The organism is Priestia megaterium, from assembly GCF_023824195.1.
GTDB classification, from domain to species: Bacteria; Bacillota; Bacilli; order Bacillales; family Bacillaceae_H; genus Priestia; species Priestia megaterium_D.
Window position 1 is genome coordinate 2,024,245 of record NZ_CP085442.1, and the last position, 57,671, is coordinate 2,081,915.

The window sequence follows — 57,671 nt, forward strand, 5'->3', positions numbered from 1 at the left end:
TATTTCTTTGATAAATTGATCTTCTACATTATGCTTTGGAGAAAAATAAGCTTCACAATATTGCTGAATCTTTAGAGTCTGATTTAACTTTTTCGTAAAGTAATGACCGGGTTGCAACTTCTTAATATTAACATCCATTGTTTCGGGTTCCGGAACATATTGATAGCTAAGGTAATGCTGCAAGGATGTTGGAGAAATTATAGGCATTGTCTTTGTTTCCAAGAGGCTCTTTTTCTCTGAGCTAAAGAACAATTTGTCATCTCTCTCAAGATAATAAAAAGGCTTGATTCCAAATGGATCTCTTGCCCCAAACAAAAGTTGTTCGCGCTTATCCCAAATTACAAATGAAAACATTCCTCTCAGGTGTTTTAAAGCCTTTTCTTTTTGGTCCTTATATAAAGCTAATAAAACTTCAGTATCTGAAGAAGTTTGAAACTCATATCCTTTTCCAATTAAGTGTTCTTTAATTTCTACATAGTTGTATATTTCACCGTTAAATACGATCCAGTAATTTTCATCGTCATAAGAAAGAGGTTGGTTACCCTGTTCTAAATCAATAATACTTAATCGACTAAATCCAAAATACACATAGTCATCTTTATAATAACCTTGGTTGTCAGGACCTCGGTGGTAAATCATTGAATTTAGTTGTTTTATATTTACGTTATGTGAAATCTTCTTAAATGATGGAGAAGAAGTTAATACATATCCAACATATCCACACATTTGGCTCACCTACTTTTATAAAATTTCATATAAGGTGGGATTTGAAGATGTACCACCTTATATGAAATTTAACAATTAAATTTGTAGAATGTATGGAGTAGAGAAAAATCATAATATTAAAATTCTTTGCATAGACAAACAGACTAAAAAGAAGTTTGTACACATATACATGAATAAACTTCTTTTTAGTCTGAGGTGAAAATAGTGAATATATCATTTTATATCATGATAATAATTGTTATCTTATTAGCCGGATATACCTCTTTTCTAAGCAATAGGCACAAACATACTATAGAGAAAATGACAAGTATGACTCTTGGAATGAGCATAGGAATGATAGCTAGTCTCTTAATTGGGACACTTCTAGGCGTTATTTTAAAAGGGAATTTATTTATGTCTACCATTCTAAGTATGGGAATAAGCATTGTGTTTATTTATATCATAACGGGATCTTTAGGAATACTTACTATGATAGAAAGTATTATGTCAGCAATGATGGGTGGAATGATGGGAGCTATGCTTGGTGATATGGTAGCGACTCAATATGCAGACTCACTCATTAAAATTATGTTTACACTATATGTCTTTACCATTAGTATCGTCGTATGTTATGTTTTTCATCTAAAGTCAAAGAGAATACGTTATCTTCAAAATCCCTTGATTTATGCAATAATTATGGCCAGTTTCTTTATTGCATTTCACCAGTTGGGTCCCATAGTTAGTTTAGAAAATGATAACTCAAATAACAGCCATCAATTACATCAAAATCAGATCAGTAATTCTAATGCAATGGTTATATCAACCGCAGAGTATCAGTATACCCCATATAATTTATCCATTAAAAAAGGACAAACTGTTACTCTGCGATTAGAAAACAACGGAAAAATCGAGCACGATTTGGAATTTAAACGTGCAAAAGGAATTAAAATTCAGAATGGAAATGTTCATCAACATGAAGGTAATAATGCCCTGCACCTCCATGCAACACCAGGTAAAACAAGCCAAATAACTGTAACTTTTACTCAAGATGGAACTTACGACTTCTATTGCACCTTACCAAGTCATGAACAATTAGGTATGAAAGGGACCATAACAGTGGACTCTTGAATCCATTGTTATAGAAGCATCTTTAGCGAAAGTAATTCTAACTTCTATGTTGGATTAAATTTAAACTGTAAAAAATTTCAAATCTCCTTATTTCCTCCATACTTTTGTAAAACATTCTTAACCATCAAATCCTGTCGAATGGTGGTATGATAACAATAGTTTAAGAGGAAGAATATTCAGGAGGTTCCATATAGATGAAAAAAATCATAGCAACTATGACTGTCGCAAGCGCCTTGTTTGCAAGTCCAATGGTAAGTAATGCAGCTTTTGGTGATCAAACCCTAAGAAGTGGAATGAAAAACAACGATGTAAAACAGTTACAACAAGTATTAAAACAAAAAGGTTATTTTAAAAATAACACAACAACAACTTATTTTGGATCTATTACAAAACAGTCTGTTGTTAACTTTCAAAAAGCCAATAGATTAGCAGTAGACGGTGTAGTTGGACCAGCTACTTTTAAGTCGTTAAAGGTAGCTGGTAGTAATCAAAGTTCAAATACAGCTACTGCTGGTAGTAAAGTATTAAAGCAAGGAATGACAGGTTCCGATGTTCAAAAATTACAGCAAATCTTAAAACAAAAAGGCTATTTTAAAAATAGTGCAACAACAACTTATTTTGGATCAGCTACAAAACAAGCTGTTGTTAACTTTCAAAAAGCCAATAGATTAGTAGCAGATGGGATTGTAGGTCCAGCTACGTGGAAAGCACTTGGAAACTCGGATTCAGCTTCTACTACATCTAAGCCTTCATCAAGCACTAATACTGCATCTAGCGCTTCAAAATTAATTAATACAGGTAAGAAATACTTAGGTGTAAAATATGTTTGGGGAGGAACTACACCAAGTGGTTTTGATTGTAGTGGATTCCTTGATTATGTATATAAAGAGGCCCTTGGAGTTAAACTTCCACGTACAGTAGCAGATATTTATAAGGTTGGAGTATCTGTTAAATCTCCAAGTGTTGGAGATCTTGTGTTTTTTGAAACATATAAGCCAGGAGCATCACACGCCGGTATCTATCTGGGCAACGGAAAGTTCTTACATAGCTCCTCTTCAAAAGGGGTAGGAATTAGTGAAATGAGCAATAGCTATTGGTCACAGAGATATCTAGGTGCTAAAAAAATTAATTATTAATTTTAAAAAGGAGCCTATTAGCTCCTTTTTAAGTGGCTTACTTTAACCTGCTTTTAAAATATCAAATATTATTTTGAATTAAAATAACAAAGAATTCAAAACAGAAATACCACTCATATGAGTGGTATTTTTGTTTAAAGGATAATCGTTATTTCTTATTCATTCACATCTTCGAAAAGAAAAAGCATTAATTTATCATAAATTTCATAAAAACTGCACAGAATCTGCACAAACTTTATTTATGCTAGAGAAACAATGTGAAAGATGAGCTTTTTATAAAAATTAGTTAACTATATTGGATATAAATTAATGAATGTAAGGGGAATGTAAGAAAAGATAAATAAAATCCATATATTTTTCTTTTAGCCTTACATTTGCCAATGTATATCTTTATTAAAGAGCAAATTCTGTTGCTCAGAAAGAGGGATGAAGATGAAAATGAAAAAGCAACTTTTTATTCTTGGTGTAGCTACAATTATAGGACTAAGTGGATGTGGAAATAATTCTAGTGGTAATGATTCAGATTCTAAAAAGGAGTCAAATCAGTCTGAAATGGATCATTCTAATATGAATAAATCTGAAATGGACCACTCGAAAATGAACCATTCTACTACAGGTGAAGTTCCCGAAGGCTTGCAAGAAGCTAAGGATCCAAAATATAAAGTGGGAAGCCAAGCGATTATTAAAGCAGATCATATGGAGGGTATGAATGGCGCGGAAGCAACAATTATTGGAGCTTACGATACGACAGTTTATACAGTTTCTTATACACCAACGACTGGTGGAGAAAAGGTAACAAATCATAAATGGGTCATTAAAGAGGAAATTAAGGATGCAGATGATAAAGCGTTTAAATCAGGAGATGAAGTTACTCTAGAAGCAGATCATATGGAAGGTATGAAAGGTGCAAAGGCCACTATTGATTCAGCTGAAAAGACTACTGTTTATATGGTTGATTATACGCCAACAACTGGTGGAGAAAAAGTAACAAATCATCAGTGGGTCACAGAAAGTGAACTTTCAGATAAATAAATTTAAGCAAATAAAAAAAGAGCAAACTATAGTTTGCTCTTTTTTATCTATTTTAAGCAGTTAACTTCCTGCACTCTTCTGCACATTTTAAGCAAGCATCTGCACAATTTTGACAGTGATCGTGATTATGTTTTTTACACTCATTTCCACATCTTTCGCAAATTTCAGCACACACTTGAGCCAATTCAGCAACAAAAGGTGTTCCTCGTCCTAAAGCTTGTTCCAAATATGCACAAATATCTGCGCATTCACGATCTAGACGTATACAATCAACCATCATTTTAACATCCTCTTCTTTTAAACAAGCATCATAACAATGATTACATGCAGTCATACATTCATGTAATGTGTTGATAACTGATTGATAATTTTCATGTGACATAAAAATCCTCCTTTATGTTTGCTTCCTTTATTACAATAGACTAACCTTCCTCTTTTTAAACATACTCATGTATATCAGTCCTCTGAAAGCTACCTTAATCATACTTTCTACATATTTTTTAGTTATGCTTGTATTAAGCAAGGTTCCTGTAAGAGCTATTATGGTGCGACAAGAAGTCGCTTTTATATAGTGTGGCTTACGCCACTGGTTTAGACGCAAAAACTATCCCCGTCCAAAATTGCGGGCCTGGTAACGGGCTCGTGGGTTGCATGCGGAAATGCGGAAACAGAGAGTCAGTGCACGACTCGGAACACTGCTAGGGGAAGATGAGTATGGTGAACATTAGTGAAGGTTTGTAAGCTTCGTAACTCTTAGCTCAAGATAGTGCACAGATTTGCTTGGGTATTGGCAAGAGGAAAAGCAGAATCATAATGCTGCTGTGACGCGTCCCGCATCTTGCCCGGAGTAAAGAACCCACCTAACCTCGTCGTATCTATAAGATGCGGAACTTGGTAAGCCCTTTGTCATCTGTGCAAACAGTAGGATGGTTGTAAAGTCAAACGATGTGGCAGAGGGTAAAGGATACGAGAGAAAGCGAATGCCGTTATCTCGAAAGAGAACAGGAAAGCAGGAAACTGTATAACTGAACGGATACTATCGTCCTTACGGACAAAGCCATAATAGGCCCGAAAGGGAGCTGACTTCTCGTTGGTCTCTCGTAGGCACATAAGGTTGTGGCTATCTTCTGACGAAAGAAACGTACCGTTATGTATACCTCCATTTGGAGCGTCGGCGTACGTTTTACTCACTGTTATGGTGTGTGATGAAGATACGACAGCAAATGGACCTGCAATGGGAGGCTTGAGCCGATGTGTCTTGAAAGGGACTCGCACGGTTCTTAGGGGAGGCAGGGGCAGTGATGCCCCTAACTTACCCGACTTAACTAAATATGTATAACACACATTAGAAAAAAGTAAAAAACTACCTTTTTATTATACAGATAGTTTTTTATAATGATCCTCTATTCTTTTGTTAAGCTTATAACCTTTCTAGCTGTCTCCACCAATTATTGATAAGCCCATGCCAATTATAAAAAAGCGTGCTTCGTGGAGCTCTTGAAATTCGACCAAAATCACTTTCATTAAAGACTTCACTACCTATCACATGAATGGCATCATGAAGAGAAGAAGTTTGTAAAAAGCGTCCTAACTCATCGGACGAATTGAAGGATGACAAGTTTCTAACAATTCGATTTTCAGCATTTTGAAGTTCTCTGGTCCATCCAGGATGTCTTTTTATTGCGGTAGGAATTGAACGCCAAGGTTCTACTAATCTCGGGTTTAACCCTTCAGTATCATACCATTCTAAAGCTTCTTGTATAAAATTACGGTGAAATGAAAGAAATTCTACTCCATCACCTGAACGCAATTGACCCATGTTCATATGTTGCCTATGCCATCTATCATGTTCAATGAGCAAACTTTGAGGGAAGTTCTGAATTCTAGCCATTGTTATCTCCTTTATATAATAATTTTCTATATAATATGCAATTTTTATATAAAAGTTTGGATTGTTGTCTTAACAGGGAGAACAAATCATATCTTCCTATTTAAATTTTCGGATCAACTTCTACAGATGGTTTTTATTCTGTCTAAAGAAATAAATTGTTTATACAATTAGAATTTAAATAAAGACAATAAAGATTGTTCTGTTTAAGTCTAACCGTTCGCAAAAGTGTATTAATTAAAAAAGACGTTCGTAATTAAAATTAAAACCTAAACGAACGACAAAATTGATAGATTTCATATTCGAAAGGAAAGTCCGTAAACGTATACTTTTATGGACAATATATTTAAATCTATTACAAGATGTTAAAGTAATTATTATCGTTAACAAAATAAAAAGCCACCCAGTATGAACTGAACCCAAAAAGTTAGACCCTTTATCTAAGCAGCGAATTGGAGATGGTACGATAAACTGGACACTAAATTAAGAGAAAAAGGTGATTCAGTTTATGGGTAGAAAAGTTTATGATCGTCAATTTAAAATGGCTGCAGTTCAGTTGGTGCTAGAAGAGAACCTATTTGTAAAAGAGGTTGCGAAAGAATTATCTATTCATCCTAATACGCTATATCGTTGGATAAGTGAATATGAAGAATATGGGGAAAGTGCGTTTCCAGGCCGTGGGAGCGCACTTTATAATTCCCAGTATGAAATGAAAAAGCTCAAGCGTGAGAATGAAGAACTTAGAAAAGAGCTTGATTTATTAAAAAAGTTCCGGGTCTTCTTGAAGAAAAAGAATGTGTAAGGTTTCAATTCTTAAAAGAAAATAAACACAACTATAACATCAAGAAGGCTTGTAAAACATTAAACATCTCACGATCAGGTTACTATGAATATTTACAGAGAAAACCTTCTAAAAGGGCTTTAGAGAATGAAGTGTTACGTGCGGAAATACAGGAGATATTTAAGGAACATAAGGGCTGGTATGGATCCTTAAGAATTACAAAGGTTCTTGAGAAGAAGGGAATCAAGGTAAATCGAAAAAGAGTAGGAAAACTGATGCGTCAAATGAACCTGTATGCGAAAGGAAGTCGGTATCGCTATAAACGTTATAATAAAAAATCACCTTCTATAGAAAGACCCAACCTCTTAAATCAAGTTTTTCATACAGACGAACGAAATAAAATATGGGTCGGTGACATTACCTATATCCCTACTCAAAAGGGCACTTTATACCTTGCGGTATTTGTAGATATGTACTCGAGAAAAGTGAGTGGCTGGTCTATGAGTACACGGATGAAAGATTCTCTTGTGATAGACGCTTTTTTACAAGGGTATAAGAAAGAACATCCTCCAACAGGATTAATTATCCATACAGACCAGGGTTCCCAATATACAGGTAGTAATTTTCAGGCCATACTGAAAAAGTATGGTGCTGTCTCAAGTGTCAGTAGAAAAGGAAATCCTTATGATAATGCGTTAATGGAATCTTTTTATAAGACCATAAAAAGAGAGCTCATTCATGGTGCAAAATTTACGACACCAGAACAAGCTCGAAAAGAAGTATTTAAATATATAGAGCTCTATTACAATACCAAAAGAATGCATTCTTCTCTGCATTATCTCTCCCCTATTGAATATGAAAAAGCCTATTCATCATAGTAGCCTAACTTAGTGTCCAGTAAATATTGACAAGTCCAGAATCATTAGAGTTTCTTTGTCTAACAATTGGGGTGCAGTTCAATTAGCAAAGGTAGTTTTTCCGATAAGAATTGAGATTTTATAAGGGATACTTTTCAGCATCTTAAGTAGCTTGCTCAAATAGTTGGATGCTATTCAACATGGAGAATTTACTTAATTAACGTTCAATTGCTGGTGATTCTGTTTTCTTTGTTTTTCTATTACTCTTAAAATTGCACGTATTCATAAAGATACCAGCGCATATCAAAAATGATCCAATCACAATACTAATCGTTATGTTTTCTCCAAGTTGTAGCCATCCAAATATAATACCCAGTATGGGAACAAACATTAATGCCATAGAGGCTTTCGAAGCGTTGATTTTTTTAAGTACCCAAAACCAAACTACAAATGTAAAGGCTGTCGAAAACAAACCATTAAACAATAATGATAACAGTGCTTTATTAGACCACTCGATTGAATAGTTTGGTTCTAATATCAAAGAGAGAATAAATAAAAATAATGCTCCTATAATAAGTTGCCAAGCATTCATATGAATAACATCTATATTTTTAAATCTAATTTTGCTAAAAACATTGGCTAATCCCCAACTAAGGGCTGAAAATAAAATTAATAATTCTCCGAATATCACTTTTGTATCAGGATTAGTAATTTCTAGTCCTAAAATAAATAAAAGACCTAGTAGGCCAAAAATTAATCCCACCATTTTATAAATATTAATTTTCTCACCTAATTTGAAGTGACTAAGGATTGTGACAAATATAGGCATTGTATATACTAAAACAGACGTTTTTCCTGAATCTACAAATTGCATACCATAAGTAAGAATAGCCATATATCCTAATGACATTAATAAACTCATTATGAGATATCTCTTGAAATTTTCTTTATCTACAAAGAGTCTTTTTCTTTGAATAATTAAAATGATAAATAAAGGAATTGCCCCTATTAATAAACGTAAAGATGAAAATAAAAACGGGGGGATGTCGCTAATTGCTATTTTCATTGTAACCCATGTATATCCCCAAATAAGAGTAACAGAGATGATTCCTAAAAAAACTTTAAACATAATATGTTCTCCTTTCTTTTATATGTAATTACATAGTATGGTACAATTTCATATAACTCTAATACATTATTTTTAATAAGGTGATAACTAAATGGTTATGAACATGAACAATCTAGAATTATTTATGAAAGTCGCAGAAAAAATGAGTATTACAGAAGCTTCTAAAGAACTATTTATTTCACAACCAGCAGTAAGTAAAGCAGTAAAGAGTTTAGAAACAGACTTAAATGTCAAATTATTTATCAGGGATAAAAAAAATGGATTAATGCTTACTGAAGTAGGAAAAGAAATTTTGGTATTGGCTAGACAAATGAAAGGTATTGAGAACAAAATATATCAAGTCGCTAATCAGGAAAATAAACTTCTTAGTGGGAAAATTAAAGTGGGTTCTTTTCCAGCTGCATCAACAAACATGTTACCTAAAACTTTTGCATTATTTAGGGCAAAATATCCACTTGTAAATATAGAATTAATAGAAGGGACTTCTAATCAAATTAAAAAATGGGTAGGGGACCGAACTATTGATATGGGGATAGTTGCATCTCCTTTTGAACCATATGAATACAAAATACTAAACAAAGATCATATGGTTGCAATAATTCCTGATAACCATAGCTTAAATCAAGAAAAAAGTGTTAATTTGAGAAAACATCAGGACGATATCATTTTTTGTAAAGGAGGACACGAGATTGCTATTTCAGAAGCATTCGAAACAAATAATATTAAGTTTAAAGAAAGCTTAACAGTTCAAAGTGCTGAAACTTTAATTAGTATGGTTAAAAATAATTTAGGTATAGGGATTATTTCAAACTTCACACTCTCTTCTGTATCTCATAATTTAATCATAAAAGAGATTAGTCCAAGAATAACTCGCCATATTGGTATAATTACACACTCTTTTAATGAAGTAACACCTGCAACCAAGGAATTCATTAACATTATGGTCTCTTCCTAAAATCCCCATTATGTTAAATAGATTCGTAGGGGATATACTTATAAATCTTCCATATTGAAAGGTCAAGTTAGTTCTGCATGAGCTAGAGGTGTAAGAAAAAAATGAATGTTCACTAATCCATAACTGAGTTATATAAATAAACATCATTCATATATATTTAATGATTTCTCTAAAATTCATTATGAAATAAAATATAAATCAATTTCTTAAAGCCAAAAGAGCTTTTTATGAAATAAATTGATAAAAGAGTAAATAGGAGGAGTAAAATGAATATGAAACTAAAGATTGGAATCACATGCTATCCAACAGTGGGTGGCTCAGGAGTAGTCGCAACCGAGTTGGGAAAAATGTTAGCTGAAAAAGGACATAAAATTCATTTTATCTCTTCTAGTCTCCCTTTTCGATTAAAGGAAAGAAATTGTAATATTTATTATCATCAGGTTGAAGTCAGTCAATATTCTGTATTTCAATACCCACCTTATGATATTGCATTAGCCAATAAAATGGCTGAGGTTATTAATAGAGAAGAATTAGACATTTTACATGTTCATTATGCTGTTCCTCATGCAGTTTGTGCTATATTAGCTAAGCAAATAAGTGGGAGAAATGTGAAAATCGTGACAACTTTACATGGCACAGATATTACTGTTTTAGGAGAGGATCCATCTCTAACAGATGCTATTAGATTTGGAATTGAAAAATCCGATACTGTAACAGCTGTTTCTAAATCATTAATCTCCCAAACTTATGATCTAATTAAGCCTGATAAGCCCATTGAAACTATATATAATTTCATTGATGAACGAGTTTATCAAAAAATAGATTCAACTTATTTGAAAGCAGAATATGGTATCCCACAAGAAGAGAAAGTCATTATTCATGTGTCAAATTTTAGAGCAGTAAAGCGTGTTACTGATGTTATAAAAACCTTTGCAAAAATTGCAGAGAGCATACCAGCTAAGCTTTTACTTGTTGGAGACGGACCAGAAGTGACGATTATTTGTGACCTCGTTAGTGAACTAAACTTAAGAGGTAAGGTTCTATTCCTTGGTAAGCAAAGTAACGTGGAAGAACTATATTCTATGAGTGATTTAATGCTACTTCTTTCTCAAAAAGAAAGTTTCGGACTCGTTGCTTTAGAAGCGATGGCTTGTGGGGTTCCTTGCATAGGTACCAATATTGGAGGAATACCAGAGGTTATTATTGATGGAGAAACTGGGTTTATTTGTGAGCTAGGCGATATAAATACCATTGCCGATAAAGCCATTTATATTTTAACGAATGACAATATACATAAGTGTTTTTCAAATCGATCTATTCAAGTTGCAAATGAAAAATTTAGAGCCGACCTCATCGTAAAGCAATATGAAGATCTTTATTTCAACTTAATTAGACGAAGTGAACAAGTATAATAGTTTTTCTGAAAAAGCAACGCCTCTTTAGTTTGAAGAGGAAGAGCTAATAGTGTGAAAGAAATTGCATTAAAGTTTTAAAAAATAAAAAGAAGTAGCTTCCAGTAGCTGCTTCTTTTTATTTTATTAATAAGCCGTCAGTTTGAATTTTATTTTTTCTGTAAAAGATTCTCTACATCTTTTACTATTTTATATGGTTTCACTTCTAATACATTTGAAATGGAAAACAATGTATTAATGGTAGGCTTTCTTTTTCCTCTCTCTAAAAGACTTATGAAAGTACGGTCTAAATCTGATCCAAAAGCCAACTTTTCCTGACTCATGGAACGTTCTAGACGATATTTCTTTATTACGATTCCAAATGCTTGCTCAATGTCCAAGAAACCACGCTCCTAAAAGTCTATAAAACTATTCTTAAAGAGCAGTAAGCTTTGTTCTACAGACTATAGTCTACATAGGCGTTTTTTTATAAAATATATGTAATAGAAGGGGGTTAGTAGAGTGCACCTTTATAGAAAAATGAAAGAAGCCATTAATTATTTTCAGGAAAGATTTTTAACTGAGAAAACAGCCAAGGATTTAATTAGATACGAGCTAAACATTGCAAAAAATAAACTTAGTCAGGTAGAAATAGAGAATGAAAAATTAAAAGAAGACGTTAGTAATATAGAGAAGGAATATGAAAAAGTAAACAAAAGTTTAACTATATATAAAGTAGAAAATGAAAATTTTATAGAGCAATTAAATGGATTAAAATATCAAAATAATCATTTAATTAATTTAAATCGTTCGTATGTTGAAAGAATTAACAATCAAGGAAAAGATTTATCGAGGTTAATGGTTCTTACTGAGTATTACAGTTCAAGTAAAAATGATTTTAAATATAAACATAGAAAATACATAATAAACATTGTGGAAAAGGCCCTATTACTGATTAAGAAATTACTCGTTATGGGAAACCAAAAGGTTAGAAGAGTGAAGATCATTTATGAGATTAAAGAGAAGTTAGCCGAATACGAAAGTTGTTTCTATAAAAACAATTTTAAATTAGATTTTGATGCAAGGAGAATTCTTGAAAAGATTGGTTTGTATCTTGAAAAATGGCAGAATTTTTATGAAGGGTATAGCTGGAATGCAAGAGCTGTTGAGGTTGGAGATGTGAGATATATTGAAGGTCTTCTACAGGAATTGCACTATGTTAGCTTATATAAGCGTTTTGAAAAGTACAACGAAAGAATTGTAGAGGTTGGGACTCTTTATCAAATATTAAAAAATAAAAAGAAAATACAAAGAAATTATTCATTTAGGAAATTTCATAATGAGATGAAAGTAATGGCTAAACAAAATTATATTAATTTCGAAAAATATATTATCAATAGAGTTTTTCCTGGTGAAATTTATACGATGCTTAGGTCATTTAATAAGATAGAGTATAACTTTAAATTAATAAAGACACATGGTATGTATCATCTTTTATATGTGTATGGCAGCCCTGAAAATAACACGGTTAAAGTAGGGGTCACCAAACAGAATTTAGCCAATAGATATCTAAAAGCTACAGAAAGTTATAATGAGCATTTTCCTACGAAAAAGCTTAATGAAATAAAAGTAATAGAGAGCTTAAATGCTCTTAACTTGGAATCATATCTAAAAAGAAAATTCAAACAACAACGCCACCCACTTTTTAATTCTACAGAATGATTTTTACTTACAAAATCTGAATTGAAGTATTTTACGAATAATGAGTACGAACAAGATGCTGATTTTATGAAAATACTTAATTACAAATTAGATGTGTAAGTACCTCACCTAGAGCACTTTGCTACCCATTTATATTGCAACAGGCTTTTATATGATAAAATAATAAAATTGAGTCAGTTTATTTTGGAAATTTTAAATGTAAGGTGATTAATTAGATGAAGTTAATTATTGCAGAAAAGCCATCCGTATCAAAGAATATTGCGGATGCATTAAAAATAAAAGGTCGACAAGACGGTTACTTTGAGGGAAATGGTTATATTGTTACATGGGCATTTGGCCATTTACTTCAATTATACGATGCAAAAGATTATGACGATAAAATGTCTACGTGGAAAATGGAGAACTTCCCTTTTATTCCTCAAGTCTTTAAGTATAAAGTTAAAAGTAATCCTCGTGATAGAGAAAAGCCTGATACAGGCGCCAAAAAACAGCTGAAAATTATCCAAAGTCTAATGAGGAGGCAGGATGTGGATGGAATTATCTCAGCTTGTGACTATGATCGTGAAGGTCAAGTCATAGGTGATAGTATCATCTATAACCTTAAGACAGATAAAACGGTCTATAGGCTATTATTAAACGAATGGACGCCTGCTGAGGTTATGAATGGATTAGAAAATATTAAGCTGAATACAGAATTAAGACCTTTACAAGATGCTGGTGTTAGTCGTCAATGGGCTGATTGGGTTATCGGCATTAATCTGACATCTGTTGCTACTCTTAAATATCAAAAAGGTAAAGGAAAAGCGTTGAACATCGGTCGAGTGTTATTGCCAACTCTAAAGATTATTTATGATCGTGATAAAGAAATTGAGAATTTTGTTCCAGAAAACTATTACAAACTTCAAGCAACTTTTAAAACTAAAGATGAACAAGAGTATGAAGGAACATATATTGAAGGAAAAGAAGAGAAATTTAAAAGTAAAGAAACGTTAGAAGAGGTTCAGCAGGCACTAACTGATAAAGCAGGAATTGTAAGCGATAAGCAGGTACAAAAAAAGAAAGAATATCCGCCATTTTTATTCAACTTATCTAACCTGCAAGGATATATTACAAATAAATACAAAGGGTGGACATCTGATAAAGTATTAAAAGTGGCACAATCTCTATATGAGAAAAAATTTATCACATATCCACGTACGGCCAGCGTGGCCCTTGAAGAAAGTCTGGTAGGGAAAACAGCGAAAGTTTTAGAAATGCTATCAGAAGATTTGCCATACAAAGATGAAATAAAGTTTGTTAAATCAAAAAGAATTTTTGATAACTCTAAAGTAGAGAGCCACAGTGCTATTGTACCTACTTATTTGAAACCTAAAAAATTGTCAACTGATGAAGAACAAGTTTATCAGGCAATTAAAAATAGATTCATTATGCAATTCATGCCCGTGGCTGAGTATGAAGAAACAAGAATTGAAACCAAAATTGCAGGTGCTGATTTAAAGGGCTTATTTATCTCTAAAGGAAAAGTTCAGCTTGTAGAAGGATGGAAGAAGGTAGAGAAGGTTCAATCCAAAGACACGATTCTGCCTCTGGTACAAATTAATGATGATGTAGACTTAATAAAGCATGAAATCACTACACACGTTACAAAGCCTCCTAAGCAGCATACAGAAAGAACGTTACTTCGAGTTATGGAGACATGCGGGAAGAATTATGATGGTGAAGGTACGGATGAAGAAAGCTTAAATGCTATTTTAAGTGGATTTAGTATCGGTACACCTGCAACAAGAGCTGAAACGATAAAAAAGTTAAAAGATGTTGGTTATATAGCGACGCAAAATAAAAATTTACTGTGTACGGAACTAGGAAGAAAACTTGTTGAGACATTCCCTATAAAAGATTTATTTAACCTTGAATTCACAGGTCGTCTTGAAAAATCGTTGAATGATATTGAGAAAAGAAGCTTTACGAAAGAGGAATTCTTACAGTTAATCTTTGACTTTACTACAAAATCAGTAGAAACGATTAAGAATGAGGAAGAAGTGACTATTAACGAAGTAACTTCCCAGCGTAAGCAAAATGAAGTAATGGGGAAATGCCCAGTTTGTGGACATGCTGTTATTGAAGGTCAAAAAGGATTTGGCTGTAGTAATTGGAAAAATGGCTGCAAGTTTGTTATTTGGAAAAATGACAAGTTCTTAGCAACAATGAAAAAGAAACCTACTAAGACTATGGTAAAGGCATTATTAAAGAATGGTATTGCTCCTGTAAAAGGTCTAACGAGTAAAAAAGGGAATAAGTTTGATGCTAATTTAAGATATGAAAAAAATGCTGATAATGAGTATTTTAGTTGGAAGATGGAGTTTGATAATTAATGTTTTTTTCTTTATATTCATAGAAAATCAAAAGTTGTACCCCATTCTAATTTTAGAACGAGGTACAACTTTCATTTTCTACGTTATTTTTTATCAAAGTTTAAGAAATAATGATGATGTTAATAATTGGTTTTTAATTGAGCAAATATACTTTTTATATTTGTTGTCAATTCGGACATTTTTGTTTTTTGAATAATCTCGATTGGTAATTTTTCTATATATTGATCAATGTTTTTATGCGACCATTGGCATTGAGTCTTTTCAAGTGTGTTTATTTCATCATCGGTTAAAGTCCATGTTTTTTTATAGAACATTGCTTGTTTAGTATCAAAAAAATGCTTAGGTTTGAATTTTTGCTGGAAATTAGCATGGTTGCTATTTCCAAGTCCAGTTAAATTACTTTTATATATATTGAAGTATTTTTCACATAGTTGTTTAGTGCTTTCGAAATCTAACCCTTGAAATAAGTTACATAAAATAGAAGGGTCTATAAAATAAGACTCAATTGCATACTCGTCTAGTATTAACAGGTTTTCTTGGTTATATATATTAGAAAAGCTCGATACGTTCTTCTCTATTCTAGATTGGACCTCTTTTTTTGAGTATCCATCAGAATCTACCATAATCCAAAATTGGTAATTAGAATTATGGATATGGTTCATTGCATTTAAAATTTTTGCATTGGCGTAAAAGTTTAGTGTATCAATACCTCCTACATCAACAATCTTCAGGCTATTTATAAGTGATGAATCAATTATGTCTTTTTGTCCTAACTTATTTATAATTGACTCAACTAAAGTTTTATCATCAGGACCTTCAACAAATAATATTTTTGTATATTGGAATATATCATCTGGTCTTATTCCAAGTTCGTTAATGATAAAGGTAGGGTCACTGTCTATTTTCTGTGTAATGCCTTTGTCTTTTTTTATGCAGACTAGTTCGTGCTGGTTTAGTTGACTAACTACTATAGGTGAATGCGTAGAAATAAAAACTTGGTTAGAAGTGCTTAATTGATTTAAAACGTTTATCATTTTCCTTTGCAAAGAAGGGTGTAAATAAACTTCAGGTTCTTCAATTATTAATATGAATTTTTTGTCAATATTATATTTAACATATGCCTCTAAAATAGCTAAAATCATAAGACTTTGCATGCCTGTTCCACTAGATAATAGGCTGAAGCTGGCATCAGCACTTTGTAATGGTTTAATGTCATGATCAATAATTTTGGTTTCATGAGAATGTACAATTTCCGTTTGTTCTACTTGGACATTAATTGACAATGAAGTGTTACCGATTAAATTCTGGAACCTAGAAGTTAACTCTTCTGATAGAGATTTAACTTTGAGCTCCTCATGCTTTTTTAATGCTTCTTTTATGTTATCTATTTCAAAGGTATGTCCATTTAATTCGATGCTATCTCCATTCTCATCATCAAACAAGAGAGACATTAATTCATTCAAGTTATTATTTTTTTTACTAAAGGTATTATCTGAAGGATTTCTAATTGAGGATATGTACCTGATATCTGGGAGAAAATCTGCAAGAATTCGCGGAGGAATTCTTATGTTGTCAGGTTGAACTGTATACTTAGAATTAAATTTATTATCACTCAATTTAAAAGATAGAGTAATGGTTATTTCTCCATCTAAGTAATTTTCATATGCATGATCCAGATCATATGATGATCCTAAAAGGAGTGAAATGTCTTCAGGATCCACTTGCTGGAAGGTTATAGATATCTCTGGTAATACTTTAGAATCATGCATATGAAGGTCTTTATTTTCTAATTTATTCTTACCAAAAAAAACTAAAATAGCTTCAAAAATAGCTGTTTTTCCATAGTTATTCTTACCTACGATAGCTGATAGTTTATCAGAAGAAAATGTTAGTTCGTAGATGGACTTAAAACGCTTTATTTCAACAGTTTTTATTTTCAAAACAATTCCTCCTTTTTAATTCTTATTTCCTATTATAAAGAAAAGTTAAATAATTAGACAGCAAAATAAGTTAAAGATTGTAAATTAAATATGAAACTTTTCGCATATGTTTCATATTTCAATTATGTTTTAATGTTAATTTGTATGGAACTAAATTACTATATAGGATAATTTGACGATAAAATGTATTCGGAACATATGTTTAGAAATCTTGATAATTAGCCGGAGGTATCTAAAATGGGAAAAAATGTAAAATGTTTTTAATATTTACTATATAAACTTTTCTAAAGTTTATGAAATCTCTATGATGATAAACAATGTGATTTTGTCTACTTTTGCATAAGAAATTCACTAATTTTATATAATATTTTTGGAGAAATGAATATCCTAAAACTTCCATAACTGAATTTTAACAGAATTAATAAGTAAATCATGAATATCTTAATTACTAACAACTATGTCGGTATCAATAGTATTCGATTTATAAAAAGGAGGATTAGGATGATATCAATTATATGCTGTACAAAAAGGCAAAATTTTATGGAAAATGTCTTTCAGAATTATGAAAATCAAGCATGGAAGAGAAAAGAGCTAATTATTATTTTGAATAAAGATCATATGAATATAGAGAAATGGAAAATCCGAGCAGAAACTGTTCCAAATGCATTTGTTTATCAGTTACAAGAAGAAAAGACTTTGGGTGAATGTCTAAATTTCGGAATAGAGAAAGCACGGTATAATTTTATTGCAAAATTCGACGACGATGACTATTATGCAGAAAAGTATCTTAATGACTCCATGGAAGTGTTTAATAGATTAAATGTAGATTTAGTAGGTAAAAGAACAATTTATATGTACTTTGAAAACAAAAAAGTTCTTGCATTACACAAACCAGGTAAAGAAAATCGCTTTGTAACGCAAGGTTTAAAAGGAGCGACATTGATATTTAAAAAAGAAATTAGTGAAAAAATCCTATTTCCAAAATTAAACTTAGGAGAAGACACTATTTTTATAAGGCAATGTGTTAAAAATGGATTCAAGTTATATTCCATGAATAGAAACAATTATGTGTGTTTGAGAACAGAAAAAGATGGTCATCATACGTGGAATATCGATAACAATATTCTTTTAAAAAAATCCTCTATTATATGCGAAACTATTGATTATAAGACATTCATTGAAAGTTGAAATTTTATATGTAATAGGTTTTATAGTTATCTAATGACCTAGATAACTATAAAATCCTATAATAAGAGATAAATAGTAACATAGGCGGAAATGAAGAAGTATATGTGATACAAAGAGCTAGAAGTATCTATGTGGTTATCATATTTTCTATTTGCTCATACATATTTTTAGCTATGTTGCTCCAAGAGTAATGCTTATTAATATATTTTCGTCCATAGAATGAAATCTGTTTTAAATTTCTTTGATTAAAAATGAAATCATTAATTTTATCGGAAAAATTTTCTTTTTCTGCATGAATGTAATGTTTTTTATCAATAAGATTTAATCCTCGAGCACCATAATAAGTAGAAAATAAAGGGATACCAGCAGATAGAAACTCTAAAGTTTTTAAGTTAACACCAGCACCTGTGAACATAGGGTTGATTGCTATATCTACACAAGCAAAAAGTTTTAGTTTTTGCTTGTGTGTAACCCGTCCTAATAATGTAACGTTAGATTTTTTGAAATTTAAAAAATTATTACAACACGCACCTGCAATAATAAATTCTACATCAGGGCATTTATCAGAGAGATGATGAATGATATAGCTAACTGCTTCATTATTAGGAGGGTAGTCTGTCCCTATAAAAAGAGCCATTGGTTTTAACCGGGGTTTCTTTTCGTTATAAATCCATTCATTCGGGGAAACCCCATTTGGAGCTACCTTTACCTTTTTAGGATCTAAATTAAACATAGAAATCAAACTACGTTTTTCCATTTCACAAGTGGTAAATATCAAATTAGAGTACTGTGTCAATTTATACTCTAGCTGATAAATAGCTGGAAGAAACTTTCTTGCCTGTTTATTTTGCCAAATCTGATTCGCTAATCTATATTCGTGATTATGGCTATTATAAATCCTAGGTTTATTATCTAATCCTAAATAACAATCATAGCCTAATAAATATGGAGATTCATGGACAATAATTTCATGGGTCTCATATAACTGATTGAAATATTTTTTATATACTGTAGGCAATTCTGAGAGTTGAGTATTTGTAATTAATGTATCTTCATAAGTAGCTTCAGAAGATTGAGTATCTTTTAAGATATTGTAATAATAGCTGTCAACTTCTACTCTGTATTCTCTAAACGTGGATGAAAAATGAAAAATACCGCCTTTACGTTTATAAGTTTGAGATAAGAGAGTAATATCGTAATAGTAACTAAGTTCATTATAAAGATGAAAGTACCTTATAGTACCTCCACTTATTGGAGGATAAACTGTAGGAAAGTGATTAACTACAAGTATTTTCTTCATTTTTTCTCCTTATATTTTTATAAATTTTACCTTATAAAGTGTTGTAATGACCTTATTCTCTTTCATAAAACAATATATGTAGGATATTTTTATAGTAAATATCTTTAGAAATGTATATTCCTCTTTACGTGTTATATGATTTGCAAAATTTCCATTTTGTTAGAATAATACTTATGCAAATCTTTTAAATTGATGTTTGAAATTTTCCTATTTTCTCTTATTCATAATACATATTCCTTTGAATTTTTGATTAGTTATATCGTTTATAGATTGTGTACAAAGCTTTTTTATTTATAAGGTTATTAAAGCTGTAGTTTGTTACAAAATTTAAAAAATACAACAATATCCCCTATTAGGTTCTGTGGCTGATTAAAACAAAAAAGGGCAATTATATAGATGCTTTCTAAAATGTTTGAAATAAAAATTAAAAAACTAATTTGTATAGAGTAGTAAAAAGAAAAATTACTTATACAGTTTCTTCCCTTTATAAATACATGTTAATTATAAAGCTATTGTTTATTAGTTAGTTGCTATTGTGAATAGAGTTCTTCATTAGAATTCATAAAGCATTAAGTAGCTACGGATATATCTTATTAGCTTGTTCTAATTCTAAGATTTTAAGCATTTAATATAAATAAATAGAAAGATGTCTGAAAAAGTTTGAGTTATATAACAAGTCTAATAAGTGATTTTTGTAAATAAGACAATTAATTAACTTATTCGAGATATAAAGGTTATTGTATGGAAAGGGGTACACAGAATGGCAAAAAAAGCAAAAAAAAAGTCTTATGAAAATACATATAATGGAATGAGTGGTGAGTCAAAAAAAGATAAAAGGCTAGAAAAAAAGGTGAAGATAACGACCGGACCATTTCTTGTACCTTTGGAAGTGGACTCTGAAATACAAGTAGGCAGGGAAAATGATAGAATAATTGTTATTCTTAAAAATCCCAGTTCTAAAAAAAAATTAAAAGCATCGATTACACTTAGTGTATGTTTACAGCCTGAAAGTGAAGATAGTATCTGTGATGAAATTCTTATATTCGAAGACATCCCTGAAATTGAAATTAATTTGGGTACATATGTGGTAAAACCTCATACATGTACAAGAATTGAAAGAAATGTTCCAGGAGAAGTTGAATATGGAACGGACGAAAGGAATGCTATTTATCGTGTTACAGCAAAAGGAAATTTTAATATTTGTAGAAATACTTGTCAACCAATAGGTGGTCTTCTTGAGATGTCTGTAATTGTTGGCAGTATTTTTAACCCTATAGAACCTGGGCTTGAGCAGGCGGATCCAGCTACATTTTTTCGGTATAAAGATTTTTTCTTCATTGAGAGTTAGGGGGAAATTAATGTACAAGTCTTTGAGTAATATTGCATGAAGGACGATATTACTTAAAGACTTGTTATATGAATGTATATTTAGTTGGAAGAAACTTAAAAAATGGAAAAATACACTATAAGAAGAATTAGCCTAAACCAACTTTATAAGGGGATAATCTCTTTCCTAATTAGAAAAGAATGGATAAGGAGATTTATAATTTCATATGGTGGTGTTGAATTTGTTTTCAATAATACATTCTACTATCATAAAAATGGAATACTAGATATATTTAAGAAAAAAATTATAGATTGTTTTCTAATTACTTATAGCTTTCGAACAAATAGCAAATTATCATATATTGTAACAAATTCGTAAGCTTCATTATTACAAAGTTCATTTACAGCCCTAAGAACTCCTGGAAATTGCTCTGAATAATCATGGAAAACGATAAGCCCTCCTTTTACAACTCTTGGCGCATAATACATAATATCATGCTTCACACTAGTATATTCATGGTCACCATCAATAAATAGTGCTGCAATAGATTGAGGACAATCTTCATAAGCATGTGTGCTAAGCTTTTTAATTGGAATAACAAAGTTTTCAAGCCTATGATATTTTATATTCCCCCAAAAAGAATAATAATAGGAGTCATTAAACGGATCAATAGCATAGATTGGGCGTTTTTGTGTGCTCATTATAGAACTTCCAAGAGCTAATGCTATCGTACTTTTCCCTTTATATGAACCAATTTCAACTATATCCCCAGGCAAATGGTCTACCATTGAAGGCAAATGTAAGAGTCCGAATTGTTCATAATTAGATAACCAGCCTTCAGTATATTCTACAATAGCAAGTAGTTCGTATATGCATCTAATAGTTTTCATTGTATAATCGTTCCTTGTTTTAAATTTTATATAGACATGTATTATTTTATGATTGTAGTTAATAATTCGTGTAGTCAAGAGGCCAATCTTTATTAAATTTTCTAATATCTTTATAGCATAGGGATTTTATTATGTATAAAAAGAGCTTTTAAATTAGACTTGTGTTTACATAAAATAGATAAAAAAATAGGACGGTAAGTTTTACAGGTACATTTCCATCATTAATAAAGAAATATTCTTATAAATATCAATAACAATTTGTACCAATAAAAAACTTATTGCCTGAAGTAACTATTATTAGACAATAGAGGTCAGTAACTATATACTTAGAGAGTTATCACACTTGGTATGGCCTATATATAGGTGATACTATTTTTATTATGAAGAAATTTAATATAACGTATAAGATATGCGGGGTAAGTACGGAGATTATGTAGTGAAATATTGTGAAACTGAAAGAGGAAATTTTATTTTATTGGTAAAAATATCAAACCTGTTATTTAAAATAAAATCTATAATAAAACTAATGAAATTTCTAAGACTATATAAAATTACGTAATTTGTTAAATTTGCAATGATACTCCCGTCAATATCTGGTCCCATGAGGAATCACAGCCTTGCCATCTAGTTGAAAGTGTATTAGGAATTTCTACATTACAAACGTTAGGAATTCCCCAATTCTGTTCAATTACCTTTTGGTTTGGTGAAAAGTTAACAACAAGTATCGTATAATTTTTTTTAACAATTCTTTTTAATATAGAATTAAGCTTAATCACCTCATAAGGAAAAGCTTCCATTCTTATGAATAATAACGAATCACAAGAGGTACATTTTTTAAAAAAATTATTGATTCGAATATCTAGTTTATTTTTAAATATTGAATAGTTATGTAGAGGGTCTCTTCCGTCTGAAGTAATAGGGAAATCATGGTAAGATTCGATACTGTAGAGATTATCTTTAACTATATAAGTATCAACATTTGCAGCACCTTCTACTGTTAAGTTGTGGTAAGCCATGAAGTCTTTAAACTTATTCTCTAACAACCGATTAACACTGGTTAGAGAAGATGATAACATCCAATCAATAGGGCCAGAAAAGTTCTTTAGCTTCTTTCTCTCTAACTGATAAGTTATTTGGCAAAAAGATCCTAAACTAATTATTGTATTATAAGAAGATTTAACTGTCTCAAATTTCAAAATGAACCAGCTCCTTTATAAAGCTCCATATAAAAAATTCTAATCTATTTTGATAAAAGCATAGAAAAGTTAGATTATACAGAAAATATAAGATATATTGCTTAAATAACTCTAATCATATTCATTCCTATTCTAAATTGAGGAGATGCTAGACACTTTATTATGAAGAGTACTTAGCTGTCGTTCTATCTTTTTTGCTGTCGCTTTCCAAGAATAAAGATGGTTAACATATTTTTTTCCATTAGCAGCAACCATTTTTAATAATGCTGTATCTCTCGAAACTTCGTTCAAAATTTGTGCGAAGTTTTCTCTTGTAGCATGAAAATAATGTGTTCCTTTAATAAGACGCATTCCCTTTACTCCTACTTCTGTTGATATTAATGGAATGCCAGCAGAAAGAAATTCTAATGTTTTTATCTTAGTTCCTGTACCAAAAAATGCAGGATTAATTGCAATATCTACTTCTGAAAATAATTCTAATTTTTGTTTCTTATCAATTTCACCTAAGAGCGTAACATTTTGATTAAAAACATTAGAACACTCAATACTACACTGACCAGCTATTATAAAATCTACATCTGGACATTTATCTGCTAACTCCGAAACAATAAAATTTACTATATCAATATTGGGCTGGTGCATACTCCCAATAAAAAAGACTTTTGCTTTTGAATCATAAGCTGATTTATTTACCCTTGGTTTCCATTCTTCTGGTAGAATGCCATTTGGTGCAAGCTTTATTTTCATAGGATCAGCATTAAAGGTATTTATAAAATTTGCTTTTTCCTCTTTAGAGGTAGCAAAGACTAGTGTAGCTTCCTGAACTAAAGTTTCTTCTAAATGAGTGACATGCTTAATATATTCTTGCGAGTTTCTCCCAATCCAGACATGCTTTGCAAATTCTGACTCAAGGTTATGACTATTATAAATTCTCGGTTTGTTATCTAATCCAAAAAAAATATCATATTTAAGTAAAAAAGGAGATTCATGAATGAGAATATCGCTTCTTTTATAAAATTGATTATAATATTTAAGAAATAAAGGTGGAGGATTCGTCATCAAAGCGCAACTTAAGGCAGCATGAGTAGAAAACCGAGGTTCTATACCTTCGTTTAATAATTTTTCATCAATTTTATGTTGAATCTCATCTGTAGGGATCCTGAACTCTCGAAATGTGTTAGAGTAGTTGATTATTTCAATTTCCGGAGTATATTTCTGGGATAAAAGTGTGATGTCATAAAATTTACTCAGTTGATTATAAAGGTGAAAATATCTAAGTACGCCACCAGTATTTGGAGGATAAATAGTAGGGAAATGGTTCATTACTAAAACTTTGATCATGAAAAAGCCTCTCCTTTACCACTTTATATTATAGCTTTTTTAGCTTCCTACAGTATGATATTTTCAAAATTTATTTTTATGATAATTAAGATTTTTAATTAGCATTATCCTTGTATTTTATAACATGATTTCTCCATAAAAGCATATGGATAGCTTAGAAAGAAATATTGGTTGTTTAGCCGAAATACCTACTTTTTAGATAAGACATTAGGAAGACATTGTGCATATACCATCTTAACCTAGGCCTAAAAAACCCATTCTACTCTCTATAAAGAGATATTATTATATTAGAAACCAATTAAAGAGGTGATAAATAGATGAATAGTACCCCGGAAACAATTAAACAATTATTTAAGGATATTGTACCTTTGAAGTCTCAAAGAGAAGAAAGCAAAAGTATATCAGAACTGTTGGTGGTTCCTGAGTACAGCAAATGTTTTTTGAAAGGGCTACGTGAAAAATACTCCAAAGTAGAAAAAGAGAGTGTTTCCATAGTTACTTGTACAAATAAGCCTCAGTTTATAAAGAATATATTTCACAATTACCGAAGTCAGATTTATGAAAAAAAGGAGCTTATTATCGTCCTAAATAGAGATGATATAGATATTAACAGATGGATAATAAAGGCGGAAAAGGAAAAGAATATTTTTGTTTACCAACTTCCAGAAGAAGTTTCTTTGGGACAGTGCTATAATTTTGCCGTAGAGAAATCTAATTACGATTTTATTGCAACATTTGATGATGATGATTATTATGCACCAAATTATTTAAATGATTTAATGCAAGCCTTCTTATACACAGATGCAGATATTGTTGGAAAACTTACATATTTCCTATACTTAGAAGAAAAAAATATCTTAGCAATAAGAAATCGCTCACAGGAATATAAATACTTAGATGCAAGCTCGTTTCTAGATGGAGGAAAAAAGATTGTGAAAAGAAAAGTATTTGATTCTGTTCAGTACCGGGATGTCACTCTTTTGGAGGATGTATATTTCTGTCAGGATAGCATTGAGAAAGGTTTTAAAATATTTTCAGCAGATAAATATAATTTAGCTTATCTAAGAAGGGATAACAAGAATAACCATACATGGAAAGAAGAGGATAATAACATATTAAAATGGTGTACAGTTGTGGCACGTACTAATAGATATAAACCAAGCGTAATACTCTAGGAAGCTAGATTATTGAACGAGTATTGAAAATATGATTTAACAAATTATTATGATTGATAATTTTAAAGAAACTTATGACTGATAAAAAAACTTTAAAACTTTAATATGTAACAACTAATAAAAAATTTTACTACTAAATAATATGTTATTACTCTAATGAAAAGAAGAAATGGAGTTGCAACCAACCATACCGGTTTTTAGTTTTTATTTCTATTAATATAATTAAGGGAAATATAGTTACCGATTGGCATCTATAAGCACATATGAATTTTTAAACTAATTTATAAAAATTTTATGAGCTTCAATAATCTAATTAAATGTAAGTAACTTGGGTTAAGTTTATAGAAAATAAAACCCAAGTTGCTTACATATGCTTTTTATTCACTTCTAATAATTTATAATAATTGTAAGCATAAATTATTCTTCAAGTAAGTTGTTAACCATCTTTACATATTGATCTGGTATTTCCATGCCAGTTGTTTTCAGCTTCCAGTCCTCAGTTATATTGTGGTGATAATGAAGGAAGTAAGGATGAAGTTTATTAGCCCAACTTTGATGAGAACCATTTATATGGATATGAAATTCTGCGGGCAATAAATCTCTTTCTATTCCTTTATCTACATAGGCTAAGGAAAGGGCGAATGGTTCAGTAAACCATATATGTTCACCTAATTTAGTCCATTGATCATTAGAGTAAAAGGCCTTACCTACCAAATCACAATAGTGTAACCAAATGTCTCTTAATGGTTTTACATATTTTTTTGGAATAAAGAGAACTGAGCTATTTGCATGAATTTTTCTTTCGTTTTCTGGAATAGGAAGGTTAAAGTAGTCGTAGACATACTCCCATTCACTAAGTGTGAGTGGATCTATTAAAGAATCGCATACACGGATTTCATCAGTAGATATTTCAGAAGAAAAATCTCGGGTAACAGCAATATCGCAATCTAGTGCAACTAAAACATCATAGTCTTCATCGATTTCCAACATTCTAATCTTATTACAGTTCCTTTGGAAATTTTCTCCGTAAGGTTTCATTACATCTACTATAACTCCCATGCTTTTTAATTGTTCAGCTACTAATTCTTCTACATCATCAATAAAAATAGCTGCTAATTTTGCTTTAGCTAAATTCCCTCCAAATTTTTGGATAGTTTTAAATAAAGTGATTGTTCTAAAGTGAAACTCTTCAGTATTTTCCGCAACACAAGCAATTAATAATTTTGTCACTGTTTCCCCTCCTAAACTATAAAAACTCAATACCATAGTATGAGTGAGAGTTTAAAAGAAGAACTGTATTAATGACAGTTGACTAGTTTGTTTTTATTTATATTAGCTTGAAATTTAGAATTATAGACAACTGATAAAACTACATCAATAACAATATATAAGCTAGTTTTAAAGTATATTATTTACTTCCTTTATATACTTGTCAGGCACTGACATACCGGTTGTTTTTAACTTCCAATCATCTGTTATATTATGGTGATAACTAAGGATATATGGATGAAGTTGATCTGCCCAACTCGAATAGGAGCCATTAATATGAATATTAAATTCTGCAGGTAACAGGTTCACTTTTATATTTTGATTTGCAAGAGCTAATGAGAGAGCAAATTGATCAGTATAATACTTGTATTGTCCAAATTTTTTCCAATAATCATTAGAGAAAAAGGAGTCATTAACTAAGTAAGAATAGTATAACCAAATATCTTTTAAATCTTTCACATAATTTTTAGGAATGAAAAGAACTGCACTGTTTGCATGGATTTCATTTTCGTTCAGGGGCATTGTAAGATTAAAGTACCTATACAGATATTCCCATTCGTGAATTTCTAGTGGATCTAGCAACGAGTCGCAGCGACGTATACTGTTGGTTGATATTTCAGAAGAAAAGTCTCTAGTAATGGCAGTGTCACAATCTAGTGCAATTAAAACATCATAGTCTTCATCAATTTCTAGCATTCTAATTTTGTTGCAATGTCGCTGTAGCTTTTTATGGTAAGGCTTCACAATGCGTACGGAAACACCCATACTTTTTAACTGATTGTAAATTTTCCTATCGATATTATTAACGAAATTTGCGAGTAGTTTTGCTTTAGCTAAATTCCCTCCAAATTCTTGTAAAGTTTTAAATAGGGTAATCACTCTAAAATGAAATTCTGGATTATTTTCTGCAACGCAAGTAATTAATAGCTTAGTCATCTCTTTCTCTCCCAAAATAAAAAAACTAAGGAATACGAGGTATTTGGATTTTTATTGCAAAAAAGCCATTCTGAAGTATTTATCGTAAATTAATGTAAATGAATTGAAGAATATTTAACCTTATTTTGTTTTCTTAGTTTATTTTAATTATCTTATATAATAATGTATGTGAGAATTTGAAAGAGGCATTATGTCCAAAATAAATTAGGCCAATATTTTAAATAGTCATTTGGAAAGCTGACTAGTTAGACATGAGAGCTGAGTGATTATATTTTTGCACAAAATGTTTTCACCTAAACTTAATCTATTTAGATTTTAATTATGACTCCTTATTAAAGTATACAATGACTATTTATTTCTGCGCTTATGCAAAAGAATGAATTATTTCAAACTTAATGAAACTGCAGGTATTTTATTCATGGAAAAGGTGCACACCAATTTTAACTTCAATAAGCTCTAAATCTGTAATAGCTTTTATACTATAAGCTACCCCCAAAGGAATTTGTAATATGTCACCTGTTTTTACTTTTTTAATTTTATTATTAAGTGTAAACAATCCTGTTCCACAAATAATTGTCCATACTAATTGAAGGTGAAAATGCTTTTGGTAGCTGAGGGTCTTGTCACTTAGCACACCGATGCGTTTAGTGAGAACTTCATGATTATTATTAGAATTATCATAATCTAATACACGATACCATCCCCAGGTTCGTTCTTCATACATAGGACGTTGCTCAAACTGATTTACAATTTCTTTAATTCGTGGACTTGCCTCTTTATCTGATACAAGAATACCATCAGGACTTACTGCCACTACAAGATTTGACAGTCCTAATACTGATACAGGGATATCCAATTCATTAATAACATGTACATTTTCACAATCCGAACTAATAGTTCCCTTTCCAAATAAAGGTGTAGTCATTTCTTCTGTAAGAGTATTCCATGTGCCAAGATCTTTCCATTGTCCCTTATACGGTATCACTACAATATTGTTCGTTTTTTCAACTACTTCATAATCAAAACTGTTCTTTGGTAAACTATCGTATTTTTTTATTATTTCTTCATAGTTTAATAGCCATCCTTTTTCTTCTAAATGATTTAGCATAAATTTAAGTTTGAAAGCAAATATACCACTATTCCATAACGCACCTTCTTTAAGTAGTACTTTAGCCTGTTCCTGGTTTGGCTTTTCTGCGAAATAGTTGACAGCTTGATAACTTCTGTGAATGCTAGGTGGTTGAGAAGTATTAGGTACGATATAGCCATACTTTTCAGAGGGAAATGTAGGCTTACTACCAAGTAACGCAAGGTCAGCGTTTGAATGTAGAACAGCTTCTTCTAAATGATTCACATGGTAAAAAAAATCATTTTCAACATATGAATCAACAGGTAAAATCACAACTACCTCATCGGGAGGAACTTTTTTGACACAATATAAGTATATACATGCTAACACTATGGCAGGATAGGTATCGCGTCGGCTTGGTTCAATTATTAACGGTATATCAGAACTTAGCTGGCTACCTATCAGCTCAACTTGTGCCTTACTTGTAGATATAATGGCATGTTTAGTAAGTTTAGCTTTTTGAAGTTGCTGCCAGGTACGTTGAATCATAGATATTTTATGTGTGGAAGAGTAGTCACTATCCAATAATTTTAAAAATTGTTTTGAACGTGAATCGTTTGACAAAGGCCATAAACGCTTTCCTGATCCCCCAGATAACAGAATAAGATGCATAGCTTTCAATCCCCCTACCTTTAAAAGAACCTTAAATATTTATATTAATTCTGTGGGGTTATTAATGCATAGTTGAATAATTTAAATATATGGTGAAAATAAATAAGAAAGAAGAGCAAAATTTTAAAATTTTTATGTACAAAGTTTAATAAGTTAATTTTGAAGGGGGTGTGTACATTTTTTAACTGTAGAAATAGGGAACAACATATCTTTTATTAGTGTTGTAGAAGTATAGGAAAGGATGGTTTAACGGTATTTATAAAAACTAAGAAATTATCACAGAAAAAATAATATATCGATTTGAAGTATATAAAAAAGTTCTTAGAATTATGTGTTTCTTATGAATTATGAGGACGTAAATCTAAAAACATCAAATCCATGCCTTGTAGGTACAATGATTTGATAGTTTTACACAAATATATAAGTCATTATAGAATATATCTATTCTACATTATTAGTAAAAGGAGATAACCTTATGTCTTTTATTTATGAAAACACACCGGAGTTGAATAGTGCATCAGTGTTGCCAGAGGAATTTAAGTTAATTGTAGAACTTTTTGAAAGGGACTCGAATGGAACTTTAGATACTGTGTATATAGAAAGTGATAAGTTATTTTTGGCTGGGGGCAGTGATTAAAGAAATCATTTAATGCTGCGAATTGGATGTAGTTCACCTGATAAACTTACAGTTGCGAGGGTACAATTTATACATAGAAGACATAGTAACTTTTCAAGGCTTATTGACTTATTGATGAAACTAGGAAAACAAAAAGGTTTGAAAATTCTAGAAATAGAGGGAGTTCACACTCCCGAAATGGATAATTATGTTAGAAGGCATAACTTTAAGCAGAAAGAAAATCAACTATTTTCCAACTTGGAATTTACGAATTCTTATAATTATAATTAGTTTAAAGAACTATAAATAAGATTAGAAATAAAACAAACAGTCTAATTTGCTAAAGAATGAATTAAGCTGTTTATTTTCTAGCTTTTTCTTGTTTGCTTTATAAAATAGAAGGAGGAACTCTTTTAGAGAAATAACTTTTCAACTTAAGCCAAACAAATTAATAGGGAGATATCAGTTTATGGTCAGGCTATTATTGATAAATAAAAAGAAGGTAGTTGAAGGTTTGTTAACTAGAAAAGTTACAAATATTTACTTAAATTGAGTAAAGTCAACATCTATCTTTTAAGACATGTATTTTAAGAATGAGTTCTTTATATTTAAAAAATTCTTAGATGATACTCTTGATTTCAAGAACACTATGCGATTATTCCAACGGAACAAGTGAAGGACCCTAGCAAACTGTCAGGAGACGAACAGAAAATTTACGATTTAGTCGTAAGGCGGCTAATTGCGGCGCACTATGAAAAAGCGATTTTCGACTATACAACGATTACGACACTCGTGGAAAAACGAGCAGCCTTTATTTCAAAAGGAAAGCAGCAAATCCAAGAAGGTTGGCGCAAAGTAATTTTTCAAAATGAGAAAGATGATGACGTTATTCTTCCGAATGTCCAAGAAGGGGAAGAAGGAAAAGTTATTAAAGTAGACGTAAAAGAAGGTAAAACACAGCCGCCAAAACGCTACACGGAAGGTCAGTTGATTACACTGATGAAGACAGCAGGCAAGCATTTGGATAATGATGAGCTGGAGAAAATTTTAGCAAAGTCAGAAGGCTTAGGGACGGAAGCAACGCGCGCTGGAATCATTACAATGCTTAAAGATCGTAAATATATTGATGTGAAGAAAAACCAAGTGTTTGCGACCGATAAAGGAAAGGTATTGATTGACGCGATTGGAGATAAAATTTTAGCTTCACCAGAAATGACGGCTAAGTGGGAGCAGCGTCTAGCTGAAATTGGTGAAGGAACAGCATCAGCCGCTGCCTTTATGGAACAAACAAAGAAGCTGTCAGCTAAAATTATCGAAGATGCTGTCGAAGCAGAAAGTCAGTGGAACTTCAGCGGATACGACACTGAATCCATTCAGCGAAAAGGCAAGGGCAAAGGTAAAGGTTTTTCTTCTAAATCGTTTGGTTCGTGTAAGCTTTGCGACGGAAAAGTAGTCGATAAAGGCTCATTTTACGGATGCTCAAACTACGCAAAAACAAAATGCACGTTTACCGTATCGAAAAAGATTTTAGGTAAAACAGTCACCCAAGCTAATTTAAAAAAGCTGTTAAGCGAAGGACAGACGGATTTGATTGAAGGCTTTAAAAAAGGCGATAAAACCTTTAATGCCAAGTTAGAATGGAAAGAAAGCAAAGTGCAGTTTTTGTTTGAAAAATAGAGGAATAAAGAGAGGTTATGACAAAAGCCAGTCAATCAAAAAAAGGTTCCCCACACCAAAGTTGGTTGAGGGGAATCTTTTTCATATTTTAGGCTAGTTATGTTCTAGTCTCTTTCTTTGTATACGATGAATTATGTGGAAAATAGAAAAAAATGCTAATGAACAAAAAGAGGAGATTTTACAATGACTATAAACGATCCAATTTTTGGTGAGCTTGAGTATGAATATGGTTGGGTTAAGGACATCACTATTTGTCTTTTTGGAAAAGAAACTCAAATAACTTTGATGATAGATGGTGAAGAAGATGGCAATTTTGATAAAAATCAGTATGCAGCATATCAATCATTCATAAAAAATTGGGATAACTTACAGAGAAGTCTCTTGCAATCAATAGTAGACTATTACAAACAGAAGCAACGTGAACTAGGCTATGATAGTGGATTAAATGAAAGTTATCCCCTAGTTGAAACAACTAATCAAATACTAGACATGATAACTTTAGATGGAATTGTTGTTCCATATGCGGATATTTTTGAAGGGCGAGATATTAGAATGACATTTAATTGTACATGGGATATAGAAAATGGATTAGGCATTCGTCTACTAAATGAAAAAGTAGTGGAAATAGGCTACCAGGATGTTGCGATTTAAGTAGAACTATTCGCTAGGAGGTAATGAGGAATGGATAGTAACTCAGTTGCAAAAGAAATTCGTTCGGCCATAAAAAAAGGCGATATTGAAAAGGTAGTTCAATTAATCGGATCTAATCCTGAACGTTTAAATATGATGACTCCTTTCGGAACGTGGCTTCATGTTGCAGCTTCTAGAGGGGTGTTAGATATTGTTAAGAAACTAATAGAACTCGGTGCAAATGTTAATATACTTGGAGGAGTGTATGGTGGTGGAGCATTGAACGAAGCTGCTTCTGCAGGTCATATTGATATAGTCAGGTATTTGTTATCTTGTGGAGCTGATATGGATGTAAGCGATCCAGAAAGAAATCCATTGTTTGGTGCAATTAGTAATGGTCATGCTAATATTGCAGAACTATTAATTGAAAGTGGTATAGATACAAATGTTACATATAGTGGTGAATCTATGAGAGAGGTAGACGCATTAACTTTTGCAAAGGAACAAGGACAAAAAGCAATTGTTAAGTTGGTAGAAAGTCAGGGAAGGATCTCTACGGGTGTAACTACAACAAACCATAATGATCAGGACCATCATGCTGAGATTTTAAATCATATTACGAAACACTTCGGTCCTATTGAAAATACTATAAGTGAAACTGTTCCAGGTAGTAGAGTATCAGTTACTATTCACATAATCCCTCCGTCAATGAATAAGGATTTTGTCATGCTTGTAACTACCGGTATGAGTGATGAACCTATGGGATATTCAAATGATGAAAGAACATTTAAGTATGCAGAGTTGTTACTAAAATTACCTTCAAGTTGGATAGTCGAAAAAGATAATATGAAAGATCAAAATCATTATTGGCCCTTTGGGTGGTTAAGGAAAGTGGCTCATATTCCACACCTTTATGATGGGTGGTTTGAGGAGGGAGTTATTCTTCCAAATGGAGAACCTCCTCAGCCATTTGCATCAAATACAAAGTTATCATGCGTAATGATCTGTCGTCCTCAAGAGTCCGGACTGGCTAACGTTCATACTAGAGATGAAGACATAAATATGTATACACTTGTTCCTATCTATGAAGAAGAAAGAAATCTTGCATTGGAAAAAGGGTATGAGTATCTGCTGGAAAGGATGAGTGAGAAAGGAATCTCAGATGTTTTGGACATCTATCGGATAAATGTAGGTGATGAATAGTATGAAGTGGTTGTTTGCTGATGAATCCGTCAATGAGCAGATGTTTTTGATACTAAAGAGGAAGAATAAAAAAGCCAATTTATTTATGAGGTGAGTTTAATTGGAAATTAAATTTGAGTATTCTTACAGAGATATTACTGAACAGGATATTAAAAATTTTGAAGTTAAATATAACGTTCAGTTACCTGAAAGCTATAAAAATTTTTTATTATCACATAATGGAGGCAAGACTGATAGAAGAAGATTTACGACTTCTGATGAAAATAAAGAGGGAACTGTTACATCGTCGATTATGCTATTTTTCCCTTTATCTTCAGAAATAGAAAACAACCTTGAAAGTATGTATTCTTTTTATAATACAGGAGGTATAGTGCCGAGCAACTTCCTTCCTATAGGTATAGACCCGGGAGACAGTTTAATCTGTTTGGCAATAAAAGGTAATGACTTCGGGTATGTCTATTATTGTGATTTAGACTATTTTGAAGAGGATAATGAATTAAAAGAAGAGTTTATTAGAGTCATCTCAAAGGATTTTCAAGACTTTGTCAACGAATTATCTTTTCCTAAAATATGAATTAAACGAACCCAAATAGCTTTTTACAATTATCCGTATGGAAAGAAAACAAAGTGCAGTTTTTATTTGAAAAATAGAGGAATAAAAAGCGTTTGCTAAAGAGCAAGCGCTTTTTGTATATAAAAACAGGAGTTTTCCAGATTTTCTAGAATTTCTTACATAGTTTATTTATGTAAAGGATGAGATTGATGAAACGAACGAGTAAAGGGATGATTCCGTTTTGGGATTATATTGGCATTGAAGAAACGCTGCTTGAAAAAGGGTATGCAGAGTTGAAAATTACGATTCAACCGCAGCTTCTGCAAGGAAGAGGAACGGTTCATGGAGGCGTTATTGCCACGCTTATCGACGCGGCGGTTGGTTCGGCTGTGCGGTCTTCTCTTTCTGAGGAGGAAAGCGCCAGTACAGTTGAGTTAAAAGTAAATTACACAAGGCCGGGTATAGGTGATTATTTAGTTGCAAAGTCTACACTGTCTCACCGCGGCAAAACGCTTGCAGTTGGAGAAGTGAAAATTGAAGATAGCAGCGGTAAACTTGTTGCGCTTGGCAGTGCAACATATATGATTTTTTCAGTAGAAAAAGCTTAGGGTTCTAAGCTTTTTCTGCTTAATGCAGCTGTTGCCTAATGAATGAAATAATCGTTTCATAGTAAGCTTTGGGATGAGGAGCAAATTCACTTTTATGTGCTGTACGGTGAATTGGCTCTTTTTTATTTGTTATCCCTTCAATGATCAGTTCTGTTTGATTTCCAAGCCACAGTTCGCAAAAGTGAGAAAAAGGCGCTTTTACAAGTCCTGATACTTCTTCTTGCTGCAACGTAAAAGCAGTGAGCGGATGAGAGCTGTGGTATAAAAATACGTGTGCAAATTCTTTATCAACATAGTGCGGCTGAGATACTTCGTATTTAAAGACATCTAAAGGAAGCAGTTCATCAAATGAAATGTTTACACCAAGTTCCTCGTGAATTTCTCTTATTCCGTCCACAGCGGTTTCTGTATGAAGCAAATGTCCGGCAGCTGTGATATCAAGCGCACCGGGATAATCTTGTTTTTGCTCGCTGCGAATTTGGAAATAAATATAGTCTATATCATTTTCGCGGCTGACAAACCAGCAGTGAAACGCTTCGTGCCAATAGCCTTTTTCGTGAACTTCTTTTCGAGACGCTGTTCCTATACGCTCCTGTTGGTGGTTAAATACTGTTAACATTTCATCGTTCATGATAAGCCCCCCATTTGTTTCCGACTTCTTTCTACTCTAACCTGTCGTGAAGGGTATGTAAATAATGGAAGACGAAAAAACGGGTTCATATATAAAAATAAGTACAAAATAAAGGATACATCAATTTTAGTAAAGAAGGTGCATGCATTGAATCATTGGATGGAAGTGGTGCTTCGTTCAGTGCTGATTTTACTGGGCTTGTTTTTTATTACAAAGCTGTTAGGGAAAAAACAGTTATCCAAACTTTCTTTTTTTGAATATATCGTTGGCATTACGATTGGAGATATTGCCGGAACGATTTCAATGGATGTAGATTTACAGGCAAGTCATGGTGTAGTCGCGATTTTAGTGTGGGCCTCGTTTCTTATTATTGTCTCAAACGTATCGTTAAAAAGCATAAGTTTCCGAAAAGCAGTGGAAGGGACAACAACGATCCTTATTAAAGAAGGAAAAATCCTTGAGGAAAATGTAAAAAAAGAAAAATATACAGTAGACGAGCTCATGGAACAGCTTCGGAAAAAAGACATCTTTTATGTGGAAGACGTCGCTTTTGCTATGCTTGAAACAAACGGTGAATTAAGCGTGCTGTTAAAAAAAGAAAAGCAGAACGTTACGCGGGAGGATTTATCGTTGAAAGGAGAACACACAAGATTACCTCAAACAGTTATCATGGATGGAAATATAATGAAAGAAGCGGTTCATGAGCTGGGGTATAGCGTAGCGTGGATTAAAGAACAGCTCAAAAAGAAAGGTGCTGCAGTCGACAAAGTATTTTTAGGGCAAGCAGACTCAGCGGGTCATCTGTATCTTGATTATTATGAAGACAAAAAGAAAACAGAAAGCAAGTAACACTTGCTTTCTGTTTTTGTTTAGCGAGGATCTACTTCTTGTCCAGATTTTATGTCGATTACTTTAAGATTGTTTTTGGGTGCTTTAATATCTTTACTTGCAGGCGCTGCTTTTTTATTTTCTACCCAGTCTACTAATAAATCAAAAGATTGATGAGCATATGGAAGCAGGGGCTGAAGCTCTTGATTTGGATCCGTTTGTTTATTCCACACTAAGCTATCAACGTGATTTCCGTTTTTAACGGTATAAAGGCGATGAAGATTTGCCTTGCCAGCTTTTTTAACGAGCTTTTCATAGCCTTCGGCGTGAATAGACGGGAAGATAAGTGAATCGAGAGAGCCGGCCATACTGATAAGAGGTACATCGATATCACCCGTATTTTCTACTTTTGCTACATTTTCTTTTACGCTTTTTGGACGGGTTTGATAGCGATAATTTTCAAAGATGTAGTCCCATGAACGGTCGCGTAGGCCTGATGAAGTAAAGTTTAAATAGTTGTGCCAGTTTGTTCTTCCTGGAGCTGTCGGATCAAAGTGGTCACGGTAAATGTTTAAAGTGACCGCCCAGTACACTTGATCATGATAACTCCACAATTTTTCTGATCCTTTCGGAAGGCCGGCTTTATACATTTGTTTAATAGCTTTTTTCTGCTCTTTTCCCGTTCCGTACAGCGCTTCCTCTGCGTTGTTTACGACAGGTGTTAGTGAGCTGATTAAATTTGGCGCTTTTGCACTCCACAATACGCCTTCCCAATCGACGCCTCCATCAAATAAACGAGGCTCTTTGGTTTGTTTTGGATCGTCGTGTTCAAGTGCATATCTGACAACGTATCCGCCGTTTGAAATTCCAATTGCATACGTGGGTACTTTATGATTGTTTCGAATCAAATCGCTTGCAGGGTTTTTTCGATTAGACGGATTGATTAGTTTGTCCGAGTAATGAGTAGTCAGATATTGCTGTGCTGCTTTTGTCATTTGACGATAGCGCATATTCCATTCTGCTACGCTGTCGTCATCGTTAGCAAGTGCATTTTTTACTTTAGCAAAAGGATCGTTAGGGTCACTTTCTCCTTGCGTTCCTTTATCAATCGCGGCAAACGCATAGCCTTTTTTAAGAACGTAATCGCTGAATAATAAATCGGTGGACGTTTCGTTGCGCGTAGCAGGAATGCCGGCTACCACAAGTTTTCCATTCCAGTTATCAGGAACTCGGATGACGAACTGAGCGTCTTCAAAAATTCCATTTACTTGCGTTCCTTTAACCGCAGCGGGCTGATTGATTCGATACCAGCCCGATTCATTTTCAGCTTTTCCCCAGTTATAAGGAGTAAGCCCGATGTTTCCATAGAGCGTAGCCTGCTGATATTGAGACGGGTTTTTAGTCGTCAGCCAATTCCCGTTCGCTCCGTCAAAATAGGTTTCTGCTGACTGATCAGCATTTGGAATTACATCTGTTTTGTTAGCAGCTTCAGCAAGAGATCCTGAAGCTGAAAAACAAAGAGCAGCAGAAAAAGTAAGCGCTATCATTTTTCGTTTCACGTTTCGTCCTCCTTATGAAAATACTCATACCTTTTAAGTAAATTCCATAAAAAAGAAAAATGTCCTGTTTTAAAATCAATTTAGAAGAAAGTTTTTTCGTTTGTTACTAAGCTGTTTTTGTCTGACAAACAGGTAAACTGCATCCAATTCTCTAGTTTCTTTTTAGGCTGCTTATATTATAATGAAACAAGGATTAAAAAAGACAGGGTAAAACAATCGATTAAATAAGTATAAAAGAAGGTAAGGGAGTAGGTCTATGAGTAGCTTTAACAGTCAGTTTTTGTATTCCATTACAATTATTCTATTAGGATACATACTAAAACGAACAAACCTTCTTCAGCAAAAAGACGGGGAAGCTTTAGCAAGAATTATTTTTAATATTACAATGCCTTGCTTGATTATTGTCACATTCAGCAGCATTAAAATTGATGGATCGCTTATTTTACTATTAGTTATTGGAATTGTCTATGGCTTGCTGTTAGCTGCGGTAGGAATTTTTGTTTTTCGAAAAGATGAAAGAAAAGTGAAAGGCATGCTGACGATGATGATTCCAGGTTTTAATATTGGAATGTTTGCTTATCCATTAGTAGAAGGCATCTGGGGAAAAGAAGGGCTTAAATATTTTGGTATGTTTGATGTCGGAAATGCCTTTGTTATTTTTGTTTTATGCTACGTGATTGGCAGCTACTACTCAGGGGATGATATTGACATTGAATTTAAAAAGATTTTATATAAAGTATTAAAATCAATGCCCCTTCTTACCTATGTAATCATTTGTCTTCTTGCGATTCTCGGCATTCATTTACCAACATACGTATTAGACGTTTCAGGCATTATCTCGAAAGCTAATATGCCGCTTTCTCTTTTGCTTTTAGGCGTATATTTAAATTTTTCATTCCAAAAAAGCTATTTTAAAAAAATTATTATGTTTTTAAGCATCCGCTACGTGATTGGACTTGGCGTAGGGATTGCGCTGTTTTTCTTGCTTCCGTTTGAAGATATGTTTCGTTATACAATTTTAGTTTGTTTCATTCTACCAGTAGCGGGGTCAGTTTTACCTTACGCAGTAGAATTCAAATACGATCAAAAATTTGTCGGCACCGTGTCAAATATGACGATTCTGCTGAGCTTTTTGCTGCTGTGGGGAATGACAAACATTTTAATGTAAATAACAGAGGACGCTCGCACTTGTGAGCGTCCTTTTTAATGAAAAAAGGATATTCCCAAATAAACAGAGGTAAGCTAGGAGAAGAGAAAATCCATCATACATACAACCTGACGGGAGGAAAAGAAGTGGAGTCCTTAACTTTTGTTTTATTTGGCGCAACGGGTGATTTAGCAAAAAGAAAAATTTTTCCCGCTCTTTATAATTTATTTACAGACAAAAAGCTCCCTGATGCTATTTCTATTATTGGATCGGGGTACGAGCAGCTATCTCTTGCTGATTTTAAAGAGCGTGTAAAGCAATCTATAAACGATTTTTCGAGACGGAAAATGGAAAGTAACGAGGAAGATTTTTTGTCTCTGTTTCATTATCAAGCAGTAGACGCAAGCAAAACAGAAGATTACGAACAGCTGCTAAAGGTTGTGAATGAGCAAGAAACAACTCATGGAAGTAAAGGAAATCGTTTGTTTTATTTGTCCGTAGCACCCGAATACTTCGATGTAATTGCTCTGCATATAAAAAAAAGCGGCTTGGATCAAACCAGCGGCTGGAAGCGTCTTATGATTGAAAAGCCGTTTGGACATGATCTTGTTTCAGCAAGAGAGCTTAATGAAAAGCTAAGCAGTACGTTTAAAGAAGAAGAAATTTATCGAATTGATCATTATTTAGGTAAACCGATGGTGCAAAATTTAGAAGCGCTTGAATTTACGAACCCCGTGCTGCAATCGCTGTGGAATAACAAACACATTGCGAACGTACAAATTACGGCAAGTGAAACAGTCGGTGTTGAAAATCGTGCAGGGTATTATGATCATACGGGGGCCATACGCGACATGATTCAAAATCATATGCTGCAGGTTCTCATGATGACAGCTATGCATCTTCCAAAACGAATTTGCTCAGAAAACATTTTAGAAGAAAAGCAAAAAGTAATGGAGTCACTGAGGGAAATTCAAGCGGAAGAAGTAGCTCGCGATGTTGTACGAGGGCAATACGGAAGCGGAGAAATCGATCACAAATCTGTTAGAGGATACAAAGAAGAGCCTGGCGTAGAAGCAGACTCTAAAAATGATACGTTTGTGGCAGCACGTTTATGGATTGATAATCAATTTTGGACAGGTGTTCCTTTTTATATTCGAACGGGCAAACGAATGAAAGAAAAATCAACTCGTATCGTCGTAGAATTTAAAGATTCTTTAAAAGGTCTGTACGAAACTCCTTATGACAAAGTAGCACCAAACTTATTTATTATTGAAATTAGTCCAAGTGAAAACGTCGCTTTGCAGCTTAACAGCAAAAATCCATTAAAAAATGGTGTTATTGAGCCGGTTCGTATTACGTTCTCAAGAGAAGAAGAAAGTGTACCGGAAGCATATGAACGAATTATTTACGACGCATTAATCGGCGACTCCACGTTTTTTGCTCATTGGAAAGAAGTAGAGCTATCTTGGCAGTGGGTGCAGCCTGTATTAGATGCATTTGAGGCTGACATGCTGCCACTTTATGAATATCCATCGGGTTCACAAGGTCCTGAAGAAGCCCAGAAATTAGTTGAACAAGAAGGCTTTAAGTGGTGGCTCGATGACGATGAGCATGGGGAAGCACCTGGAGTGTTTTTGCCTATTTAAAATTTTAAAAAAGAGGCTAGGACAAATTTTTTTTCGTTGAAGAAAGATCCGAACGATGAATCGAGATTCTTGATGGAGAATCAACTTCGTTCGGATTTTTTCATGTATCCCATTTGTTCGTCTTTGGATTGAATCGATTTAGTTATGTCTCAATCTCTTTTGGTGGTTAATCGTTTTTGTAAATGAACAAGATCATGATGTAAATGTTTTTGCATATGTTCAACAGCTTTTAAACTGCGTTTTTTCATAAAGGTGAACACTTGCTGATGCTCATCTAAAATCTCAGCAGCGCGTCCTTTACCTTTAAAATTAAGCACCCGACAAAAATAAATCAATACATTTACGCTATCGAGCTGTTTTTTTAAATGTTTATTATGACTGTATTGAAGAATCAGCTGATGAAAATGTTCATTTAGTTCAATAAGTCGAGAATCTTCGGCTCCTTGCTTTATTTCCTCAGCGGTTCTGTCTAACAGCTGCTCAATGAAAAGAAGCTCTTCATCAGAAGCGCGAGTAATACACAGCTCAACGGCTAAAGACTCTAAAGCCGTACGAATTTGATAAATTTCTTCTACGTCTTCAGGAGACAGGGAATAAACAATAAAGCCTGTTTTTTGATCTGCAACTAAAAGGCCGTCTTTTTCTAATAAACGCATTGCTTCTCTTATGGGAGAGCGGCTTACCCCAAATGCTTTAGCTAGCTGGGTTTCATTGATTCGCTGACCCGGTTCATACTCACCGTTCACAATCATTTGCTTAATTTTTTCATAAAATTGAAGATAGTATGGTAACGGCTTATGTAAATCAAAATTGTTCATTGATATACCTCGTTTATTTATAATCATTTATTTCCTAATTATAATACGCTTGTTCATAAGAGTCATAATAATTTTGAATTTTTGAAGAGAATAAATATATTCAGAATTTTCTTGATGAAAGCGTTCTTTTTACGTATAATCAAATAGATAATATCAGTCGACGGTCGACCGATAGGTTTTTACATAAAAGACGCAGGGGGATTTTTGATGAAAACGTTAAAAATAGCGAACATACCAGGAGATGGAGTAGGAAAAGAAGTTGTGCCGGAGGCGGTTAGGGTCCTTCGTACGATTGCAGATCTTCACGGGGGATTAAAATTTGAATTTACAGAATTTCCTTGGAGCTGTGATTATTATTTGAAGTACGGACATATGATGCCGGAAGATGGGCTAAAGCAGCTTCAACACTTTGACGGAATTTTTTTAGGAGCCGTAGGAAATTTAAATCTTGTGCCAGATCACGTGTCGCTATGGGGTCTGCTCATTAAGATTCGTCGAGAATTTCAGCAGGTAATTAATATTCGTCCAGCCAAGAGGTTAAAAGGCATTGCATCTCCACTAATGAACCCAAAAGATTTTGATTTAATTGTTGTTCGTGAAAATAGTGAAGGAGAATACAGTGAAGTAGGAGGACGGATTTATCAAGGAGAAGATCAAATTTCTATTCAAAATGCGGTTTTTTCTCGAAAAGGAACAGAACGAGCGATGCGCTACGCATTTGAATTAGCTTCTAAAAGAAAAGCAAAAGTTACAAGCGCAACGAAGTCAAATGGAATTGTTCATTCCATGCCGTTTTGGGACGAAGTGTTTCAAGATGTCGCAAAGAGTTATCCTCATATTGAAACAGACTCACAGCACATCGATGCGCTGGCGGCTTTTTTCGTCACAAATCCAAGTCGTTTTGATGTAATTGTGGCAAGCAATTTATTTGGAGATATTTTAACAGATATCGGAGCTGCTATTATGGGGAGTATTGGGGTTGCTCCTGCTGCAAATATTAATGTAAACGGAAAATATCCTTCGATGTTTGAACCCGTGCACGGATCCGCTCCTGATATTGTTGGAAAAGGAATAGCAAACCCAATCGGACAGATTTGGACAGCCAAAATGATGTTGGATCATTTTGGTGAACAAGAATTAGGCACTCATTTGTTAGAAGTTATTGAACAAGTGACGGAATCGGGCATCATTACACCAGATGTTGGAGGCAGCGCAACTACTAGTGAAATAACGGATCAAATTATTTCTCATTTAAAGAAGTGAAGGCTTTAAAAGAGGCTAGGATAAAAGTAATTTAGTTGAAGGAAAGAGGCTGGGACAAAAGGACGTTAGAAGAAGCTAGAAACGAACTATTAATCAATATTTTTGATTAATAGTTCGTTTTTCATTGTGATCGTGAATGTAGGTTTCATTTATCCATTGGTTTCTATAGGAAAATAAAATCGATAAATACATGTTGACACTTACATATATGAACACTATAATAGTTTGAGTTGAGATAATTCGTATACATATTATTTCTAGACTATGTTTTAGTTTGTGTTAATAAAAAGATACGAATGAAAAGATAAAAGGAGGAAAATCATGCAGAAATCGAAATTATGGACAAAAGATTTTCTAGCGGTCTCACTGACCAGCTTTTTTGTTTTTGTCATTTTTTATATGTTAACTGTCACATTGCCGCTGTTTGCAACGGATGAACTTCATGCAAGTAAGCAAAGCCTAGGCTTAATTGTGACAATCTTTTTAGTGTCCGGTATTGTGTTCAGGCCGCTAGCCGGTAAGTGGATGACAACATTAGGACAAAAGAAAGTACTATTAATAGGTGTCTTTATCTTTTTAATTGGTTCTATTTTATATATGAATATTCACTCATTATCTGCGCTGCTGCTGCTGCGTGTGCTTCATGGTATTGGTTTTGGAATGAGCACAACTGCTACAGGAGCAATTGTTGCAAATGTAATCCCAGAACAGAGAAAAGGAGAAGGGATGGGGTACTATGCGACGTTTATGAACTTAGCGATGGTAGTAGGTCCGTTTGTAGGCTTAACGTTAACAAATACTTTGAGTCATACAGCGGTCTTTACCGTTGCGGTTGTATCTTCTGTTTTAGCAGTATTATGTAGTCTAGTACTTCGTGTACCTGAGGTGCAGCCAGCTTCTTCTGCAACAAATGAAATACAGCCAGCCAAAGGTCTTGCGGCGTTTTTTGAATACCGCTCGCTGCCTATTTCTGTTGCCGGCCTTGTGGTAGCTTTTTCATATGCAAGTGTTATTTCGTTTGTGTCTATTTATGCAAAAGAAATGGGCTTTACGCAAGCTTCAAGCTTTTTCTTTGTTGTATACGCAGTGTGCCTGCTGGCTTCTAGACCCTTTACAGGAAAATGGTTTGATCAATACGGAGAAAACAGCGTGGTATATCCGTCCATTTTATCTTTAGCTATCGGTATCTTTTTGCTTAGCCAAGCGACAACAAGCTGGGTGTTTTTACTAGCTGGAGCATTGATTGGATTAGGCTTTGGAACGATTACATCAAGTTTTCAATCCATTGCTGTAAAAAAAGCTTCTCCTCATCGCCGAGGTGTCGCCACGGCTACGTTTTTTGTGTTTTTTGACTCTGGAATGGGCTTAGGGTCCTTTTTATTAGGCATTTTATCCACAGCAGCCGGATATAAAGGAATGTATGTATTCTGTTCCATTATTGCTCTTTTAGCTATAGCAATATATCTTGTATTGCACGGCCGAAAAAGCCAGAAGCAGCGTATTATTTCTCAAAATGAATCATTAGGAAAATAACACAAATAAAAAAAGACGTGCTTAAAGAGCACGTCTTTTTTATTTATGGAGCTCTAAAGAGAACGGTCGTGAGCTTATCTATGTACAAGCCCTCCTGATTTCTTTAGAGATTTCTTTTATTCCACTTCTTCTTTTGTAATCCACTCACTGGACCATGTCTGAATTTCCTGAATTACCGGCGCCAGTGCTAATCCTTTGTCGGATAACGAATACTCGATTCGAACAGGAGTTTCCGGAATAACCGTACGAATGACGATTCCTTCATGCTCTAATTCTTTTAAGCGCTCGGATAAGAGCCTTCCGCTTACTGGAAGTGCTTCTTGCATTTGAGAAAACCGTTGTGAGCCGGAAAGCAGCTGAAAAATGATCAAACTCGTCCAACGTTTCGTTAGTATAGTAACAGCCTTTTCAAAACGTGGGCAGAGTGCTAAACCGTCCATGTTATTACCTCCATTCTCTTCCTATATTATAAAACAAAGTCAGCATTTTATCTAGTGTTGTGTAATTTAATTACTTAAAGATTATAAATTACTTTACGTATCTATATTTTAATTATATAATTTATATAATTATGGTAGTTGATTACTAAAAGTAACAAAAGGAACATAAAAGCTTTACAAGATAAATGTATCGTCATATAATACTTTATGCAAGTAAACCTACTTACTTTTAGTAAGCTGATAAACCAATTTGAAAAAATAAATGTTGTGAATTGCTAAAAAAACAGTTGCTCATGTGAGAAATTGAGCAAAACGTGAAAATGGTAGGTAAGTGAGAAGATACGTAAGAGGAGGAAATGACTGTGATTAACCAAAAAGTTGTTTCAATTTTAAAAGATAAAATTAACGTAGTAAAAAATGAAGACCATTTTATTTATATAGTAGGACCTATTACGCTTCCTGTGAATCTGGATGGCGAGACACAAGTATTTAGTTGGTATTCATGGTTGCGTTCTGATAATGTAAAAGAAGGAGCCTTAAGTACGGAAGAACTCATTGAAAAAATGCAAGGAGCTAATTTGGCAGACATGCAGCAATCGAGTGTTCTTGTGTACGGAGATTTTCAAGAATCGCATGAGGCACTCATTCGTATGCACAGTATCTGCCATACGGGAGATATATTCGGAAGCAAACGCTGCGACTGCGGTTTTCAATTAAAACAATCTATGAAAATGATCGTCGAAAATGGAAGCGGAGCGCTATTTTATTTAGCAAATCATGAAGGACGCGGCATTGGCCTATTCAGCAAAGCAATGGCATACGTTCTTCAAGAAAACGGATTTGATACGGTAGAGGCGAATGAAGGCTTAGGATTTGAAGATGATACTCGCAGCTATAGTGATGCCATCAGCGTGTTAAAAGTGCTGCGTCAAAAACCGGTTACGCTGATTACCAATAATCCGAAAAAGCTAATCGCGCTTGAGAAAAACGGCGCACTTTTATCAGGGCGCGTTCCACTTTGGGGAGATGTATCTCAGTTTAATGAAAAGTATTTAGATACTAAAGTTAAACGTTCAGGACACTTAAAAGAGGAGGTTCTTCTTTGATCAATCACGAATTTTATATGAATATAGCTTTACAAAACGCAAAAGCAACAAAAGGACAAACAGAGCCAAATCCGCTTGTAGGATCGGTCATTGTAAACGATAATCGAATCGTTGGAATTGGTACGCATTTAAAAGCTGGCGAACCGCACGCTGAAATTCACGCGCTGCGAATGGCTGGCGAACAAGCAAAAGGAGCGACTGCTTACGTAACGCTAGAGCCTTGTTCACACCACGGACGTACAGGTCCTTGTGCTGAAGCGCTAGTTGAAGCCGGTGTAAAAAAAGTGGTCATAGCAACTTTAGACCCCAACCCTTTAGTAGCAGGTAATGGAGTTAAAATTTTAGAAAACGCAGGCATTGAGGTCATAACAGGTGTATGTGAAGAAGAGTCACGTCAAATGAACGAGGTCTTCAATAAGTATATTGTGACGAAGAAGCCGTTTGTTTTGTTAAAATCAGCGATTACGTTAGACGGTAAAATAGCGACTGCTTCTTCTCACAGCAAGTGGATTACGTCTGAGGAAGCTCGTTTGGATGTACATCAGCTGCGTCATGAAACGGCGGGTATCTTAGTAGGGGTGAACACGGTCATTAAGGACAACCCCGAGCTGACGACTCGCATTGAAGGCGGCCGAAGTCCAATTCGTCTTGTGATGGATTCGAAGCTGCGAATGCCCCTTGATTCGAAGCTAGCAACGGACTCTTTAGCTCCAACGTGGGTATTTACAAGTCAGGGCTATTCAAAAGAAAAAAAAGAACAGCTCGAAAAGCAAGGCGTCGAAGTATTTGTCACAAGCGGTGAGGACAAAGTAAATCTTGAAGATATGCTTTCTATACTAGGTGAGAAATTTGTGTCGTCTCTTTTAATTGAAGGAGGGGGCGAAGTGAATGCCGCATTCCTAGAAAATCGTTTAATTGATAAATTGGTGCTGTATATGGCTCCAAAGCTTTCAGGAGGAAAAGAAGCTCCTACTTTCCTAGAAGGAAAAGGCGTAGAGAAAATGTGGGACGCAGTGGACGTGGAGCGTCTTTCAGTGACGTCAATCGGCAAAGACTTTAAATTTGTTGGATATCCTGTTTATAAATAAAAAATGCGAATAGGACTGTGACAAAAGTCGTTTAGTTAAAGCAAGACCCGAACGAAGTTAATTCTTGATTAAGAATCAGCTTCGCTCGGGTTTTTTTATTGGTGTGGTGAACGCAGGTTTCATATATGCAGGTGCTTCTAGCAGTTGATTGGAGGGCAAGGCGAAGACTCCCGCAGGAGCGCAAGCGACGAGGAGGCTCACCGGCCGCCCGCGGAAAGCGAAGTCTTGCACGGAAATCAACGGGGGTGTAACAAGTAGTCCAGATCATTTATCCCATTTGTTCGTCTTTAGATTGGATTGATGTAGCTATGTCTCAATCTCATGCTTTTGTGGGATTTTTTAGAGAAGAGAAATAATACACTATTTTACTCTTATAGATTAATTTGCTATTATAGGGAATGGTCAATTTAGAAACAATGTATAAATTTTTAACGTTTTTACAGTTGACTATCTAAATAAAATCACTATATGTTTATAGAGAGAATATATTATGTGAAAGTAAGGGTGAGAAAAGAGATGAGAGAGTATAGAATTGGGAGTGTTATGAGAGACCTTCGCAAAATGGCAGGGTTGACACAACAAGAATTATCAAGAGACATTTGTACACAAGCGCAAATCAGCAAAATTGAAAACGGTGAAGAATATCCATCAAGCATTACCCTCTATAAAATTTCTAAGCGCCTTGGCGTAGATGTTAACTACTTTTTTGATAGTGTAGAATCACCTCGACTTGATTACGTAGATGCGGTTCAATCTTTAATTCGTCAATATATTCGTCAGAGAGATTATGATGCTATTCATAATATCATTGTAAAAGAAAAAGAAAGTCCCCTGTTTCAAAATCCGCTGAACAAGCAATTTTTAATGTGGCACGAAGGTATTTGCGTGTATTACATTCATCATAATAAAGAAGATGCGCTGTCTAAAATGTACCAAGCGATCGAGCTTACTAAGCAATCGGCAACGTTTTATAAAGAAAGAGAAATTGAAATTTTAAATAGCATTGGAATTATTCTTTATGAAGAGAAAGAGTATGAACAGGCTCTAGATACATATCAAACAGCACTCAAAAGCTTAAATGAGCTGCCCCAAACAAAAGACGAAAATATAAAAATTAGAATTTTAAATGCACTTGCCAAAACGCTTGGAGATATGAGTAACTATGATGAATCATTAATATATAGCAACCGAGGAATCGATTTGTGCATTAGTAATGAATCAATGTATTTATTTGGAGAACTTCATTACCAAGCAGGAGAGAGCTTAATCAAATTAGGTAAAATTGAACAAGGTAAAGAATATATGGAAAAGTCTATGACCATTTTCACCCTGCAACGAAATGAGCGATTCGTCAAGCTAGTAGAAAAAGAACTTGAAGCTCTATTTGTTTAAAATATTCCTATCATTATAATTTTTGAGAAATTTCTATCAAAATGGAGGAAATCCGTGGTTTTAAGGCGATAAATGCTGATAGAAAGGAATTCATCTACTTTTATCCTGTGATACACTAGAGTCAAATCAAAGAAAGAGGAGGAAATAATTATGAAAAAAGTATTAGTCGGTATGGCATTAGCGTTTACATTAGTAGCAGGTGTTGCTTCAGTTGGAACAAGCGTAGCAACAGGAGATTTTTCAACATTAGGTCTTCCAAGCCAACATTAATAGTGAAAGCCGTGCTTCTTAGCACGGCTTTTTTTATTGTGTTTTACTTGACTGATCTTTGTTGCGTTTGTTTCCCTTTGAATTATCTCCGCTTGAAATTTCTTCACCCATTTCAACAAGGTGGTGCTGCGTTTTTGGGTTACTTTGATTAGAGCTTCCTTTATTATTCTTTTTTGTCATATTCATTCTCCTTTAAAATGATGGCAATGCATCGAGATTATTTGTTTGGTCATGATCAGGAATACTGCGAATATACGTACCGCCGTCTTTCCCTACAAAAGTACTCACATGCTCAACGTCTCCCGCTTCTACTTTCTTTAACGCTTCTTCATAGGTTAAAACAGCTCCTGAAGCCGTTTGAAATTCTAGCAGGTCACCGTCTGCATTTTTACGTACCGCAACGAAACGTTCTTTCATACAAATAAACACCTTCCTTTACATCTATATGGTTGCTGAAATAGTCGTTTTTATTCATTATAAAAAGTGATAAGGTAAAGAAAAGAGTGCAAAGGGGATAAAAAATGACAACATTTAATTGGCATGATCAAGCTCAAGACGAGTGGAACCAAAAAGTATCATTTTGGAATAGCCGAAGTGAAGATATGTGGAAAAACGGAAGTAGGAAAACAGTTATTCCATTTATTCAAAAATATCTTAAAAAAGGCGCTTTGCTAGCAGACGTCGGCTGTGGTGATGGGTTTGGGACGTCTCTTCTAGCCGCTTCTGGATATAAAGCAATCGGTCTTGATTTATCAGAAGAAATGGTTCAAAAAGCATCTGAGCTACATAAAAGTGAAAATTTGTCATTCGCTCAAGCTGATATTATGAAGCTCCCGCTGTCTTCTGAATCATTAGAAGGGGTTATGGTAATCAACGCCCTAGAATGGACAGAGCACCCGCGATTAGCTCTGAAGGAACTGCACCGAGTTGTAAAACCAGGAGGATATGCATGTGTAGGTATTCTTGGGCCAACTGCTCAGCCTCGTACCAATAGTTTTCAAAGACTATATGGTGAAGACGTTATTTGCAATACGATGATGCCGTGGGAGTTTGAACAGCTTGCAACAGAAAATGGATGGGAAGTAATCGATGGCGAAGGTGTATATAAGCGAAATGTTACAGATAAGCTGATTGGACAGCTCCCACACGAATTAAAGCAAGCCTTAACGTTTCTATGGTTATTTATGCTCAAGAAACAATAAAAACAGCACACGTCTCCTTATATGTAGCTGTACAAAGGGTACACTACAAACTGGAGGTGAGTGACATGAGTAAAATTAAAAAAGACCGCTCAAAATCAGAGTTGGGTTCACCAAATGTAGAAGGACAAGGAACGACCACTTCTGAACAAGGTGTTCAAAGCAGTTCAGCTAACAAAAAGCAGAAGCGTTCATAACAAAAATAAAACGAACTTGCAGTGAGAACAACGAGCTCACTGCAAGTTCGTTTTATTTATGGTGTCATCTTTATAAGTAAGAAGGTGTTGTGTGCAAGATTATAGATAGCTTATAATAAAATCTGAGCCAATAATTGTAATTTTATACAAGTTTGGTTTACATTCGATGTAAAGTGGAGGTGTAATAAATGGTAAATAAAAGATGTTTACCGGATACTGTAGCGTCTCATGCAAAGCCTGATATTAGAAAGGCGATACTTTGCATGGGGTGGACGGTTTAGTAATAGACATCGCCTAACCGCGCATATCTCATTTCTAATATATACGGCTTTGCCCCTTATTGTATAAGCAAAACCACATAAGGAGCTGGCAGAAATGACGTATGTAAAAGCAACAAATATTTTACCTGAAGAGCTGATTAGTGAAATTCAAAAATACATTCAAGGAGAAACCATTTATATTCCAAAGCCGCAGAAGGCAAAAAGAAAATGGGGAACTTGCTCTGGTGGAAGAAAGTTGATTGACGAGCGAAACGAACGGATTAAGAATTTGTTTAAAAAAGGAACTTCAATTGAGGAACTAGCCCGTGAATACTTTTTATCAACCGAAACCATCAAAAAAATTGTATATAAAAAGCAACGGTAGAAATCAAGCGCTGGCAACTGAATGCCCGCGCTTTTTTAGGTATAGTTTATTTCTGATTTATTTTTTACATTTCGTAAAAGGAATCCGTACGGTAAAGTAAAAAGTAGCTGATTAAATGAAGAAGGAGTGAAGAACGTGGAAGCGTTTATAAGAAATGATCAATATAACTTTATCAAAAGCCAAACGCAAATCCTTATCAATGGGCATGGAACAGTAAACAATTCCGATGTGCTGCAGGCTTTAAAAGCTCTTGCAAAAGAAAAAGTATTAAATGTGTTTGATGTTATTAGCGAGGAACAGGAAGAATTACTGCTGTCAGTTGCTGAAGTTAAAAATAAAGAACAAGCAGAAATGTTTTTAGAACGTATAAAACCTTACGTGATTCCATTTAAATCCTTAACGGAAGCTGGCGTGAAAAAGTTGTTTCCAAAAGTGAAAAAGTTAAAAGTCCCTTCTGCTGATAGCATTGATCTAACGAGCATTTCCTATGTTAGCTGGATCGATAAAGGCTCAAACAGAAAGTTTATCGTAGCGCAGGATCCGTATACCCAGAAGTTAAAAGGTATTCAAGGAACGTTTAAACCTATCAACCAGAAAGGAATATGCACGCTTTGCCACAGCTACGAGGAAGTCGGTATGTTCACTGCTGAAATCAAAGGAACTGTTCAAGGGACATTTACACAACGAGGAAATTATATTTGTCAAGATAGCGAAGCATGTAATCAAAATTTGCTTACCTTAGAGCGGCTTCATGATTTTATGTTAAGGCTCAGTAAATAACATGCGGCTAATAAGAAGAATACAAAAAGAGAAGGTTCAGCCTCTATACTTTTGGTGAGACTGAGCCTTCTTTGTGCTATCTTGCTTTCTCAATGGGATTGTCACGATAGCTAATCCAATCGCTCCAGCTGCCGGCATATAATTTTACATTTGGAAAACCTGCTGATTTTAAAGCTAAAACGTTAGGGCAAGCAGATACACCCGATCCGCAGTATACAATGATTTCAGCGTGAGAATCAATAGCTGAAAACATCTCCTTCCACTCTTTATCTGTTTTCCATAAACCTTCTGAAGTTAACACATCTTGCCAGAAAGAATGAATGGCGCCTGGGATATGTCCTGCTACAAAATCAATGGGTTCTTCTAAGCCGAGATATCTCCTTTTTTCACGAGAGTCGATAAGAACAACATTAGGGTTATGAAGATTCTCTTTTACGTATTCAACTCCTGCAAGTCCCCAATCTTGTTGAACGAAAGGTACAAACGTTTGAGGAGAAGCTGCGGAGACGCTCTTAGTTGTTTCATATCCCGATTGTTTCCAGTTATTAAAACCTCCATTTAAAATTTGTATGTCTTCAATTCCTATATATCGCAGTAGCCACCATGCTCTTGAAGCCATCATTCCGTTTTGTTCATCATAAACGACGATTTTTGAATCAGCATTAATTCCTAAGCTGCCGAGCTTTTGAGCTAGCTTTTGAACGTCAGGCAGCGGGTGTCTGCCTCCGCGAGAAGTAGCTGCAGAAGACAAATCTTTTTCTAAATCCAAGTAATGAGCATGCGGGAGATGCTCATTTTGATAAGCATTTGCGCCTGCCTCAGGATTTCCAAGGGTAAATCGGCAGTCAAGCAAAATAATGGATTGTTGGGGTTGTTGCAATGCAGTATGTAATTCGCGTGGTGAAATAATAGTATTCATAACATTCACATCCTTTTACCAAAATTCTAGTTGAAATAACTAAAAATGAAAAGCGCTAAATATAAATTACGACAAATCTATTTTGTTTTCCTTCAATTATTCCCCGTAGAATAATTGACCATTTTAACGCTTATCTGATGCAGAGCGAAATGCTCCTGTGCTACAGTTATAATAAGAGTTACATAGTATAAGCCAAATGCTCAGCATAATGTCATACCTACTATTGATGAGAAGGAGAGAGAAAGATGCAAACAAATGAAAAGAAAGAATTTAAACTGATCGCACTAGATATGGATGGAACGCTGCTGAACAATCAGCAAGAAATTTCTAAAGAAAATCGTGAGGCCATTGCTAAAGCTCAAGAACAAGGTGTTCATGTGGTGTTAAGCACGGGGCGATCTCTTTTAACATGCCGTGAATATGCGCAGTCTCTTCAGCTATCTTCTTACCTTATTACAGTAAACGGAAGTGAAATTTGGGATGAATCTGGAGAGCTTGTAGAACGAAAGTTAATTGATGCTTCTTACATCGAGAAAATGTGGAATTTAACGCAAGAGCATAAGCTTAACTTTTGGGCTGTGACTACGGATAAAGTATGGAGAGACGAATTTCCAGAAGATATTGCCTCACAGGAATGGCTGAAGTTTGGCTACGATATTCCAGATGATGCTTTACGAGAAGAAGTGCTGAAACAAATAGCAGGCATTTCAGATTTTGAAATTAGCAACTCTAGTTTAACGAATCTAGAAATTAATGCACTTGGTATTAACAAAGCAAAAGGGATCATGACTGTATGTGAACGTTTGGGCATTTCAATGGATGAAGTCATTGCCATGGGAGACAGCTTAAATGATATGGCTATGATTGAAGCGGCAGGGTGTGGAATCGCGATGGGAAATGCTCAGGAAGCTGTAAAAGAAGCAGCGGACTGGGTGACAGATACAAATGTCAATAACGGAGTAGCGAAGGCTATCAGCCACTGGGTGCTAAAATAACAGCAGCTCTACATGTTGCACAACTTAACTACTTCCCGCATAAACTGATACTGGATGCCTCCCTTAGAGTTCGTCTTATACGTATATATAAGGAGAAGCCATCTAGTTAAGGAGTGGGGAGTATGAGCGATTTATCATTAGACAAGCTGTTAAAAAAAGCAGAAAATAAGTTACAAGATGTACATGAAATAGTGCAAGAAAAAGCGTACGAGCTCATTGGGCAAGCATATAAAGAAAGCATATTTGTTGTGATCACTGAAGGATTTAGATCGATAGAGCATCAGCATAAACTATATTCACAAGGCCGAACAACACCAGGAAGTATTGTCACTAATGCCAAAGGCGGCTATTCTTATCATAATTATGGACTAGCTTTTGACATTGCGCTGCTTGATAACGACGGAAAAGTTGACTGGACCATTGATCGAAGATGGAACAAAGCGGGAGAGATAGGAAAAAGGATTGGGTTGGAATGGGGAGGAGATTGGACAAGCTTAAAAGATTACCCTCATTTTCAATATACATTCGGTTTATCTTTGTCGGAGCTTCGAAGTGGAAAAGTACCTAAAAAACAGACCCCAAAGGCTTCAAGCATGTTGATTAAATACGGAGATCGAGGAAATCACGTACAGTTAATTCAACGTATGCTTATTCACTTAGGTTATTCTCTTTTTGGAGGCGCAGACGGTATATTCGGGTCTTCCACCCTCAAAGCGGTAAAAGCTTTTCAACAAGCATTTTATCTGCAGGTAGATGGAATAGTTGGGCCGAAGACAATCGAAAAACTCTATATTAATTTTAATAAAACTATGTTCTAAATAACTATAAAAACGATAACGAGAAAAGGAAGAAAAGAGATGGATGGAAATCGTCTCCTTTCTTCCTTTTCTGTAGTTATAGTAGAAAAACTGAAATTTATAAAGAAATAAAAAGGATTTTCTAAGCGTAAGAAACGTTCACGTGATCTAACTGGATAACATTGCTCAACAACACGATATCTTTATATATTTCACTTTTTACAGAGGCGTTTGAACAGTTTTGATAGTCTTTCAACAAGCGGCCAAGTTCTTTAATAAATAACAACGTCTCTTGTTCATTAATCATAGTCAAAACTCCTTGTTTAGAAATGAATCCAGGTCATTATATAGGAATTCTATCATATCTATACGCACCTGTTGACAAAAAAAGTTCGTCAATTTTTTTGTGAGAAGAAGAAATTTAGGGATATGTGGAATGCGTTCGATTCTCTCATATTATATATATGCAGCTTGTCTAAAAATATGAGAGTAGTTATAGTAATATTTACTCCTAATCATGCAACTTAAAACCTATTTTAGAGGTTATCCGTAAATTCCCTCTATTGTAGAGCGATGGAACAAAAAAAGAATGCCTCTTTTTGTATCTTTAGTATGATAACGTTTTGAATAAATAAGGCATATTTTTGAGTTTTAAGATGGATTTGAATTAGATCTTTTGACACGCTCTTTTTGTAGGAGAGGCATATTTACTTTCTATTAAGGAGAAATCGTAAAGCTCCAAAGAGTTTCTAAATTAGAAACTCTTTGGAGCTTAATTTTTTGGATAAGGGATGTGCAAAAGTTCTGGGACGGTCACAAAATGATATCCTTCTTGCTTAAGTCTAGGAATGATGGTATCCAGTGACTTTGCGGTGTTGGAAAGGTCCATGGTCCAATGGCCGCCGTCGTGCATCAAAACAATTGTTCCGGCTTGCATGTTCTTAAATACATTTTTTGTGATTTCTGTTTCTGGAATTTGCTTCCAGTCTAATGAATCAGAAGACCAGTTAATCGCATAGACATTTTCATTTGGCAGCTCGTTGATCATTTCTTGCGTTAAATTTCCATACGGAGGACGAAACAGCTGTGTTTCAAAACCGGTAATGTTTTTAATAATAGCCTGAGTTTTGGCAATTTCCCAGTGAAACTTTTCAGTCGATTCTTTTAGTAAATTGGGGTGCCAATAGGTATGAATCCCAACAGCATGACCTTCAGCTACCATTCTCTTCACAAGCTCAGGATGTTCGTGAGCTTTTGCCCCAATAAGAAAAAAGGTTGCTTTAATACCATGCTTTTTCAATTGATCCAATACATGTGGAGTAAAGCGCGGATCCGGTCCATCATCAAATGTTAGGGAGGTTTGCTTTAGTTGGTTATTACCTTGATAAAGCAAACGGTCACGCACAGCTACATTTTTTACTTGTTCCGCTTTACATAATGCAGGAAGGGCTCCAGTAAATAAGAAGCACAGTGTGAAAAGCAGTATACTAATTCTTCGTATCATGTACATGCACGCTCCTTTCTAGGGCAAAGTATAACGTTATGATACCCGATTAAAAATTTTGTATGAAGCTGAATTTCCCTTTTGTGTCAAAACGTATGATATGCATGAAACAGCGCACTATAATAAACAGTTACTATTAGGTGAAGAAAGGAAAAAGCAGATGAAAAAAATAATGATTGCCGTAGCATTGATTTTTTCGCTAAGTTTATCTCCCTTAGCTGAATATATTTCCTATCACGATGACTATAACGTAAGTGCAAGGTCGTATCGTTCGGGGAAGCGGTCCTTTAATAGACAGCCAAGCGTTAGACAAAATGAGCCGAGGTCTAATTTTTCAAACCGCAGAAATGGAGCTGTAAATCGAGGTGTTACCCGTTCAAAACGAGGAGGATTCGCCCGTGGACTGCTGTATGGCGGTCTGGCAGGGATGTTATTTGGCGGTTTGCTTGGTCATATGGGTGCACTGGGCGGGATTTTTGGGTTATTAATTAACATTTTGGCTATTGTGCTTATAATTAATTTAATTATGCGTTTATTCCGCCCTTCTCGTCGCGACAATAATTGGAGATAGACCGTAATTGCTGTCATAAACTAATAAGAAAGCTCCATATAAATAAGAAAACGCTTTCTATAGTTAATCGAAAGGATGAAACGTATGTCAGCAAACAGACAGCGCAGCAAATACCTGGCGTTTTGCACAGAATGCGGTCTCCCAAACAGGTTAACATTGTTTCTTTTAAGACAGTACGTTGCGACAGACGAATACAGCGGATTTTATTGTGGGAATTGCGGAATTCGAAACGAATTTCCAGATTCGGTCATTGAATATATTAAAGAGCTATAAAACACAATCTCTTAAAAGATTGTGTTTTATTTTTTAGTAAAACTATGTTCTAAATAAAAATTAAAAAGAAAAACATAGCTGTTTACAAAAAAGAAACGATGACTAAATACTTTTCTTTATCCAGGATAATCGAGAAATTCCCCATTTCAAGCTTGCTAATTGGGGGTAGTGCAAAACGGCTTATGAGAAGAACATATAAAATTAGTGACTGTAGAAATGACTAACATTTTTAACTGCAGAAAATCGATTGAACCATACTTTAAAAGGACGCATATACTACATTAAAATTTTAGAAAACGGAGGAATTAACTAATGCCTGTTTCCGTCATTTTCAACCAAATAAATGTGGTCAGTATGGTTTCCAATTCAGTAATTGCTTCGGGTCAAAATAGCCAGCCAGATTGGAATTCCCAAGGGAAATTTAACTTAGGAAACGGATTTGCTGTAAATTCAGCTATACTAGGCAGTACGAATATCATTAATGATCAAGATGTTTGTGACACGCCAATTACCCAGCCGGAAAATATTAATCCTCAACCAGTCTCTCAGTTCTAGGGAAAAAGAAGATGAAAGAAGATGAAAAACATTGATTATAAAATTTACTAATCTTAATGTTACGTCTATCTCTACTAATTCAGGTATTTTTACTGGAGAAAACACCCAATCAGATTGGCAAGTCAATTGGAAAAGTAACACGGGGTTCGGTGAAATAATCGGCTATCATAACTTTGCTTCTCAAATGGTAAACATCATTAATGATAACGACGTCGTTGATTCCTATTTTTCTGAACATATAGATTTCAACAATGCTCCTGTTACACAAAGTTAAAGAAGTAAACCAAACTAGGTATTCTATCTATTAATTATTTTGTCAGAGTGGCAAGGATATATTGGTAATATATTTAAACCATCTTTTATACAGATGGTTTTTTGCTAGCTTATTTTAGAGAGGTAGCTGTTAATATAGATTAAAAGGTAATGACAGGAATACTTTTATAGTAAATGGAGTAAGTATCATAGAAAAGACGTAAAAGCTTAAATGATTAAAGAGACGTTCAATTTGAGGCAAACAGATAAGAATTTGAAAAAAATGGGTAATGTATTTTCAGTTTTATATTGAACTAGATGAAGTAAACTTCTGTCTGTGAGGTGTTATTTATGGTCAATATTCACTATCATTCGATTAATGTAAATAAAATTCAAAACAGTTCAGGCCTATTTTATGGCGTTAATATTCAATATAAATGGAATCATAAAAGTCGTATTTCTGATGGTTTCGGAAAAATAGTTGGTGATTCTAATAAAATTTCAAATAACACCACCATTGCGAAAATCCCTAAAAAGAATGATGAATAGAAGCGTAGAGTCAAGCTTCCTTTGTGAC

General features: G+C 34.1%; 58 protein-coding genes and 1 pseudogene (2 of these 59 only partly in view). 36 read left to right on the plus strand and 23 right to left on the minus strand.

Features of this window, described 5'->3' with window-relative positions:
- A protein-coding gene (gene asnB / locus LIS78_RS10195) for an asparagine synthase (glutamine-hydrolyzing) (protein WP_252285103.1) crosses the window boundary here: on the minus strand, positions 1-726 show its 5' portion. The gene continues 1,179 nt to the left of window position 1, outside the view; only the first 726 of its 1,905 coding nucleotides appear in the window; the start codon lies at positions 724-726; the stop codon falls past the left edge of the window.
- Positions 727-930: 204 nt separating this feature from the next.
- Between asnB and LIS78_RS10200 the strand changes: the two genes are divergently transcribed.
- The 3 genes from LIS78_RS10200 to LIS78_RS10210 all read left to right on the plus strand — a co-directional run bounded on the left by LIS78_RS10200 (position 931) and on the right by LIS78_RS10210 (position 4,001).
- The gene (locus LIS78_RS10200; RefSeq protein WP_252285104.1) at positions 931-1,833 is read left to right on the plus strand and encodes a cupredoxin domain-containing protein; all 903 of its coding nucleotides are present in this window, start codon (positions 931-933) and stop codon (positions 1,831-1,833) included.
- Between the two features lie 194 nt (positions 1,834-2,027).
- The gene (locus LIS78_RS10205) at positions 2,028-2,969 is read left to right on the plus strand and encodes a C40 family peptidase (protein ID WP_252285105.1); all 942 of its coding nucleotides are present in this window, start codon (positions 2,028-2,030) and stop codon (positions 2,967-2,969) included.
- A 438-nt stretch (positions 2,970-3,407) separates the two neighbouring features.
- Positions 3,408-4,001, plus strand: coding sequence for a YdhK family protein (locus LIS78_RS10210; protein ID WP_252285335.1), 594 nt, complete (start codon positions 3,408-3,410; stop codon positions 3,999-4,001).
- A 52-nt stretch (positions 4,002-4,053) separates the two neighbouring features.
- Here LIS78_RS10210 and LIS78_RS10215 read toward each other — a convergent pair whose 3' ends face one another.
- Entirely contained in the window at positions 4,054-4,383 is a 330-nt protein-coding gene (locus LIS78_RS10215; RefSeq protein WP_252285106.1) for a four-helix bundle copper-binding protein, read from the minus strand.
- Positions 4,384-5,421: 1,038 nt separating this feature from the next.
- Positions 5,422-5,892 (minus strand): hypothetical protein, encoded by a 471-nt coding sequence (locus LIS78_RS10220; RefSeq protein ID WP_252285107.1) that lies wholly within the window; start codon positions 5,890-5,892, stop codon positions 5,422-5,424.
- A 505-nt stretch (positions 5,893-6,397) separates the two neighbouring features.
- On the opposite strand from LIS78_RS10220, the gene LIS78_RS10225 reads away from it, so the two are divergent.
- A protein-coding gene (locus LIS78_RS10225; protein ID WP_252285109.1) for an IS3 family transposase occupies positions 6,398-7,548 on the plus strand; the annotation gives its coding sequence in 2 pieces (ribosomal slippage) (positions 6,398-6,650 and positions 6,650-7,548; 1,152 coding nt in all).
- A 196-nt stretch (positions 7,549-7,744) separates the two neighbouring features.
- Here LIS78_RS10225 and LIS78_RS10230 read toward each other — a convergent pair.
- Positions 7,745-8,656 carry a DMT family transporter gene (locus LIS78_RS10230; protein WP_252285110.1) on the minus strand — a complete coding sequence of 304 codons (912 nt, stop codon included), beginning with the start codon at positions 8,654-8,656 and terminating at the stop codon, positions 7,745-7,747.
- Between the two features lie 91 nt (positions 8,657-8,747).
- Here LIS78_RS10230 and LIS78_RS10235 point away from each other — a divergent pair, with 91 nt between their 5' ends.
- Together LIS78_RS10235 and bshA are read left to right on the plus strand one after the other, a co-directional pair.
- Positions 8,748-9,611 carry a LysR family transcriptional regulator gene (locus tag LIS78_RS10235; protein WP_252285111.1) on the plus strand — a complete coding sequence of 288 codons (864 nt, stop codon included), beginning with the start codon at positions 8,748-8,750 and terminating at the stop codon, positions 9,609-9,611.
- 266 nt (positions 9,612-9,877) lie between these two features.
- A complete protein-coding gene (gene bshA, locus LIS78_RS10240) occupies positions 9,878-11,023 on the plus strand; it encodes an N-acetyl-alpha-D-glucosaminyl L-malate synthase BshA (protein ID WP_252285112.1) in 1,146 nt (381 codons plus the stop codon).
- A gap of 149 nt (positions 11,024-11,172) precedes the next feature.
- Here the strand turns inward: bshA and LIS78_RS10245 are convergent, their stop codons facing one another.
- Positions 11,173-11,403, minus strand: coding sequence for a helix-turn-helix domain-containing protein (locus tag LIS78_RS10245; RefSeq protein ID WP_057273015.1), 231 nt, complete (start codon positions 11,401-11,403; stop codon positions 11,173-11,175).
- A gap of 121 nt (positions 11,404-11,524) precedes the next feature.
- Here LIS78_RS10245 and LIS78_RS10250 point away from each other — a divergent pair, with 121 nt between their 5' ends.
- Positions 11,525-12,724: a hypothetical protein gene (locus LIS78_RS10250; RefSeq protein WP_252285113.1), complete on the plus strand. Its 1,200-nt coding sequence runs from the start codon at positions 11,525-11,527 to the stop codon at positions 12,722-12,724.
- Positions 12,725-12,939: 215 nt separating this feature from the next.
- Positions 12,940-15,096, plus strand: coding sequence for a type IA DNA topoisomerase (locus LIS78_RS10255; RefSeq protein WP_252285114.1), 2,157 nt, complete (start codon positions 12,940-12,942; stop codon positions 15,094-15,096).
- Between the two features lie 119 nt (positions 15,097-15,215).
- On the opposite strand, the gene LIS78_RS10260 is transcribed toward LIS78_RS10255, so the two are convergent.
- A complete protein-coding gene (locus tag LIS78_RS10260) occupies positions 15,216-17,036 on the minus strand; it encodes an ATP-dependent nuclease (RefSeq protein ID WP_252285116.1) in 1,821 nt (606 codons plus the stop codon).
- A gap of 501 nt (positions 17,037-17,537) precedes the next feature.
- Between LIS78_RS10260 and LIS78_RS10265 the strand changes: the two genes are divergently transcribed.
- Positions 17,538-18,224, plus strand: a complete 687-nt coding sequence (locus tag LIS78_RS10265) for a glycosyltransferase family 2 protein (RefSeq protein ID WP_252285118.1) — start codon at positions 17,538-17,540, stop codon at positions 18,222-18,224.
- A gap of 127 nt (positions 18,225-18,351) precedes the next feature.
- Here LIS78_RS10265 and LIS78_RS10270 read toward each other — a convergent pair whose 3' ends face one another.
- The gene (locus LIS78_RS10270; protein WP_252285120.1) at positions 18,352-19,524 is read right to left on the minus strand and encodes a glycosyltransferase family 4 protein; all 1,173 of its coding nucleotides are present in this window, start codon (positions 19,522-19,524) and stop codon (positions 18,352-18,354) included.
- Between the two features lie 760 nt (positions 19,525-20,284).
- Between LIS78_RS10270 and LIS78_RS10275 the strand changes: the two genes are divergently transcribed.
- The gene (locus LIS78_RS10275; protein WP_252285121.1) at positions 20,285-20,872 is read left to right on the plus strand and encodes a hypothetical protein; all 588 of its coding nucleotides are present in this window, start codon (positions 20,285-20,287) and stop codon (positions 20,870-20,872) included.
- 305 nt (positions 20,873-21,177) lie between these two features.
- Here LIS78_RS10275 and LIS78_RS10280 read toward each other — a convergent pair whose 3' ends face one another.
- The 3 genes from LIS78_RS10280 to LIS78_RS10290 form a co-directional block, all read right to left on the minus strand.
- Complete coding sequence (locus LIS78_RS10280; protein ID WP_252285122.1) at positions 21,178-21,741, minus strand: class I SAM-dependent methyltransferase; 564 nt, start codon at positions 21,739-21,741, stop codon at positions 21,178-21,180.
- A 563-nt stretch (positions 21,742-22,304) separates the two neighbouring features.
- Positions 22,305-22,937 (minus strand): DUF1796 family putative cysteine peptidase, encoded by a 633-nt coding sequence (locus LIS78_RS10285; protein ID WP_252285123.1) that lies wholly within the window; start codon positions 22,935-22,937, stop codon positions 22,305-22,307.
- Positions 22,938-23,069: 132 nt separating this feature from the next.
- Complete coding sequence (locus LIS78_RS10290; protein WP_252285124.1) at positions 23,070-24,278, minus strand: glycosyltransferase family 4 protein; 1,209 nt, start codon at positions 24,276-24,278, stop codon at positions 23,070-23,072.
- Between the two features lie 317 nt (positions 24,279-24,595).
- Here LIS78_RS10290 and LIS78_RS10295 point away from each other — a divergent pair, with 317 nt between their 5' ends.
- Positions 24,596-25,453, plus strand: a complete 858-nt coding sequence (locus tag LIS78_RS10295; protein ID WP_252285125.1) for a glycosyltransferase family 2 protein — start codon at positions 24,596-24,598, stop codon at positions 25,451-25,453.
- A gap of 417 nt (positions 25,454-25,870) precedes the next feature.
- On the opposite strand, the gene LIS78_RS10300 is transcribed toward LIS78_RS10295, so the two are convergent.
- The 3 genes from LIS78_RS10300 to LIS78_RS10310 form a co-directional block, all read right to left on the minus strand.
- Positions 25,871-26,683: a hypothetical protein gene (locus LIS78_RS10300; protein ID WP_252285126.1), complete on the minus strand. Its 813-nt coding sequence runs from the start codon at positions 26,681-26,683 to the stop codon at positions 25,871-25,873.
- Between the two features lie 168 nt (positions 26,684-26,851).
- Positions 26,852-27,658, minus strand: coding sequence for a hypothetical protein (locus LIS78_RS10305; protein WP_252285127.1), 807 nt, complete (start codon positions 27,656-27,658; stop codon positions 26,852-26,854).
- 412 nt (positions 27,659-28,070) lie between these two features.
- Positions 28,071-29,399: a sugar phosphate nucleotidyltransferase gene (locus LIS78_RS10310; RefSeq protein ID WP_252285128.1), complete on the minus strand. Its 1,329-nt coding sequence runs from the start codon at positions 29,397-29,399 to the stop codon at positions 28,071-28,073.
- A gap of 475 nt (positions 29,400-29,874) precedes the next feature.
- On the opposite strand from LIS78_RS10310, the gene LIS78_RS10315 reads away from it, so the two are divergent.
- The 6 genes and pseudogenes from LIS78_RS10315 to LIS78_RS10340 all read left to right on the plus strand — a co-directional run bounded on the left by LIS78_RS10315 (position 29,875) and on the right by LIS78_RS10340 (position 34,686).
- On the plus strand, positions 29,875-30,036 hold the full coding sequence (locus LIS78_RS10315) for a hypothetical protein (protein WP_252285129.1): 162 nt from the start codon (positions 29,875-29,877) through the stop codon (positions 30,034-30,036).
- 621 nt (positions 30,037-30,657) lie between these two features.
- Positions 30,658-31,692, plus strand: a pseudogene (locus LIS78_RS10320) (type IA DNA topoisomerase); the annotation flags it as partial.
- Positions 31,693-31,875: 183 nt separating this feature from the next.
- Positions 31,876-32,343 carry a DUF6985 domain-containing protein gene (locus tag LIS78_RS10325; RefSeq protein ID WP_195780330.1) on the plus strand — a complete coding sequence of 156 codons (468 nt, stop codon included), beginning with the start codon at positions 31,876-31,878 and terminating at the stop codon, positions 32,341-32,343.
- A gap of 30 nt (positions 32,344-32,373) precedes the next feature.
- Positions 32,374-33,525: a suppressor of fused domain protein gene (locus tag LIS78_RS10330; RefSeq protein ID WP_209151535.1), complete on the plus strand. Its 1,152-nt coding sequence runs from the start codon at positions 32,374-32,376 to the stop codon at positions 33,523-33,525.
- A gap of 100 nt (positions 33,526-33,625) precedes the next feature.
- Positions 33,626-34,099 carry an SMI1/KNR4 family protein gene (locus LIS78_RS10335; protein WP_252285130.1) on the plus strand — a complete coding sequence of 158 codons (474 nt, stop codon included), beginning with the start codon at positions 33,626-33,628 and terminating at the stop codon, positions 34,097-34,099.
- A gap of 188 nt (positions 34,100-34,287) precedes the next feature.
- A complete protein-coding gene (locus tag LIS78_RS10340; protein ID WP_053487201.1) occupies positions 34,288-34,686 on the plus strand; it encodes a PaaI family thioesterase in 399 nt (132 codons plus the stop codon).
- Positions 34,687-34,705: 19 nt separating this feature from the next.
- Here the strand turns inward: LIS78_RS10340 and LIS78_RS10345 are convergent, their stop codons facing one another.
- Positions 34,706-35,320, minus strand: a complete 615-nt coding sequence (locus LIS78_RS10345; RefSeq protein WP_209151731.1) for an NUDIX hydrolase — start codon at positions 35,318-35,320, stop codon at positions 34,706-34,708.
- Positions 35,321-35,455: 135 nt separating this feature from the next.
- Here LIS78_RS10345 and LIS78_RS10350 point away from each other — a divergent pair, with 135 nt between their 5' ends.
- Positions 35,456-36,166, plus strand: coding sequence for a DUF421 domain-containing protein (locus LIS78_RS10350; protein ID WP_229754443.1), 711 nt, complete (start codon positions 35,456-35,458; stop codon positions 36,164-36,166).
- Between the two features lie 20 nt (positions 36,167-36,186).
- Here the strand turns inward: LIS78_RS10350 and LIS78_RS10355 are convergent, their stop codons facing one another.
- A complete protein-coding gene (locus tag LIS78_RS10355; protein ID WP_252285131.1) occupies positions 36,187-37,704 on the minus strand; it encodes an alpha/beta hydrolase in 1,518 nt (505 codons plus the stop codon).
- 256 nt (positions 37,705-37,960) lie between these two features.
- Here LIS78_RS10355 and LIS78_RS10360 point away from each other — a divergent pair, with 256 nt between their 5' ends.
- Complete coding sequence (locus LIS78_RS10360) at positions 37,961-38,872, plus strand: AEC family transporter (RefSeq protein ID WP_195780327.1); 912 nt, start codon at positions 37,961-37,963, stop codon at positions 38,870-38,872.
- Between the two features lie 125 nt (positions 38,873-38,997).
- Entirely contained in the window at positions 38,998-40,497 is a 1,500-nt protein-coding gene (zwf, locus tag LIS78_RS10365) for a glucose-6-phosphate dehydrogenase (RefSeq protein ID WP_195780326.1), read from the plus strand.
- A gap of 149 nt (positions 40,498-40,646) precedes the next feature.
- Here the strand turns inward: zwf and LIS78_RS10370 are convergent, their stop codons facing one another.
- The gene (locus LIS78_RS10370) at positions 40,647-41,315 is read right to left on the minus strand and encodes a GntR family transcriptional regulator (RefSeq protein WP_195780325.1); all 669 of its coding nucleotides are present in this window, start codon (positions 41,313-41,315) and stop codon (positions 40,647-40,649) included.
- A gap of 207 nt (positions 41,316-41,522) precedes the next feature.
- Here LIS78_RS10370 and LIS78_RS10375 point away from each other — a divergent pair, with 207 nt between their 5' ends.
- Together LIS78_RS10375 and LIS78_RS10380 are read left to right on the plus strand one after the other, a co-directional pair.
- The gene (locus LIS78_RS10375) at positions 41,523-42,578 is read left to right on the plus strand and encodes a tartrate dehydrogenase (RefSeq protein WP_195780324.1); all 1,056 of its coding nucleotides are present in this window, start codon (positions 41,523-41,525) and stop codon (positions 42,576-42,578) included.
- Positions 42,579-42,899: 321 nt separating this feature from the next.
- The gene (locus LIS78_RS10380) at positions 42,900-44,111 is read left to right on the plus strand and encodes an MFS transporter (RefSeq protein WP_252285132.1); all 1,212 of its coding nucleotides are present in this window, start codon (positions 42,900-42,902) and stop codon (positions 44,109-44,111) included.
- 116 nt (positions 44,112-44,227) lie between these two features.
- On the opposite strand, the gene LIS78_RS10385 is transcribed toward LIS78_RS10380, so the two are convergent.
- Positions 44,228-44,551: a winged helix-turn-helix transcriptional regulator gene (locus tag LIS78_RS10385; protein WP_014460492.1), complete on the minus strand. Its 324-nt coding sequence runs from the start codon at positions 44,549-44,551 to the stop codon at positions 44,228-44,230.
- A 356-nt stretch (positions 44,552-44,907) separates the two neighbouring features.
- Here LIS78_RS10385 and LIS78_RS10390 point away from each other — a divergent pair, with 356 nt between their 5' ends.
- The 4 genes from LIS78_RS10390 to LIS78_RS10400 all read left to right on the plus strand — a co-directional run bounded on the left by LIS78_RS10390 (position 44,908) and on the right by LIS78_RS10400 (position 48,137).
- A complete protein-coding gene (locus LIS78_RS10390) occupies positions 44,908-45,657 on the plus strand; it encodes a GTP cyclohydrolase II (protein WP_186317017.1) in 750 nt (249 codons plus the stop codon).
- A complete protein-coding gene (gene ribD / locus LIS78_RS10395) occupies positions 45,654-46,745 on the plus strand; it encodes a bifunctional diaminohydroxyphosphoribosylaminopyrimidine deaminase/5-amino-6-(5-phosphoribosylamino)uracil reductase RibD (RefSeq protein ID WP_209151542.1) in 1,092 nt (363 codons plus the stop codon). The genes LIS78_RS10390 and ribD overlap by 4 nt, the downstream gene beginning before the upstream one ends.
- 125 nt (positions 46,746-46,870) lie before the next feature.
- The gene (locus LIS78_RS31335; protein WP_268241104.1) at positions 46,871-46,996 is read left to right on the plus strand and encodes a hypothetical protein; all 126 of its coding nucleotides are present in this window, start codon (positions 46,871-46,873) and stop codon (positions 46,994-46,996) included.
- A gap of 265 nt (positions 46,997-47,261) precedes the next feature.
- Positions 47,262-48,137: a helix-turn-helix domain-containing protein gene (locus LIS78_RS10400; protein ID WP_014460489.1), complete on the plus strand. Its 876-nt coding sequence runs from the start codon at positions 47,262-47,264 to the stop codon at positions 48,135-48,137.
- Positions 48,138-48,440: 303 nt separating this feature from the next.
- Here LIS78_RS10400 and LIS78_RS10405 read toward each other — a convergent pair whose 3' ends face one another.
- Together LIS78_RS10405 and LIS78_RS10410 are read right to left on the minus strand one after the other, a co-directional pair.
- Positions 48,441-48,587 carry a hypothetical protein gene (locus tag LIS78_RS10405; protein ID WP_195780320.1) on the minus strand — a complete coding sequence of 49 codons (147 nt, stop codon included), beginning with the start codon at positions 48,585-48,587 and terminating at the stop codon, positions 48,441-48,443.
- Between the two features lie 12 nt (positions 48,588-48,599).
- Positions 48,600-48,824: a DUF3892 domain-containing protein gene (locus LIS78_RS10410; RefSeq protein WP_252285133.1), complete on the minus strand. Its 225-nt coding sequence runs from the start codon at positions 48,822-48,824 to the stop codon at positions 48,600-48,602.
- Between the two features lie 104 nt (positions 48,825-48,928).
- Between LIS78_RS10410 and LIS78_RS10415 the strand changes: the two genes are divergently transcribed.
- From LIS78_RS10415 to LIS78_RS10430, 4 genes are all read left to right on the plus strand, one after another.
- Positions 48,929-49,609 carry a class I SAM-dependent methyltransferase gene (locus tag LIS78_RS10415; RefSeq protein WP_195780319.1) on the plus strand — a complete coding sequence of 227 codons (681 nt, stop codon included), beginning with the start codon at positions 48,929-48,931 and terminating at the stop codon, positions 49,607-49,609.
- A gap of 65 nt (positions 49,610-49,674) precedes the next feature.
- A complete protein-coding gene (locus tag LIS78_RS10420; RefSeq protein WP_013056674.1) occupies positions 49,675-49,803 on the plus strand; it encodes a YuzL family protein in 129 nt (42 codons plus the stop codon).
- A 375-nt stretch (positions 49,804-50,178) separates the two neighbouring features.
- The gene (locus LIS78_RS10425) at positions 50,179-50,448 is read left to right on the plus strand and encodes a CD3324 family protein (RefSeq protein ID WP_057243870.1); all 270 of its coding nucleotides are present in this window, start codon (positions 50,179-50,181) and stop codon (positions 50,446-50,448) included.
- A gap of 135 nt (positions 50,449-50,583) precedes the next feature.
- Positions 50,584-51,228, plus strand: a complete 645-nt coding sequence (locus tag LIS78_RS10430; protein ID WP_252285134.1) for a FusB/FusC family EF-G-binding protein — start codon at positions 50,584-50,586, stop codon at positions 51,226-51,228.
- Positions 51,229-51,304: 76 nt separating this feature from the next.
- On the opposite strand, the gene LIS78_RS10435 is transcribed toward LIS78_RS10430, so the two are convergent.
- The gene (locus LIS78_RS10435) at positions 51,305-52,147 is read right to left on the minus strand and encodes a sulfurtransferase (RefSeq protein WP_209151543.1); all 843 of its coding nucleotides are present in this window, start codon (positions 52,145-52,147) and stop codon (positions 51,305-51,307) included.
- Positions 52,148-52,392: 245 nt separating this feature from the next.
- Between LIS78_RS10435 and LIS78_RS10440 the strand changes: the two genes are divergently transcribed.
- Together LIS78_RS10440 and LIS78_RS10445 are read left to right on the plus strand one after the other, a co-directional pair.
- Positions 52,393-53,142, plus strand: coding sequence for a Cof-type HAD-IIB family hydrolase (locus LIS78_RS10440; protein ID WP_116072793.1), 750 nt, complete (start codon positions 52,393-52,395; stop codon positions 53,140-53,142).
- Between the two features lie 122 nt (positions 53,143-53,264).
- Complete coding sequence (locus LIS78_RS10445) at positions 53,265-53,960, plus strand: peptidoglycan-binding protein (protein ID WP_195780315.1); 696 nt, start codon at positions 53,265-53,267, stop codon at positions 53,958-53,960.
- Between the two features lie 121 nt (positions 53,961-54,081).
- Here LIS78_RS10445 and LIS78_RS10450 read toward each other — a convergent pair whose 3' ends face one another.
- Both LIS78_RS10450 and LIS78_RS10455 read right to left on the minus strand, forming a co-directional pair.
- The gene (locus LIS78_RS10450; protein ID WP_013056680.1) at positions 54,082-54,246 is read right to left on the minus strand and encodes a hypothetical protein; all 165 of its coding nucleotides are present in this window, start codon (positions 54,244-54,246) and stop codon (positions 54,082-54,084) included.
- 465 nt (positions 54,247-54,711) lie between these two features.
- Positions 54,712-55,443: a polysaccharide deacetylase family protein gene (locus LIS78_RS10455; protein ID WP_209151545.1), complete on the minus strand. Its 732-nt coding sequence runs from the start codon at positions 55,441-55,443 to the stop codon at positions 54,712-54,714.
- Between the two features lie 160 nt (positions 55,444-55,603).
- Here LIS78_RS10455 and LIS78_RS10460 point away from each other — a divergent pair, with 160 nt between their 5' ends.
- The 4 genes from LIS78_RS10460 to LIS78_RS10475 all read left to right on the plus strand — a co-directional run bounded on the left by LIS78_RS10460 (position 55,604) and on the right by LIS78_RS10475 (position 57,643).
- Positions 55,604-56,014, plus strand: coding sequence for a hypothetical protein (locus tag LIS78_RS10460; RefSeq protein ID WP_209151546.1), 411 nt, complete (start codon positions 55,604-55,606; stop codon positions 56,012-56,014).
- A gap of 84 nt (positions 56,015-56,098) precedes the next feature.
- A complete protein-coding gene (locus LIS78_RS10465) occupies positions 56,099-56,287 on the plus strand; it encodes a hypothetical protein (RefSeq protein WP_014460480.1) in 189 nt (62 codons plus the stop codon).
- A 354-nt stretch (positions 56,288-56,641) separates the two neighbouring features.
- Complete coding sequence (locus LIS78_RS10470; protein WP_374109842.1) at positions 56,642-56,842, plus strand: hypothetical protein; 201 nt, start codon at positions 56,642-56,644, stop codon at positions 56,840-56,842.
- Between the two features lie 603 nt (positions 56,843-57,445).
- Positions 57,446-57,643: a hypothetical protein gene (locus tag LIS78_RS10475; protein ID WP_209151547.1), complete on the plus strand. Its 198-nt coding sequence runs from the start codon at positions 57,446-57,448 to the stop codon at positions 57,641-57,643.
- A 10-nt stretch (positions 57,644-57,653) separates the two neighbouring features.
- Here LIS78_RS10475 and LIS78_RS10480 read toward each other — a convergent pair whose 3' ends face one another.
- A protein-coding gene (locus tag LIS78_RS10480) for a hypothetical protein (protein WP_209151548.1) crosses the window boundary here: on the minus strand, positions 57,654-57,671 show its 3' portion. 228 nt of this gene lie beyond the right edge of the window; the window shows 18 of its 246 coding nt (coding positions 229-246); its start codon lies beyond the right edge, outside the window; it ends in the stop codon at positions 57,654-57,656.

What these genes read in the sequence shown, in the direction of transcription:
- LIS78_RS10475 (WP_209151547.1), top strand. Translation starts at nt 57,446, where the DNA reads ATGGTCAATATTCACTATCATTCGATTAATGTAAATAAAATTCAAAAC.
- LIS78_RS10370 (WP_195780325.1), bottom strand. Translation starts at nt 41,315, where the DNA reads ATGAACAATTTTGATTTACATAAGCCGTTACCATACTATCTTCAATTT.
- LIS78_RS10410 (WP_252285133.1), bottom strand. Translation starts at nt 48,824, where the DNA reads ATGAAAGAACGTTTCGTTGCGGTACGTAAAAATGCAGACGGTGACCTG.
- LIS78_RS10385 (WP_014460492.1), bottom strand. Translation starts at nt 44,551, where the DNA reads ATGGACGGTTTAGCACTCTGCCCACGTTTTGAAAAGGCTGTTACTATA.
- LIS78_RS10420 (WP_013056674.1), top strand. Translation starts at nt 49,675, where the DNA reads ATGAGTAAAATTAAAAAAGACCGCTCAAAATCAGAGTTGGGTTCACCA.
- LIS78_RS10375 (WP_195780324.1), top strand. Translation starts at nt 41,523, where the DNA reads ATGAAAACGTTAAAAATAGCGAACATACCAGGAGATGGAGTAGGAAAA.
- LIS78_RS10380 (WP_252285132.1), top strand. Translation starts at nt 42,900, where the DNA reads ATGCAGAAATCGAAATTATGGACAAAAGATTTTCTAGCGGTCTCACTG.
- LIS78_RS10330 (WP_209151535.1), top strand. Translation starts at nt 32,374, where the DNA reads ATGGATAGTAACTCAGTTGCAAAAGAAATTCGTTCGGCCATAAAAAAA.
- LIS78_RS10405 (WP_195780320.1), bottom strand. Translation starts at nt 48,587, where the DNA reads ATGACAAAAAAGAATAATAAAGGAAGCTCTAATCAAAGTAACCCAAAA.
- LIS78_RS10220 (WP_252285107.1), bottom strand. Translation starts at nt 5,892, where the DNA reads ATGGCTAGAATTCAGAACTTCCCTCAAAGTTTGCTCATTGAACATGAT.
- LIS78_RS10400 (WP_014460489.1), top strand. Translation starts at nt 47,262, where the DNA reads ATGAGAGAGTATAGAATTGGGAGTGTTATGAGAGACCTTCGCAAAATG.
- LIS78_RS10450 (WP_013056680.1), bottom strand. Translation starts at nt 54,246, where the DNA reads ATGATTAATGAACAAGAGACGTTGTTATTTATTAAAGAACTTGGCCGC.
- LIS78_RS10280 (WP_252285122.1), bottom strand. Translation starts at nt 21,741, where the DNA reads ATGAAAACTATTAGATGCATATACGAACTACTTGCTATTGTAGAATAT.
- LIS78_RS10455 (WP_209151545.1), bottom strand. Translation starts at nt 55,443, where the DNA reads ATGATACGAAGAATTAGTATACTGCTTTTCACACTGTGCTTCTTATTT.
- LIS78_RS10255 (WP_252285114.1), top strand. Translation starts at nt 12,940, where the DNA reads ATGAAGTTAATTATTGCAGAAAAGCCATCCGTATCAAAGAATATTGCG.
- LIS78_RS10205 (WP_252285105.1), top strand. Translation starts at nt 2,028, where the DNA reads ATGAAAAAAATCATAGCAACTATGACTGTCGCAAGCGCCTTGTTTGCA.
- LIS78_RS10230 (WP_252285110.1), bottom strand. Translation starts at nt 8,656, where the DNA reads ATGTTTAAAGTTTTTTTAGGAATCATCTCTGTTACTCTTATTTGGGGA.
- LIS78_RS10270 (WP_252285120.1), bottom strand. Translation starts at nt 19,524, where the DNA reads ATGAAGAAAATACTTGTAGTTAATCACTTTCCTACAGTTTATCCTCCA.
- LIS78_RS10210 (WP_252285335.1), top strand. Translation starts at nt 3,408, where the DNA reads ATGAAAAAGCAACTTTTTATTCTTGGTGTAGCTACAATTATAGGACTA.
- LIS78_RS10275 (WP_252285121.1), top strand. Translation starts at nt 20,285, where the DNA reads ATGGCAAAAAAAGCAAAAAAAAAGTCTTATGAAAATACATATAATGGA.
- LIS78_RS10325 (WP_195780330.1), top strand. Translation starts at nt 31,876, where the DNA reads ATGACTATAAACGATCCAATTTTTGGTGAGCTTGAGTATGAATATGGT.
- LIS78_RS10425 (WP_057243870.1), top strand. Translation starts at nt 50,179, where the DNA reads ATGACGTATGTAAAAGCAACAAATATTTTACCTGAAGAGCTGATTAGT.
- LIS78_RS10265 (WP_252285118.1), top strand. Translation starts at nt 17,538, where the DNA reads ATGATATCAATTATATGCTGTACAAAAAGGCAAAATTTTATGGAAAAT.
- LIS78_RS10465 (WP_014460480.1), top strand. Translation starts at nt 56,099, where the DNA reads ATGTCAGCAAACAGACAGCGCAGCAAATACCTGGCGTTTTGCACAGAA.
- LIS78_RS10235 (WP_252285111.1), top strand. Translation starts at nt 8,748, where the DNA reads ATGGTTATGAACATGAACAATCTAGAATTATTTATGAAAGTCGCAGAA.
- LIS78_RS10445 (WP_195780315.1), top strand. Translation starts at nt 53,265, where the DNA reads ATGAGCGATTTATCATTAGACAAGCTGTTAAAAAAAGCAGAAAATAAG.
- LIS78_RS10305 (WP_252285127.1), bottom strand. Translation starts at nt 27,658, where the DNA reads ATGACTAAGCTATTAATTACTTGCGTTGCAGAAAATAATCCAGAATTT.
- LIS78_RS10415 (WP_195780319.1), top strand. Translation starts at nt 48,929, where the DNA reads ATGACAACATTTAATTGGCATGATCAAGCTCAAGACGAGTGGAACCAA.
- LIS78_RS10460 (WP_209151546.1), top strand. Translation starts at nt 55,604, where the DNA reads ATGAAAAAAATAATGATTGCCGTAGCATTGATTTTTTCGCTAAGTTTA.
- LIS78_RS31335 (WP_268241104.1), top strand. Translation starts at nt 46,871, where the DNA reads ATGCAGGTGCTTCTAGCAGTTGATTGGAGGGCAAGGCGAAGACTCCCG.
- LIS78_RS10390 (WP_186317017.1), top strand. Translation starts at nt 44,908, where the DNA reads ATGACTGTGATTAACCAAAAAGTTGTTTCAATTTTAAAAGATAAAATT.
- LIS78_RS10360 (WP_195780327.1), top strand. Translation starts at nt 37,961, where the DNA reads ATGAGTAGCTTTAACAGTCAGTTTTTGTATTCCATTACAATTATTCTA.
- bshA (WP_252285112.1), top strand. Translation starts at nt 9,878, where the DNA reads ATGAATATGAAACTAAAGATTGGAATCACATGCTATCCAACAGTGGGT.
- LIS78_RS10440 (WP_116072793.1), top strand. Translation starts at nt 52,393, where the DNA reads ATGCAAACAAATGAAAAGAAAGAATTTAAACTGATCGCACTAGATATG.
- LIS78_RS10290 (WP_252285124.1), bottom strand. Translation starts at nt 24,278, where the DNA reads ATGATCAAAGTTTTAGTAATGAACCATTTCCCTACTATTTATCCTCCA.
- LIS78_RS10215 (WP_252285106.1), bottom strand. Translation starts at nt 4,383, where the DNA reads ATGTCACATGAAAATTATCAATCAGTTATCAACACATTACATGAATGT.
- LIS78_RS10295 (WP_252285125.1), top strand. Translation starts at nt 24,596, where the DNA reads ATGAATAGTACCCCGGAAACAATTAAACAATTATTTAAGGATATTGTA.
- LIS78_RS10435 (WP_209151543.1), bottom strand. Translation starts at nt 52,147, where the DNA reads ATGAATACTATTATTTCACCACGCGAATTACATACTGCATTGCAACAA.
- LIS78_RS10315 (WP_252285129.1), top strand. Translation starts at nt 29,875, where the DNA reads ATGTCTTTTATTTATGAAAACACACCGGAGTTGAATAGTGCATCAGTG.
- LIS78_RS10310 (WP_252285128.1), bottom strand. Translation starts at nt 29,399, where the DNA reads ATGCATCTTATTCTGTTATCTGGGGGATCAGGAAAGCGTTTATGGCCT.
- LIS78_RS10340 (WP_053487201.1), top strand. Translation starts at nt 34,288, where the DNA reads ATGAAACGAACGAGTAAAGGGATGATTCCGTTTTGGGATTATATTGGC.
- LIS78_RS10470 (WP_374109842.1), top strand. Translation starts at nt 56,642, where the DNA reads ATGGTTTCCAATTCAGTAATTGCTTCGGGTCAAAATAGCCAGCCAGAT.